This is a genomic window from Pseudomonas sp. RW407, from assembly GCF_003176655.1.
GTDB classification, from domain to species: Bacteria; Pseudomonadota; Gammaproteobacteria; order Pseudomonadales; family Pseudomonadaceae; genus Pseudomonas; species Pseudomonas delhiensis.
Genome location: NZ_QGSL01000064.1, coordinates 1 through 48387 on the forward strand (window position 1 = coordinate 1; position 48387 = coordinate 48387).

General features: G+C 69.2%; 42 protein-coding genes. 15 read left to right on the forward strand and 27 right to left on the reverse strand.

The window, feature by feature from the left end; translation table 11 throughout:
- Positions 1 to 185 precede the first annotated feature (185 nt).
- Positions 186 to 764, reverse strand: a complete 579-nt coding sequence (locus tag DK254_RS05810) for a TetR/AcrR family transcriptional regulator (protein ID WP_109933020.1) — start codon at positions 762 to 764, stop codon at positions 186 to 188.
- 110 nt (positions 765 to 874) lie between these two features.
- Here DK254_RS05810 and DK254_RS05815 point away from each other — a divergent pair, with 110 nt between their 5' ends.
- Positions 875 to 1312 (forward strand): hotdog fold domain-containing protein, encoded by a 438-nt coding sequence (locus DK254_RS05815; protein WP_109933021.1) that lies wholly within the window; start codon positions 875 to 877, stop codon positions 1310 to 1312.
- Positions 1313 to 1344: 32 nt separating this feature from the next.
- A complete protein-coding gene (locus DK254_RS05820; RefSeq protein ID WP_109933022.1) occupies positions 1345 to 2196 on the forward strand; it encodes an alpha/beta fold hydrolase in 852 nt (283 codons plus the stop codon).
- 23 nt (positions 2197 to 2219) lie between these two features.
- Here the strand turns inward: DK254_RS05820 and DK254_RS05825 are convergent, their stop codons facing one another.
- Both DK254_RS05825 and sohB read right to left on the reverse strand, forming a co-directional pair.
- Positions 2220 to 3212 (reverse strand): YhdH/YhfP family quinone oxidoreductase, encoded by a 993-nt coding sequence (locus tag DK254_RS05825; protein WP_109933023.1) that lies wholly within the window; start codon positions 3210 to 3212, stop codon positions 2220 to 2222.
- A 55-nt stretch (positions 3213 to 3267) separates the two neighbouring features.
- The gene (gene sohB / locus DK254_RS05830) at positions 3268 to 4290 is read right to left on the reverse strand and encodes a protease SohB (RefSeq protein WP_109933024.1); all 1023 of its coding nucleotides are present in this window, start codon (positions 4288 to 4290) and stop codon (positions 3268 to 3270) included.
- Positions 4291 to 4495: 205 nt separating this feature from the next.
- Here sohB and DK254_RS05835 point away from each other — a divergent pair, with 205 nt between their 5' ends.
- From DK254_RS05835 to DK254_RS05850, 4 genes are all read left to right on the forward strand, one after another.
- Positions 4496 to 5206 (forward strand): histidine phosphatase family protein, encoded by a 711-nt coding sequence (locus tag DK254_RS05835; RefSeq protein ID WP_109933025.1) that lies wholly within the window; start codon positions 4496 to 4498, stop codon positions 5204 to 5206.
- A gap of 56 nt (positions 5207 to 5262) precedes the next feature.
- Positions 5263 to 5574 carry an SCP2 sterol-binding domain-containing protein gene (locus DK254_RS05840; RefSeq protein WP_009619228.1) on the forward strand — a complete coding sequence of 104 codons (312 nt, stop codon included), beginning with the start codon at positions 5263 to 5265 and terminating at the stop codon, positions 5572 to 5574.
- Between the two features lie 258 nt (positions 5575 to 5832).
- A complete protein-coding gene (locus tag DK254_RS05845; RefSeq protein WP_109933026.1) occupies positions 5833 to 6903 on the forward strand; it encodes a phosphotransferase family protein in 1071 nt (356 codons plus the stop codon).
- 25 nt (positions 6904 to 6928) lie between these two features.
- Positions 6929 to 7696, forward strand: coding sequence for an SDR family oxidoreductase (locus DK254_RS05850; protein WP_109933027.1), 768 nt, complete (start codon positions 6929 to 6931; stop codon positions 7694 to 7696).
- Between the two features lie 597 nt (positions 7697 to 8293).
- On the opposite strand, the gene DK254_RS05855 is transcribed toward DK254_RS05850, so the two are convergent.
- Positions 8294 to 8938, reverse strand: a complete 645-nt coding sequence (locus DK254_RS05855) for a hypothetical protein (RefSeq protein WP_109933028.1) — start codon at positions 8936 to 8938, stop codon at positions 8294 to 8296.
- A 112-nt stretch (positions 8939 to 9050) separates the two neighbouring features.
- Between DK254_RS05855 and DK254_RS05860 the strand changes: the two genes are divergently transcribed.
- Positions 9051 to 9830 carry a TSUP family transporter gene (locus tag DK254_RS05860; RefSeq protein ID WP_109933131.1) on the forward strand — a complete coding sequence of 260 codons (780 nt, stop codon included), beginning with the start codon at positions 9051 to 9053 and terminating at the stop codon, positions 9828 to 9830.
- A gap of 22 nt (positions 9831 to 9852) precedes the next feature.
- On the opposite strand, the gene nudC is transcribed toward DK254_RS05860, so the two are convergent.
- From nudC to DK254_RS05885, 5 genes are all read right to left on the reverse strand, one after another.
- A complete protein-coding gene (gene nudC, locus DK254_RS05865; protein WP_109933029.1) occupies positions 9853 to 10695 on the reverse strand; it encodes an NAD(+) diphosphatase in 843 nt (280 codons plus the stop codon).
- Positions 10695 to 12374, reverse strand: coding sequence for a ferrous iron transporter B (locus DK254_RS05870; RefSeq protein ID WP_109933030.1), 1680 nt, complete (start codon positions 12372 to 12374; stop codon positions 10695 to 10697). Before DK254_RS05870 ends, nudC begins: the two co-directional genes overlap by 1 nt.
- Positions 12375 to 12413: 39 nt before the next feature.
- Positions 12414 to 13226, reverse strand: coding sequence for a crotonase/enoyl-CoA hydratase family protein (locus DK254_RS05875; RefSeq protein WP_109933031.1), 813 nt, complete (start codon positions 13224 to 13226; stop codon positions 12414 to 12416).
- 137 nt (positions 13227 to 13363) lie between these two features.
- Positions 13364 to 14716, reverse strand: a complete 1353-nt coding sequence (locus tag DK254_RS05880; protein ID WP_109933032.1) for an amino acid permease — start codon at positions 14714 to 14716, stop codon at positions 13364 to 13366.
- Between the two features lie 37 nt (positions 14717 to 14753).
- Positions 14754 to 17021 carry an Orn/Lys/Arg decarboxylase N-terminal domain-containing protein gene (locus tag DK254_RS05885; protein ID WP_109933033.1) on the reverse strand — a complete coding sequence of 756 codons (2268 nt, stop codon included), beginning with the start codon at positions 17019 to 17021 and terminating at the stop codon, positions 14754 to 14756.
- A gap of 481 nt (positions 17022 to 17502) precedes the next feature.
- Between DK254_RS05885 and DK254_RS05890 the strand changes: the two genes are divergently transcribed.
- Both DK254_RS05890 and glpD read left to right on the forward strand, forming a co-directional pair.
- Positions 17503 to 18258 carry a DeoR/GlpR family transcriptional regulator gene (locus tag DK254_RS05890; protein ID WP_109933034.1) on the forward strand — a complete coding sequence of 252 codons (756 nt, stop codon included), beginning with the start codon at positions 17503 to 17505 and terminating at the stop codon, positions 18256 to 18258.
- Between the two features lie 140 nt (positions 18259 to 18398).
- The gene (gene glpD / locus DK254_RS05895; RefSeq protein ID WP_109933035.1) at positions 18399 to 19937 is read left to right on the forward strand and encodes a glycerol-3-phosphate dehydrogenase; all 1539 of its coding nucleotides are present in this window, start codon (positions 18399 to 18401) and stop codon (positions 19935 to 19937) included.
- A 7-nt stretch (positions 19938 to 19944) separates the two neighbouring features.
- Here glpD and DK254_RS05900 read toward each other — a convergent pair whose 3' ends face one another.
- The 5 genes from DK254_RS05900 to glnH are packed head-to-tail and all read right to left on the reverse strand — an operon-like array spanning position 19945 to position 24049.
- Positions 19945 to 20847, reverse strand: coding sequence for a MurR/RpiR family transcriptional regulator (locus DK254_RS05900; RefSeq protein WP_109933036.1), 903 nt, complete (start codon positions 20845 to 20847; stop codon positions 19945 to 19947).
- Entirely contained in the window at positions 20844 to 21902 is a 1059-nt protein-coding gene (locus DK254_RS05905; RefSeq protein ID WP_256595816.1) for a C45 family peptidase, read from the reverse strand. The genes DK254_RS05900 and DK254_RS05905 overlap by 4 nt, the downstream gene beginning before the upstream one ends.
- Positions 21903 to 21912: 10 nt before the next feature.
- Positions 21913 to 22635 carry a glutamine ABC transporter ATP-binding protein GlnQ gene (glnQ, locus tag DK254_RS05910; protein ID WP_109933038.1) on the reverse strand — a complete coding sequence of 241 codons (723 nt, stop codon included), beginning with the start codon at positions 22633 to 22635 and terminating at the stop codon, positions 21913 to 21915.
- Positions 22632 to 23288, reverse strand: a complete 657-nt coding sequence (glnP, locus tag DK254_RS05915; RefSeq protein ID WP_109933039.1) for a glutamine ABC transporter permease GlnP — start codon at positions 23286 to 23288, stop codon at positions 22632 to 22634. Before glnP ends, glnQ begins: the two co-directional genes overlap by 4 nt.
- Before the next feature lie 17 nt (positions 23289 to 23305).
- A complete protein-coding gene (gene glnH, locus DK254_RS05920) occupies positions 23306 to 24049 on the reverse strand; it encodes a glutamine ABC transporter substrate-binding protein GlnH (RefSeq protein ID WP_089390301.1) in 744 nt (247 codons plus the stop codon).
- 367 nt (positions 24050 to 24416) lie between these two features.
- Between glnH and DK254_RS05925 the strand changes: the two genes are divergently transcribed.
- Positions 24417 to 25745 (forward strand): aspartate aminotransferase family protein, encoded by a 1329-nt coding sequence (locus DK254_RS05925; protein WP_109933040.1) that lies wholly within the window; start codon positions 24417 to 24419, stop codon positions 25743 to 25745.
- 10 nt (positions 25746 to 25755) lie between these two features.
- Positions 25756 to 26319, forward strand: coding sequence for a carboxymuconolactone decarboxylase family protein (locus tag DK254_RS05930; RefSeq protein WP_109933041.1), 564 nt, complete (start codon positions 25756 to 25758; stop codon positions 26317 to 26319).
- 367 nt (positions 26320 to 26686) lie between these two features.
- Here DK254_RS05930 and DK254_RS05935 read toward each other — a convergent pair whose 3' ends face one another.
- The 7 genes from DK254_RS05935 to DK254_RS05965 all read right to left on the reverse strand — a co-directional run bounded on the left by DK254_RS05935 (position 26687) and on the right by DK254_RS05965 (position 33488).
- Positions 26687 to 27772 (reverse strand): PAS domain-containing protein, encoded by a 1086-nt coding sequence (locus DK254_RS05935; RefSeq protein ID WP_109933042.1) that lies wholly within the window; start codon positions 27770 to 27772, stop codon positions 26687 to 26689.
- Positions 27773 to 27873: 101 nt separating this feature from the next.
- Positions 27874 to 28578, reverse strand: coding sequence for a type 1 glutamine amidotransferase (locus DK254_RS05940; RefSeq protein WP_109933043.1), 705 nt, complete (start codon positions 28576 to 28578; stop codon positions 27874 to 27876).
- A 163-nt stretch (positions 28579 to 28741) separates the two neighbouring features.
- A complete protein-coding gene (locus DK254_RS05945; RefSeq protein WP_009619201.1) occupies positions 28742 to 29083 on the reverse strand; it encodes a ribonuclease E inhibitor RraB in 342 nt (113 codons plus the stop codon).
- Positions 29084 to 29319: 236 nt separating this feature from the next.
- Positions 29320 to 30219: a DMT family transporter gene (locus tag DK254_RS05950; protein ID WP_109933044.1), complete on the reverse strand. Its 900-nt coding sequence runs from the start codon at positions 30217 to 30219 to the stop codon at positions 29320 to 29322.
- Between the two features lie 107 nt (positions 30220 to 30326).
- Positions 30327 to 31088, reverse strand: coding sequence for an SDR family oxidoreductase (locus DK254_RS05955; RefSeq protein WP_109933045.1), 762 nt, complete (start codon positions 31086 to 31088; stop codon positions 30327 to 30329).
- On the reverse strand, positions 31088 to 32029 hold the full coding sequence (locus DK254_RS05960) for an alpha/beta hydrolase (protein WP_109933046.1): 942 nt from the start codon (positions 32027 to 32029) through the stop codon (positions 31088 to 31090). Before DK254_RS05960 ends, DK254_RS05955 begins: the two co-directional genes overlap by 1 nt.
- Complete coding sequence (locus DK254_RS05965) at positions 32013 to 33488, reverse strand: NAD(P)/FAD-dependent oxidoreductase (protein ID WP_109933047.1); 1476 nt, start codon at positions 33486 to 33488, stop codon at positions 32013 to 32015. Before DK254_RS05965 ends, DK254_RS05960 begins: the two co-directional genes overlap by 17 nt.
- Before the next feature lie 149 nt (positions 33489 to 33637).
- Here DK254_RS05965 and DK254_RS05970 point away from each other — a divergent pair, with 149 nt between their 5' ends.
- A complete protein-coding gene (locus DK254_RS05970) occupies positions 33638 to 34645 on the forward strand; it encodes an AraC family transcriptional regulator (RefSeq protein WP_109933048.1) in 1008 nt (335 codons plus the stop codon).
- Here the strand turns inward: DK254_RS05970 and DK254_RS05975 are convergent, their stop codons facing one another.
- Positions 34646 to 35557, reverse strand: coding sequence for a LysR substrate-binding domain-containing protein (locus DK254_RS05975; RefSeq protein ID WP_109933049.1), 912 nt, complete (start codon positions 35555 to 35557; stop codon positions 34646 to 34648). It abuts the gene before it with no gap.
- 115 nt (positions 35558 to 35672) lie between these two features.
- Between DK254_RS05975 and DK254_RS05980 the strand changes: the two genes are divergently transcribed.
- Both DK254_RS05980 and DK254_RS05985 read left to right on the forward strand, forming a co-directional pair.
- Complete coding sequence (locus DK254_RS05980) at positions 35673 to 37430, forward strand: amidohydrolase (protein ID WP_109933050.1); 1758 nt, start codon at positions 35673 to 35675, stop codon at positions 37428 to 37430.
- Between the two features lie 138 nt (positions 37431 to 37568).
- Entirely contained in the window at positions 37569 to 38312 is a 744-nt protein-coding gene (locus DK254_RS05985; RefSeq protein ID WP_109933051.1) for a TorF family putative porin, read from the forward strand.
- A 715-nt stretch (positions 38313 to 39027) separates the two neighbouring features.
- Here the strand turns inward: DK254_RS05985 and DK254_RS05990 are convergent.
- The 5 genes from DK254_RS05990 to DK254_RS06010 form a co-directional block, all read right to left on the reverse strand.
- Positions 39028 to 41463, reverse strand: coding sequence for an RND family transporter (locus DK254_RS05990; protein ID WP_109933052.1), 2436 nt, complete (start codon positions 41461 to 41463; stop codon positions 39028 to 39030).
- A gap of 27 nt (positions 41464 to 41490) precedes the next feature.
- Positions 41491 to 42555 (reverse strand): YCF48-related protein, encoded by a 1065-nt coding sequence (locus DK254_RS05995; RefSeq protein ID WP_109933053.1) that lies wholly within the window; start codon positions 42553 to 42555, stop codon positions 41491 to 41493.
- A 63-nt stretch (positions 42556 to 42618) separates the two neighbouring features.
- Positions 42619 to 43977: a DUF1329 domain-containing protein gene (locus DK254_RS06000; protein WP_109933054.1), complete on the reverse strand. Its 1359-nt coding sequence runs from the start codon at positions 43975 to 43977 to the stop codon at positions 42619 to 42621.
- A 41-nt stretch (positions 43978 to 44018) separates the two neighbouring features.
- A complete protein-coding gene (locus tag DK254_RS06005; RefSeq protein ID WP_109933055.1) occupies positions 44019 to 45866 on the reverse strand; it encodes a DUF1302 domain-containing protein in 1848 nt (615 codons plus the stop codon).
- A 133-nt stretch (positions 45867 to 45999) separates the two neighbouring features.
- Complete coding sequence (locus DK254_RS06010) at positions 46000 to 46563, reverse strand: alpha/beta hydrolase (protein WP_256595817.1); 564 nt, start codon at positions 46561 to 46563, stop codon at positions 46000 to 46002.
- 332 nt (positions 46564 to 46895) lie between these two features.
- Here DK254_RS06010 and DK254_RS06015 point away from each other — a divergent pair, with 332 nt between their 5' ends.
- Complete coding sequence (locus DK254_RS06015) at positions 46896 to 47897, forward strand: AraC family transcriptional regulator (RefSeq protein ID WP_109933057.1); 1002 nt, start codon at positions 46896 to 46898, stop codon at positions 47895 to 47897.
- Positions 47898 to 48387 lie beyond the last annotated feature (490 nt).

Consider the following 48387-nt stretch of genomic DNA (forward strand, 5'->3'; position numbering starts at 1 on the left):
CGCTCCTACAGTTCCAGGAAGCACCGTCGTAGGAGCGGACTCCGTCCGCGATTGGATTCACCAGCCACGCCGGACACCCCGGTGGCACGGATGGCGGCAGATAACCGCGAACGGTTATTCGCCCTACGGTCGGCAGGATCGTAGGAGCGGCCTCGCCAACCGCACCGGACTCCTAGCCCCCTCCCCTACGCCCTCACACTCTCCCACGCGATCTGCGCCAACAGGTCGCGGCAATCCGCCAGCTCCACCCGGGTGCGGCCGGCCAGCCAGTTGCGCACGTAGTCGTGGGTGGGGCCTATTACTACCGAGTTGAACAGCTCGAAGGGCATTTCGCGGAAGGCGCCGGCCTGGCGGTGCACGGCCAGCAGCTCGGCGATGCGCCGGCCCTGCTGGCGGTTGGCCTCGCGCAGTTGCTCGCCCATCTCCCCCGCCTCCACCCGGCCGCGGTTGTGCAGGATGAAGCGGGCCCAGTCCGGGTGCGCCACCACCCAGTCGATGTAGCAGGTAACGAACAGCTTGACCGTGGCCTCGGCGCCCATGCCCTCCCGCAGCCCGGCGTCGAGCAGGTCCGCGTATTGGCCGATGCCTTCCAGGTAGAGCGCGCCGATGATCCGCTCGCGGTTGCCGAAATGGTGGTACAGGCTGCCGATGCTGGCGCCGGAGCGGTCGCGGATCATCTCGATGGTGGTGGCGTCCACGCCGGATTCGCTGAAGCAGGCCAGCGCGGCCTGGAGGATGTCGTCTTTGCGGGAAGCTCGGCCCATGGGTTTCCTTGTGCGGATCGTTTCTAGAATATTTTTCTAGAATTAATTTCTAGTCTTCGTATACTGCCCTGGCGCGCATCCATCTTTCAATCCGTACCCCTGGAGCCACCATGAGTCAGATGATGCAGATGTACCGCCAGGCCGGCCCCGCGCAGTTCAGCGCCATGATCGGCCAGGTCGCCCCCTACTTTGCCAGCATCGCGCCGACCTTCGTCGAGCTGCGCCCCGGCTATGCCGAAGTGACCTTCGCCAAGCGCCGCGAGGTGCTCAATCATATAGGCAGCGTGCACGCCATTGCGCTGTGCAACGCCGCCGAGCTGGCCGCGGGCACCATGACCGACGTGTCCATTCCCGCCGGGCGCCGCTGGATTCCCCGCGGCATGAGCGTGGAATACCTGGCCAAGGCCGACGGCGACGTGCGCGCGGTGGCCGACGGCAGCGGCGTGGACTGGAACGCCGAGGGCGACCTCAAGGTACCGGTGCTGGCCTACGTCGGCGACAAGCCGGTGTTCCGCGCCGAAATCACCATGTACGTCAGCCAGGCCTGACCTTCCCCGAACGGACTCCGGAGCCAGCAGCCATGATTACCCCGCAACCCCGCGAACTCGACAACGGCCAGGGCCAGCGCCTGGCCAGCCACTGGTACCGGCCGCCGGGCGAGATGCTCGGCGCCGCGCTGATCGTCCCGGCCATGGGCGTCGAGCAGCGCTTCTACGGCGCCTTCGCCAACTGGCTGGCCGAACGCGGCTACCTGGTCGTCACCTTCGACTACCAGGGCATGGGCCAGTCGCGCAACGGCCCGCTGCGGCAGGTGAAGGCGAACGTCGTCGACTGGGGCCGCCACGATTGCAGCGCCGTGCTCGCGGCGGTGGCCGAGGCCGCGGGGGACAAGCCGCTGTACTGGATCGGCCACAGCCTGGGCGGGCAGATCCTGCCCTTCGTCGATGGCCGCGCGCGCATCACCCGGGCCTTCAGCATCGCCAGCGGCAGCGGCTACTGGCGCGACAACACGGCCGGCCTGCGCGGCCGCGCCTGGCTGCTCTGGCACTTCATCGCGCCCACCGTCACGCCGCTGCTGGGCTACTTCCCCGGGCGCCGCCTGGGCATCGTCGGCGACCTGCCGCGCGGGGTGATCGAGCAGTGGCGGCGCTGGTGCCTGCACCCGCAGTACGCCCTGGGCGAAGGCGAGCAGATGCGCATCCGCTATTCGGCGGTGCACACGCCCATCGTTTCGCTGTCCTTCACCGACGACGAGATGATGTCCCAGCGCAGCACCGAGGCGCTGCTGGGCTTCTACCGCAGCGCGCCCAAGGTGAGCCGGCGCATCGCCCCGGAACAACTGGGGGTGAAGCGCATCGGCCACTTCGGCTTCTTCCGCGAGCAGTTCGCCGACACGCTGTGGGAGGGCTACCTGCTGCCGGAGCTGGGCTGAGCGCCCGGCCCCGGCACGGCGCCTCAGTCGAGGTTGACCAGCAGGCGGCCGACCAGCTTGCCGGCGAGGATCTGGTGGATGGCGGTGGGCAGGTCGTCGAGGCGAATCTCGCGGACCAGCTCCTCCAGGCGCGGCAGCTTCCACTGCAGCGAGAGCTTGTCCCACATCGAGGCCTTGACCACCAGCGGCAGCTCCACCGAGTCCACGCCCAGCAGGTTCACCCCGCGCAGGATGAACGGCAGCACCGTGGCCTTGAACCCGGCGCCGGCGGTCAGCCCGCAGCAGGCCACGCTGCCGCCGTACTGCAGCGACTTGACCACGTTGAACAGGATGTCGCCGCCGACTGTGTCTACGGCGCCGGCCCACTGCTCCTTGAGCAGCGGCTTGTCGACGCCATCGGCGACGGTGGCGCGGTCGATGATCTGCCGCGCGCCCAGGCCGTTGAGGAACTCGGCCTGCTCCAGCTTGCCGGTGGAGGCCGCCACGCTGTAGCCCAGCTGGGCCAGCAGCATCACCGCGATGCTGCCGACGCCGCCGCTGGCGCCGGTGACCAGCACCGGGCCGGCCGCCGGGGTCACCCCGGCCTGCTCCAGCTTGTCGACGCACAGCGCCGCGGTGAGGCCGGCGGTGCCGAGGATCATCGCCTCGCGCAGGCTCAGGCCCTGCGGGCGCTTGATCACCCAGGCGGCCGGCACGCGGATGTACTGGCCGAAGCCGCCCGGGGTGTTCATCCCCAGGTCGTAGCCGGTGACTATCACCTCGTCGCCGGCGACGAACTCGCCCACCGAGGACTCCTCCACCACCCCGGCGGCATCGATGCCGGGGGTGTGCGGGTACTTGCGGGTCACGCCACGGTTGCCGCTGGCCGACAACGCATCCTTGTAGTTCAGCGACGAATACCGCACCCGGATCAGCACCTCGCCGGCCGGCAGCTGGCTGGTGTCGCGCTCGACCACCTGCTGCTCGTAGATGCCATGCGGGGACTCGGTGACCCAGAGGGCCTTGAATGCACTCATCACGCTCTCCTTCTGCAAAGCCTGCCGCGCGGGCGCCCCTGCGCCCGCGCCGGAATCATTGCCAGTAACGGCTGCGCCCCAGGCGCTCCCACCAGCTCAGCAGCACGCGGTCGATCACCGTGCTGGCGCCCACGCCCAGGCGCTCCTGGACGCTCTTCTTCTGCACGTACTGCAAGTGGTAGACGTCCGCCTCGCGGGCGCGTTCGGCCAGGTACTCGTCGCTGGTCTTCAGCTCGTCCACCAGCTTGCGCCCCAGCGCCGCCTGGCCCAGCCAGACCTCGCCGGTGGCGATCTCCTCGATGGCCAGCTTGGGCCGGTAGTGGGCGACGAAGCCCTTGAACAGCTCGTGGGTGGACTCCAGGTCCTCCTGGAATTTCTCGCGGCCCTTCTCGGTGTTCTCGCCGAACACCGTCAGGGTGCGCTTGTACTCGCCGGCGGTGAGCACCTCGAAGTCGATGTCGTGCCGCTTCAGCAGGCGGTGCACGTTGGGCAGCTGCGCCACCACGCCGATGGAACCGAGGATGGCGAAGGGCGCGGAGAGGATGCGCTCGCCGATGCAGGCCATCATGTAGCCGCCGCTGGCGGCGATCTTGTCGACGCACACGGTCAGCGGCACGCCGGCCTGGCGGATGCGCGCCAGCTGCGAGGCGGCCAGGCCGTAGCTGTGGACCATGCCGCCGCCGCTCTCCAGGCGCAGCACCACCTCGTCCTTGGGCGTGGCCAGGCTGAGCAGCGCGGTGACCTCGTTGCGCAGGTGCTCGGTGGCCGAGGCCTTGATGTCGCCGTCGAAGTCCAGCACGTAGACGCGGCTCTTCTGGCCGCCGGCCTTCTTCGCCTGCTTGGCGGCCTTGTGCTCGGACTTGCGCAGGGCCTTGAGCTTGTCCTTGTCGAGCACGCTGCCCTGCAGGCGCTCGCGCAGGTCCTTGTAGAAGTCGTTGAGTTTGCGCACTTCCAGATGGCCCGAGCTGCGCCGCCCGCGGCCGCGCAGGGCGGCGACCACCACCAGCACGACCAGCACCGCCACCAGCACGGTCAAGGTCCTGGCCAGGAAACCCGCGTAATCCAGAAGAAACTCCACACTTCCCCCTATTCACCTGTGCCCCGCCCGCCGACCGGGCCGGGGAATCCCGCAAGCATACCCAGCCCGCCGGGCCGCAGCCAGCGCTGGCGAACGCCTTCATCAGCGCCGGGAATGCCATTCAAACAAGCGTATGTTTTTTCGTTGACAGCCCAGGGCCTTCCCCATAACCTCGCCGGAACTTTCCCCCTGCCGAGGTCCGTGCGTGGGCAGCATCTATCTGATTCGACATGGCCAGGCTTCGTTCGGTGCCGACGACTACGACGTGCTCTCGGCGACCGGCGTGCGCCAGGCCCAGGTCCTGGGCGAGCACCTGGCGGGCCTGGGCCTGCGCCTGGACCGCTGCCTGGCCGGCGACCTGCAGCGCCAGCGCCACACCGCCGACGAGGCCCTGGGGCGCATGCGCGAAGCCGGGCTGGACGTGCCGGCGCTGGAGATCGACGCCGCCTTCAACGAGTTCGAGGCCGACGCGGTGATCCGCGCCCACCTCGACGACCTGCTCCAGCACGAGCCCCAGGCCCTGCACATCATGCGCAACGCGGCGCAGCACCGCGCCGAGTTCCAGCGCCTGTTCTCCTACGTGATCGCCCGCTGGGTCGGCGGCGAGCACCCCAAGGAAGGCCTGGTCAGCTGGCAGGAATTCCTCGACACCGTGCACGACGGCCTGCAGCGCCTGCTGCGCCAGGCCAGCGGCAAGGACAACGTCGCCGTGTTCACCTCCGGCGGGACCATCACCGCCGTGCTCCAGCAGATCGTCGGCATACCGCCGATCAAGGCCTTCGAGCTGAACTGGCAGATCGTCAACACTTCCCTCAGCCGCCTGAAGTTCCGCGGCGACGAAGTGTCCCTGGCTTCCTTCAACAGTCACGTGCACCTGGAACTGTTGAGGGCGCCGGAACTCATCACCTATCGATGAGCCCGGCCCATTGCGCCCGACGGGCGCGCGAGAAAACCTAGAAAAGGGATAGAACCATGAGCGTTGCTGACATCGTCTCCACCATGAAGAGCAAATTCAACGCTGGCGCCGCCGCCGGCCTGGACCTGGTCTTCCAGTTCAACATCGAGGACGGCGACAACCACTACCTGGTGGTCAAGGACGGTACCTGCGAAGTCGTGCAGGGCGATGCGCCGAACCCCAACGTCACCCTGATCATGGACAGCGAGACCCTCAAGGGCATCACCAGCGGCGAAACCGACGGCATGCAGGCCTTCATGGCCGGCAAGCTGCGCGCCGAAGGCGACATGATGCTGGCCATGAAGCTGGGCGAGCTGTTCCCGGTCTGATCCCGGAGCACTACCCGCCAGCACGAGAAAACCGGAGTCCCGCGGCTCCGGTTTTTTTTCGTCCGCGCCGCTCTAACCAGGCGGATCAGGCAGCCTGATCGGGCTCCAACACGCTCGCCAATAACGCCCCGCGGCGCTTGTGGGGGTAGGAAGCGAGCATTAGATTAGCCAATTATCTCGGGACACCATTATTGCCCTGCATGATGGGCCCCGGGCGCCGCTGCCCCGGCAGCTACCGACTACAAGAAAGGGATAAGCATGTCGCTGACTGACCAGTCCACCCGCATCCGCCAAGGCGAAGAGCTCGACGCCGCGGCCATCGATCCCTACCTGAAGGCCCACATCCCCGGCCTGCAGGGCGAGCCGAAGATCAGCCAGTTCCCTGGCGGCGCCTCCAACCTGACCTACCTGCTGGAGTACCCCAGCCACGAGCTGGTGCTGCGCCGCCCGCCGTTCGGCCGCAAGGCCAAGTCGGCCCACGACATGGGCCGCGAGTACCGCATCCTCAACCAGCTCAACGCCGGCTTCCCGTACTGCCCGAAGGCCTACGTGCACTGCACCGACGAATCGGTGATCGGCGCCGAGTTCTACGTGATGGAGCGCGTCAACGGCATCATCCTGCGCGCCGACCTGCCGCCGGAGCTGACCCTCGACGAGCAGCAGGCCAACACCCTGTGCAAGAACTTCATCGACCGCTTCGTGGAACTGCACAATGTCGACTACCAGGCCTGCGGCCTGGGCGACCTGGGCAAGCCCGAGGGCTACGTGCAGCGCCAGATCGAAGGCTGGAGCGACCGCTACGAGAAGGCCCTGACCCCCGACGCGCCGAGCTGGGAACCGGTCAAGGCCTGGCTGCGCGAGAAGATGCCGGCCGACCACCCCAAGCCGGGCATCGTGCACAACGACTACCGCTTCGACAACGTCATCCTCGACCCGAAAGACCCGATGCGCATCATCGGCGTGCTGGACTGGGAGCTGACCACCATCGGCGACCCGCTGATGGACCTGGGCAACACCCTCGCCTACTGGATCGAAGCCGACGACCCGGCCCCGGTGCAACTCATGCGCCGCCAGCCGAGCCACCTGCCCGGCATGCTCACCCGCCAGCAGTTCGCCGACTACTACGCCGAGCGCGCAGGCCTGCCGCCCATCGACAACCTCGACTTCTACTACACCTACGGCCTGTTCCGCCTGGCCGGCATCGTGCAGCAGATCTACTACCGCTACTTCCACGGCCAGACCCAGGACAAACGCTTCGCCCAGTTCATCCACATGAACAAGCTGCTGGAGCAGATGAGCCTGCAGGTCATCGACAAGTCCCGGCTGTAACGCCGATCACAACAAGGGGAACCCCATGTCCAAGACCCACCTGTTCGACCTCGACGGCAAGATCGCCTTCGTCTCCGGCGCCAGCCGCGGCATCGGCGAGGCCATCGCCAGGCTGCTGGCCCAGCAGGGCGCCCACGTGATCGTCTCCAGCCGCAAGATCGAGGGCTGCCAGGCAGTGGCCGACGCCATCATCGCCGAAGGCGGCAAGGCCACCGCCATCGCCTGCCACATCGGCGAGATGGAGCAGATCCAGAGCGTCTTCGCGCAGATCCGCGAGCAGTTCGGCCGCCTGGACATCCTGGTCAACAACGCCGCCACCAACCCGCAGTTCTGCAACGTGCTGGACACCGACCTCTCCGCCTTCCAGAAGACCGTGGACGTGAACATCCGCGGCTACTACTTCATGTCCATCGAAGGCGGCAAGCTGATGAAGGAAAACGGCGGCGGCAGCATCATCAACGTCGCCTCGATCAACGGCGTGTCCCCCGGCGAGTTCCAGGGCATCTACTCGGTGACCAAGGCCGCGGTGATCAGCATGACCAAGGTCTTCGCCAAGGAATGCGCGCAGTTCGGCATCCGCTGCAACGCCCTGCTGCCGGGCCTGACCGACACCAAGTTCGCCTCGGCCCTGGTGAAGAACGACGCCATCCGCAACGTCGCCCTGCAGCGCATCCCGCTCAAGCGCGTGGCCGAGCCCAGCGAAATGGCCGGCGCGGTGCTGTACCTGGCCAGCAACGCCTCCAGCTACACCACCGGCGTGGCGCTGAACGTGGACGGCGGGTTCCTCGCCTGATCGCGAAAGCGCAATGAACAAGGGAGCCTTCGGGCTCCCTTTTTCGTTGGGTGATCCATCGATGCACGCCTCCCCGCAACCTGTAGGAGCGCGCCCTGCCCGCGATTCGCGCGCAGGGCGCGCTCCTACATGGAACGGCGCGGGTGGGGCAGCGTAGGAGCGGATCTCATCCGCGAATCGCGCCGGAACCTCCGGCCATCGCGGACAGAGTCCTACGAGGGAATGCCGTGCCATCCGACGACCTGTAGGAGCGGGCCCTGCCCGCGATTTCACGCGCAGGGCGCGCTCCTACATGGAACGGCGCGGGTGGTGCAGCGTAGGAGCGGATCTCATCCGCGAATCGCGCCGGAACCTCCGGCCATCGCGGACAAAGTCCGCTCCTACAATCATGCATCCCTGGAACCGTAGGGCGGATAACCGTTCGCGGTTATCCGCCGTTGGCCGGGGCACCGGTGCACGGTAATGATGGCGGATAACGCCGTAGGCGTTATGCGCCCTACGGGTGTTCGTGCCAAGGAAGAGTCCAGTGCGGCCGGTGGGTTCAATCGCGCGCAGGGCGCGCTCCTACAGGGGGAATGGCGTAGGTGGACGGCGTGCCTACCGCCACTCCCGCAGCGCCTGCTGCGCCGCTGCGTTGACCGGCTCCGCCGCCAGGCCCGCGGGGCCGAAGCTGATGCTGTAGACCGCCTGGTCCGCCATGGGCAGGAAGTTCACCCGCGCCGCCAGCGGGCGGAAGGTCAGCAGGTCGTGCTGGCCGTCGCGCAGCCAGCGCCACAGGTCGAAGCCGTAGGGGCTCTCGGCCAGGGATTGCTGGCGCGCCTGGCCCTGCTGCTCGATGGCCAGATAGCGGCCACCCAGGCCCTGCAGGCGGTAGCCGGGGTCGAGCCCGATCAGCGCGGCCAGGCCGCGCCACTGCATGATGCGCACGTCCAGCTGCCAGAGGTCGCCGCCCAGCTCGACGCGGCGTTCGCGGTCGCCTTCGAGGATCTTCACCTCGTAGCGCTGCGGCGCCAGGCGCTGGAAACTCAGGGTCGCCAACGGCCGCTCGGCGGGCAGCGCGTCGTAGCTGCGCAGGTCCCAGGCCGCCAGGCCCAGCGCCAGCGCCGCGGCGACGAAGGCCAGGCCGGCGCAGCCGCGCAACCAGCCGAGGAACCAGTGGCGGTCGAAGAGGATGCGTGCGGCGACCAGCAGCGCCAGCAGGGCGATCAGCGCGAACGTCCAGGCCAGGCCGTCGTACTGCATTGAATCAGTTCCTTGCGCGTAGAATTGCCGGCATTATGCGCACCCCTCGACGCGACGGCCAGCCGTGGCGTCGCAGCCTTGAACCCAGGTCGTACTTTTCATGCCCTTCGCCATCCCCTTCGAGCTCACCGTAGACCCGCTCACCCTGCTGATCCTCGCCGTCGTGGCCTTCCTCGCCGGCTTCATCGACGCCATCGCCGGCGGCGGCGGCCTGCTGACCATCCCCGCCCTGCTCACCGCGGGCGTGCCGCCGCACCTGGCCCTGGGCACCAACAAGCTGAGCTCCACCTTCGGCTCCGCCACCGCCAGCTACACCTTCTACAAGCGCAAGCTGTTCCACCCCGAGCGCTGGCGCAACGGTCTGCTGGCCACCGCCATAGGCGCGGCCATCGGCGCCTGGGCCGCGCACCTGCTGCCGGCGGAATGGCTGAACCGCATGCTGCCGGTGGTGGTGTTCTCCTGCGGGTTGTACATGCTCTTCGGCGGCACGCCCAAGGCGCCGCTGGACGCCGACGCCCCGGTGGGCCGCAAGCGCCAGTGGCCGCAAGGCCTGGGCCTGGGCTTCTACGACGGCGTGGCCGGCCCCGGCACCGGCGCCTTCTGGACCGTCAGCAGCCTGCTGATGTACCCCCTGGACCTGGTGCGCGCCAGCGGCGTGGCGCGCACCATGAACTTCGTCAGCAACATAGTGGCGCTGGCGGTGTTCGTCGCTTCCGGCCAGGTGATCTGGGTGCTGGGGCTGTGCATGGGCAGTGCGCTGATGGTCGGCGCCTACCTGGGTGCGCGCACCGCCATCGGCGGCGGCGCGAAATTCATCCGCCCGGTGTTCATCCTGGTGGTGCTGGCGCTGACCGCGCGCCTGGTCTGGCAGCACTGGTTCAGCGTGGCTTGAAGCGCGGGGAAGGCGCCGGGCGTCAGTAGCCGCCGCCCGGCAGGATGGGATCGGGCCGCCCGGCGCGGCGCGCCAGCCAGCTCTCGATCAGGTAGCGGGCGATGGAACGCCCGGCCGGCAGGCGCGGCAGCGAGTCGTAGGGGAACCACTGGGCATCTTCGATCTCGTCCGGCTGGCAGACGATCTCGCCGCTGACGTATTCGGCGTGGAAACCGAGCATCAGCGAATGCGGGAAGGGCCAGTTCTGGCTGCCCAGGTAGCGGATGTCGCCGACCTGCAGCCCCACTTCTTCCTTCACCTCGCGAGCCACGCAGTGCTCCACCGACTCGCCCGGCTCGACGAAGCCGGCCAGGGTGCTGTACATGCCCGGCACGAAGCGCGGCGAGCGCGCCAGCAGCAATTCGTCGCCGCGGGTAACCAGCACGATCATGCTCGGCGACAGCAGCGGGTAGCGCTGGATGTCGCAGGCGTCGCAGCGCATGGCGCGTTCGCGCGGCACGGCACGCATGGGCTGGCCGCAGCCGCCGCAGAAACGGTTCTCGCGGGCCCAGGTGCCGACCTGGCTGGCGAAGCCGAGCATGGCGAACTGGTCTTCCTCGGCCTCGAGCATGACGTGGCGCAGGCCGATCCAGCTGCAGCCCTCGACGCTGGCCGGCGCGTCCAGCTCCAGCAGGTACACGGCGTCGCCGTCGAAGTGGCCGACGCCCTGCTCGGAGAGCACCGGCAGGTCCTGGCGCTTGAGCCAGTCACGGGGGAAGAGCACGCCATTGGCATCGCCGAGGAACTGCTGGCGACAGTGGGCCAGGGCCCAGCCCCCCTTCTCCGCCGGGTCGAGCCAGGCGGACTCCCAACGTCCGGTACGCATCAGGCAGCCACCTCCAGGCCGAGGGCGCGCACGCTCTCGCTGGCCACGTCCAGCACGTCGGGCTGGCCTTCGGGACGCAGCACGGCGCCTCCCTCCAGGTAGTATTCGAGGCCGGTCAGGGCATCGGCCAGGGTTTCCAGCATCTGCTCGGACGGCATCTGCGTGGTTTCGATCATCTGCCGCTGGATGTAGTCGGCGCAAGCCCCGACCAGCCGGGCGGCGCGTTCCTGGCCGAGGAACCAGAGCCCGCCGCGCACCGCCTGCAGGCTGCCGGGGACGTTGGCCAGGTGCAGCTTGTCGCCGTTGGATTCCAGGTAGGCGGTGATCGCCCGCTTGGCCAGGGCCAGGCCGCCCTGGGCTTCGTCGATGACCACGATGCGCGCCTCGGCCAGCTGGTGCACGGCGAAGGATTCGGCGGTCGGCTCCAGGTCGGTGATGGCGGGAGCGGCCATGCGCTCGCCACGCTCCAGGCTGCCGACCAGGCTTTCCACGTAGAGCAGCGCGTCGGCCAGGGCATTCAGCGCCGCCGGCGACTCCACCGCCCCCTTGGCCACCCAGGCGGAGACCACCGAGACCTGCCCCTGCAGCACGTTGGCAGCGGAGTTCAGGCCGACCATGCCGAGGGTCTTGGCCAGCTTGCCCAACTGGGTGTGCAGGGTGCCCAGGGCGTCGGCCGGGGACACGCCGCGCTCGATCAGGTCGAGCTGGTCCTTGACCGTGGTGAGTTCCTCGCGGATGGCCGCCGACAGCGAGCGCATCACTGCCTGGCCGGGGCCGGACAGGCGTTGCGACTCGTCTTCCAGCAGGTGGTCGGTGAACGGCAGAGGCGCCAGGCCGAACACCTCGCGCAGCTCGCTGGCGCGCGGGCCGCGGGTATCGGCCAGGGCGGTGAGGTAGAGCAGCTCCTTGAGCAGCTGGCGCGGCGCCTCGTAGTTGGGGTTGGCCAGCAGTTGCTTGAGCTCGCGGTCCAGGCGCGAGAACAGCTGCTTGCGCGCCTTGCGCGGCAGCATCTGCGCATCCGCCAGGGCTTCCAGGGCGCCGGCGCCAATCCAGCACAGGCGGCTGCGCGGGCCGTAGCCGAGCAGCGCGTCCAGGCGCGCCAGGGCGCGGCCCATCAGCTTGAGGCCGGCGTAGTGGTCCTGTTCGCGCACCAGCGCGAGCAGGCCCACCTGGTACATGTGCCGCAGGCGTCGGACCTCCTGGGCGCGATCGGCCACCGCCGGCACCGCGCGGGGCGCCGCCGGGCGCGGCAGGTCCAGGCGCGCGCTGAAGAAGAAGCTCTCCGGCAGCACCGGCTGGCCGGCGGCCAGGCGCACGTCGTTGATCGCCGGCAGCAGCAGCTCGGGAATCTCCTGGCGGTTGGCCTCCAGGTTCTCCAGGTAGCGGCGCAGCACGTACAGGGCATTGCCCAGCGCGGCCAGCTGGCCGTCGCGCTCCTCGCCGACGCCGGTGGGGATGTCGGTGGCCAGCTGCAGGGCTTCCTGGGCCAGCAGCTCGGCGCCGGCCAGTTCGATCAGGTTGAGGGTGCCGCGGATCTGCGCCAGGCATTCGACCGCATGTTGCAGCAGGCTGCCGTTCTGGCGCTCGGCGATGAACTGCTCGAGGTTCTGCTCGGCCTGCTCCATGGTGGCGAAGAGCTCGTCGCGCACCAGACTGAGGGAGGTGGCTCCAGTGACCATCGGGCTAGCGCGCCTCCTGCGCGAGGTGGGTACGGGGCATCAGTCGGCGAACTCCGGCTGCTGCTTGCTCATGTGCGCGGCCATGGCCTTCTGCAGGTCGGCCGATTGCAGCATGGCGGCGTTCCAGGTGGCGATGTACTCCAGGCCGTCCTCGACGCGGTGGTCGCGGGCGTAGCGGATCATCTCCTTGGTGCCGCGGATGGCGATCGGCGACTTGCCGGCGATCTGCCGCGCCAGTTCGAACACGCCGTCCAGCAGCGCCGCGCTGTCGGCGTAGCTGCGGTTGACCAGGCCGATGCGCTCGGCCTCGGCGGCGTCGACCATGCGCCCGGTGTAGGCCAGCTCGCGCATGATGCCGTCGCCGATCAGCCGCGGCAGGCGCTGCAGGGTGCCGACATCGGCGGCCATGCCCATGTCGATTTCCTTGATGGAGAACTGGGCGTCCGCGCTGCAGTAGCGCATGTCGCAGGCCGAGATCAGGTCGATGGCGCCGCCCAGGCAGTAGCCCTGCACGGCGGCGATCACCGGCTTGCTGCAGGCGTCGATGGCGTTGAACGAGGCCTGCAGCTCGAGGATCTTGCGGCGCAGGGCGCGGGCGTTGCGGCCGACGTCCTTGCCCAGCTGGCTGCCGGCCTGGGCCAGCAGCATCAGGTCGATGCCGGCGGAGAAGTGCTTGCCGGCGCCGGACACGACCACTACGCGGACTTCATCCGTTTCGTCGGCCCAGCGGAAGATTTCGACGATCTCGCGCCAGAAATCGGCGTTCATCGCGTTGACCTTTTCCGGGCGATTGATGATCACATGGGCGATCCTGTCGGCCAGTTCGACGCGGAATGCTTTGTACTCGGTCACGGGGGAAACCCTCGGGAATGCCCTGCTCTGCTGTACGCGGCAGGTCTTGTAGTGATGACGTGCCACTATAACAAGGCAAGGGCAAAAGTCGATGCCGGCCTATGTGATGCAGGGCACGCTCCCGCTGCCCGCGGGCGCTAGTCGATTTCCGCCACCGGCAGGCCCTGCTGGCGGTTGCGCCACTGCCGCCAGGTGTACATCGGGATGCCCGCCATGAACACCAGGAAGCCCCAGAAGATGGCCTGCTCGCCGGTGCCGTAGAGCGCCCACAGCGAATAGAGGAAGCCCAGCGAGCCGACGGCGATCAGTTGCGGCCGCGAGCGCGGCGAGAATTCCTCGGTGCGCACCGCCAGCAGCTGCAGCAGCGCCGCGGTGCAGAAGGCGTAGGGCACCACGCCGGTCATGGTGCCGAGCAGTATGATGACGTTGAACACGTCCACCAGGTTGCCCTGGCCGTCGATCAGCACCAGCACCGTCACCAGCAGCCCCGAGGCCCACAGGCCGTTGGCCGGGGCGCCGTGCTTGTTGAGTTTGCCGAGGGACTCGGGGAACAGCCCGTCGCGCGCCGGCGCCACCGGGATCTGCCCCTGCAGCAGCACCCAGCCGTTGAGCGCGCCGAGGCAGGCGATCACCGCGCCGCCGGCCACCAGGTAGTAGCCCCAGTCGCCCATCAGCACGCGCGCGGCGTCGGCGAAGGGCGAGGTCGACTTGGCCAGCACCTCCGGCGGCATCAGGCCCTGCACCGAAGTGATCGACAACACGTACACGCCGGCCGCGGCCAGGGTGCCGAACAGGGTGGCGCGCGGGATGGTGCGCTTGGGGTCGCGCACGTCGTCGGCCGGCACCGTCGCCGACTCCAGGCCGATGAACGACCAGAGGGTCAGCGCCGCGGTGGTGGCGATGGCCTGGGCGTAGCCCATGTTCGGCAGCTGCTCGCGGGGCGGGATGGCCAGGTAGTCGGGGTTGAAGTGCAGCCAGCCGAGCACCCCGACCAGCAGCAGCGGGATCAGCTTGAGCGCGGTGAGCAGGTTCTGCACCACGGCGAAGGTGGCGATGCCGCGCAGGTTGATGAAGGTGCACAGCCAGATGGCGCCGATGGCGGTGGCCACCATCAGCAGCGGGTCGGCCAGCGCCGGGATGAACACCCGCAGGTAGCCCACCAGGGTCACGGCGATGGCGGCGTTGCCGATCCACGCGGCCTTCCAGTAGGTCCAGGCGCACAGGTAGCCGGCGAAGCTGCCGAAGCCCTCGCGGGTGTAGGCGTAGGGCCCGCCGGCACCGGGGTTGAGGCGCGCCAGGCGGGCGAAGGTGAAGGCCAGCAGCACCGCGCCGGTGCTGGAGACCAGCCAGCCGAACAGGCTCAGGCCGCCGTAGGCGGCGAGGCTGGAGGGCAGCAGGAAGACGCCCGAGCCGACCATGTTGCCGATCACCAGCGCGGTACAGCTCCAGAACCCCATGCTGCCCTTCTTGGCAGCCTCTCCCCCACTCATCCTCGCTCCTTAAGTCCCGCCGCCTTGGACGGCGGAATCAGCTGTCGGCATTTTCCACGATGCACTCAACGGTATAGCAGCGCCGGCCGTCCACGTCCTGCACCTGCAGGCCGTGCACATCGGAATCGAAGCCGGGGAAGTCGTGCTCGAAGGTGCGGGCGAAGGCCAGGTAGTCGAGGATCGAGCGGGTCGCCTCGGTGAAGCGCTCGCCCGGCATGATCAGCGGGATGCCCGGCGGGTACGGCACCAGCATGACCGCGGCGATGCGCCCTTCGAGCCGCTCGATGGGCACCGCCTCGACCTCGCCACGCACCAGTTGGGTGTAGGCGTCGGCCGGGCGCAGCGCCAGCTCCGGCAGGGTGGTGTACATGCGGCGCATGGCCTTGGCCGTGGCGTGCTCGCGGTAGCAGGCGTGCAACTGCTCGCAGAGGTCGCGCAGGCCCATGCCGGCGTAGCGCGCCGGGGCGGCCTGGAGCACGCTGGGCAGGGCCTCGGCCAGGGGCGCGTTGCCGTCGTAGCTGCGCTTGAACTCCAGCAGCTCGGTGACCAGGGTGCTCCACTTGCCCTTGGTCACGCCCATGGAGAACAGCACCAGGAAGGAGTACAGGCCGGTCTTCTCCACCACCAGGCCGCGTTCCCAGAGGAAACGGCCGACCACCGCCGCGGGGATGCCGTGCTCCTCCAGGCGCCCGGCGGCGTTCAGGCCCGGGGTGGCCAGGGTGACCTTGATCGGGTCGAGCAGCACGTAGTCGTCTTCCACTTCGCCGAAGCCGTGCCACTCGGCGTCGGGCTCCAGCAGCCAGTCGCGGGTGCGCACCTCGTCGGTGCCCTCCACCCCCGGCGGCTGCCAGACGCAGAACCACCAGTCGCCGGCCGCCAGGTTCTGCCGCACGTTGGCCAGGGCGCGGCGGAAGCTCAGCGCCTCGTCGAAGGTTTCCTGCACCAGCGAGTGCCCGGCCGGACCTTCCATCATCGCCGAGGCCACGTCCAGCGAGGCGATGATGCCGTACTGCGGCGAGGTGGAGATGTGCATCATGAAGGCTTCGTTGAAGCGCGCGCGGTCCAGGCGCCGCCTGCCGCCGTCCTGCACGTGGATCATCGAGGCCTGGCTGAAGGCCGCCAGCATCTTGTGGGTGGAATGGGTGGTGAACACCAGCGGGCCGTCCTCGCCGCGGCTGGTGGCCATGCCGTAGCGGCGGTCGTAGAACTCGTGGAAGGCGGCGTAGGCGTACCAGGCCTCGTCGAAGTGCAGCACCTCGACGCTGCCGTCCAGGGCCTGCTTGATCAGCTCGGCGTTGTAGCACAGGCCGTCGTAGGTGGAGTTGGTCACCACCGCCAGCCGCACCTTCGGCTCGCGGCCGCGGGCCAGGGGGTTGGCGGCGATCTTCGCGGCGATCGACTCGCGGCTGAACTCGGACAGCGGGATGGGCCCGATGATGCCCAGCTCGTTGCGCGCCGGGCACAGGTACAGCGGGATGGCGCCGGTCATGATGATCGAGTGCAGCACCGACTTGTGGCAGTTGCGGTCCACCAGCACTAGGTCGTCGCGGCTGACCATGGAGTGCCAGACGATCTTGTTCGCCGTGGAGGTGCCGTTGATCACGAAGAAGGTGTGGTCGGCGCCGAAGTTGCGCGCCGCGCGGGCCTCGGCCTCGGCCAGCGGGCCGGTGTGGTCGAGCAGCGAGCCCAGCTCGGGCACCGAGACGGACAGGTCCGAACGCAGGGTGTTCTCCCCGAAGAACTGGTGGAAGGCCTGCCCCACCGGGCTCTTGCGGTAGGCCACGCCGCCGCCGTGGCCGGGCGTGTGCCAGGAATAGTTGGATTGCGCGGTGTGCTCCACCAGCGCGCGGAAGAACGGCGGCAGCAGGCCCTCCAGGTACTTGCGCGCGGCCCGCGAGACCTGGCGGGCGAGGAAGGGCACGGTGTCCTCGAACAGGTAGAGGATGCCGCGCAGCTGGTGCAGGTCGGCCATGGACTCGGCCGGGGCGTTCTCGATGGTCATCTGCTCGCCGAGGGCGAAGATCGGCAGCTGCGGCGCGCGCACCCGCGCCACGCGGATCAGCTCGACCACGTCCTGGAGCAGGCGCTGGTTCTCCCCCGCCCCCTCGGCGGCGACCAGGATGCAGGCTAGGCCATGGTGGGTGGAGGCGACGATGCGCCCCTCGGTGGAACTGGCGGTGGAAAGGATGCTGAAGCCGTCCAGCTCCAGCTCGCGGGCGATACCGCGGACGCGGTCGCCGGCGACGGTGTCGGCCTTGATGTCGCGGTGGACGATGAGGATGGGGAATTTCAGGTCTTTGTACATTGTGAGCCCCGAATGCTGACGGAGGCTTCCGTCGTTCCCCTGCAGCGTATGGGCTTACATTCCGCAGGGGAATATGGCCGGCTTCAGGCTGTAAGAAAAGGTCGCACGGGAGAAAGGCGGAAAGCCTGGGGGTCGTTGGTGCGTGGGCGCTGTCCTGAGCGGCCGGTGGGTCCAATCGCGGACGGAGTCCGCTCCTACACCCGTGCTCGACCGTAGGGCGAATAACCGTTCGCGGTTATCCGCCGCCGGCCGGAACGCCGGTGCCCGACGGCTGCCTCACCTGTAGGAGCGCGCCCTGCGCGCGATTCGCGGGCAGGGCCCGCTCCTACGGTTCCAGGGAAGCACGGGTGTAGGAGCGGACTCTGTCCGCGATTCCGCGCTCAGCGCCGCTGTCCAGCCTTTCCTGAGCGGACGCCCCGGTGGCACGAAGCGCCCCGCTGCGGCATGCTTGTACCTTCGCCCCGCCCCCACGAGAGCGCAGATGAACCTGCCCCCCCGCCAGCAAAGCATCCTCGACCTGGTCCGCGAGCGCGGCTACCTGAGCATCGAGGAACTGGCCCAGCAGTTCGCCGTCACCCCGCAGACCATCCGCCGCGACATCAACCAGCTCGCCGAGCGCAGCCTGCTGCGCCGCTACCACGGCGGCGCGGCCTGGGACTCGAGCATCGAGAACACCGCCTACAACACCCGCGCCGACCAGATGCGCGACGAGAAGCAGCGCATCGCCGAGGCGGTGGCGGCGCAGATACCCGACAACGCCTCGCTGTTCATCAACATCGGCACCACCACCGAGGCCATCGCCCGCGCCCTGCTCGGCCACCGCAACCTGAAGATCATCACCAACAACCTGCACGTCGCCGCCACCCTCAGCGCCAAGGCCGACTTCGAGGTGCTGGTGGCCGGCGGCACGGTGCGCAGCGACGGCGGCGTGGTCGGCCAGGCCGCGGTGGACTTCATCGAGCAGTTCCGCGTCGACTTCGCGCTGGTGGGCATCAGCGGCATCGACGAAGACGGCAGCCTGCTGGACTTCGACTACCAGGAAGTGCGCGTTTCCCGCGCCATCATCGAGAACGCCCGGCAGGTGTTCCTTGCCGCCGACTCCAGCAAGTTCGGGCGCAACGCCCTGGTGCGCCTGGGGCCGATCGGCCTGGTCGACAGCCTGTTCACCGACGCCGCGCCGCCGCCCGCCGTGGCGCGCCTGCTGGCCCAGCACAAGGTTCAGCTGGAACTGGCCTGACGGCCGTCCCGTTCGAATTCGAAAAATGCCTATGAATCAGCCGAATGGCAGCCTTCAGGCTGGTCATTTTTCGTTCGCCCGCCTATCATATTTTCGAATTCGAACATATTGATGTTCATTTCCAGTCAAGAGGACGCCCCATGAGCCATTCCCACAAGCGCTCCGCTCCCCTGGCTGAGGTCTACGACCTGGCGGTCGTCGGCGGTGGCATCAATGGCGTGGGGATCGCCGCGGATGCCGCCGGGCGCGGCCTGCTCACCTTCCTTTGCGAACAGCACGACCTGGCCAGCCACACCTCCTCGGCCAGCAGCAAGCTGGTCCACGGCGGCCTGCGCTACCTGGAACACAACGAATTCCGCCTGGTGCGCGAGGCCCTGGCCGAGCGCGAAGTGCTGCTGGCCAAGGCTCCGCACATCGTCCACCCGCTGCGCTTCGTGCTGCCGCACCGGCCGCACCTGCGCCCGGCCTGGATGATCCGCGCCGGGCTGTTCCTCTACGACCACCTGGGCCGGCGCGAGAAGCTGCCAGCCTCGCGCAGCCTGTCGTTCGGCACCGACAGCCCGTTGCAACCCGGCATCCGCCATGGCTTCGAGTACTCCGACTGCTCCGTCGACGACGCCCGCCTGGTGGTGCTCAACGCCATGGCCGCCCGCGAGCGCGGCGCCCACGTGCACCCGCGCACCCGCTGCGTCAGCGCGCGGCGCAGCAAGGGCCTGTGGCACCTGCACCTGGAACGCGACGACGGCAGCCTCTACTCCATCCGCGCCCGCGCCCTGGTCAACGCCGCCGGGCCCTGGGTGGCGCAGTTCATCCGCGACGACCTGCGCCAGCAACCGCCCTACGGCATCCGCCTGATCCAGGGCAGCCACCTGGTAGTACCGCGGCTGTACGAAGGCGAGCAGGCCTACATCCTGCAGAACGAGGACCGCCGCATCGTCTTCGTCATCCCCTACCTGGGGCGCTTCACCCTGATCGGCACCACCGACCGCGAATGGCTGGGCGACCCGGCGAAGGTACGGATCAGCGACGAGGAAACCGGCTACCTGCTGGCGGTGGTCAACGCCCACTTCAGGCAGCAGGTGCGCCGCGAAGACATCCTCTGGAGCTTCTCCGGGGTGCGCCCGCTGTGCGACGACGAGTCCGACGAGCCGTCCGCCGTCACCCGCGACTACACCCTGGCGCTGCAGGGCGCCCCGGGCGAAGCGCCGCTGCTGTCGGTGTTCGGCGGCAAGCTGACCACCTACCGCAAGCTCGCCGAGGCGGCCCTGGCCCAGCTGGCGCCGACCTTCCCGCGCATGGGCCCGGCCTGGACCGCCGGCGCCCCGCTGCCGGGCGGCGAGCACATGACCAGCCCCGAGGACCTGGCCGTCGAGTTGCTGGCCAGGCACCCCTGGCTGCCGGCCGAGCTGGCGCGGCGCTGGGCCACCAGCTACGGCACGCGCGCCTGGCGCCTGCTGGACGGGGCGAAGGGCGAAACCGACCTGGGCGAACACCTGGGCGCCGGGCTCCATGCCCGCGAAGTGGACTACCTGTGCCGCGAGGAATGGGCCGAGAACGCCGACGACATCCTCTGGCGCCGCAGCAAGCTGGGGCTGTTCCTCAATGCCGCGGAAAAGCTGCGCCTGGCCGACTACCTGGCGCGCGAGCACCCGCGCAAGGCGAACACGCAGGTGGCCTGAAGCGGGCTCAGAGCGACGAATTCAACTCGCTGATCAGCGCTTCGCGATGCTTGAGCGAGGCCAGCGCGCTCTCGCCCAGGCGCCCGGCCACTTCGCTGAGCAGCCCCTGGGCCAGCAGCATGAAGGCGCACATGCTGTTGCTGTAGAACAGGCTGTGGTTGGGCACGTAGAAGCTGTGCCGCGCCACCCGCGCCAGCGGCGAACTCGACGAGTCGGTCAGGGCCACCACCTCGATGCCATGGCGCGCCGCCACTTCGGCGGTGGCCAGCACGCTCGGCGTGTAGGGGAAGCAGCTGGCCACCACCAGCACGTCGCCGGCATCCAGCTGCGCCAGGGCATCGGCCACGCCCTGGCGGTTGGAATCCAGCGCCGCCACGTCGGGGCGCAGCATGCCCAGGCCGTAGGACATGAACAGCGCCAGCGAGGTGAACTGGCGCATGCCGTGGATGCGCACGCGGCGCGCGCCGGCCAGCAGCTCCACCACGCGGGCGAACACGTCCGGCTCGACCTGCTCGATCAGGCTGGCGATGTTGGCGCTCTCCTGCCGGCCCAGGCGCGTCAGGCGCGACAGGGTGCTATCGGCGGGGGTCAGCAGCAGGCGCGAGGCCTGGTCGCTGTAGAAGCTCTTGCCCTCGGTCAGCTCGCGGCGGAACACGTCCTGGAACTTGCTGAAGCCGCCGTAGCCCAGGCGCTGGGCCAGGCGCGAGAGGGTCGAGGCGTTGACCCCCAGTTGCTCGGCCAGCTCGCTGATGGACGACACCGCGGTGCGCTGCGGCGCCTCGATCAGCGCTGCCAGCACCCGGCGCGAGCTGCCGCCCAGGGAAATGCCCGCCCCGCCGCGCTCGATGTCCTCCAGCAGTTGCTTGAGGGCTCCCAGGTTGTCGGGCAGTGCGGCGGGCGCTTGGCTCATCGTGCGGGTCCAGGTGCGGGATCGGGGCGGACACTGCCCCGGGCCTCGACCTCTCGGGTGTCGGGCTGGCAGTGGACGCGCCATTCTACCGAGTTCGCAGCGATGCGGAACACGGCCGTGGCCAGGGTGTTCTCATCGTCCGGGTCGTCCGCGGCGCGGCGGTAGACCGGCAGCTCGGCATCCGCCGTGTCGCGCAGGATGGCCAGGGCGCGGGCCTCGTCCAGTTGCGCGGGCGAGCCGGCCAGCAAGGCATCGACGCGCCGCTGGCGGCTGCCGGAACTACCGGTGATGCGCTGGCCCCGGGCGTCCAGCGCGGCATCCAGCAGGTGGTTGGAATGCCCCGCCGGGCGCAGGACCTCGCGCACCGCCACGCCGCCGGAACAGGCCTCGACGCTGAACAGCTGGCTAGCCCCCACCTGCCCCAGCGCATGGTGGAAGGCCCCGGCGCGCCCCGCCGTGGACAGCACGGCCACGGCCTGGGCCAGGCTCTCGGCGTCCAGCACCGCGCGGGCCAGCACCTGGCGCGGCAGCCCCGCCGGGATGGCACTGGGGCGGATGTTGTTGACCGTGCTGACCAGCCCGCGCGCGTTCACCGCGAAGGTGTGGCCGGGGATGGAGCCGGGGTAGACGAAGCTGGTGAAGCCCAGGCCCTGCTCGGGCTGCGCGTGGAGCAGGCCGCAGCAGCCGTCGAGCGCAGGCAGGCCGTCCTCGTTGTGGGCGATCAGCCAGCCGCCCTCGGCGGGGCCGAACACCGTGGTGCAGCCGTCGACGCTGGCGTCCTGGACGAAATCGCCGCGGCAGTTCCACAGGAAGACTTCCTCCAGCGGCAACTCCAGGCCGTCGGCCAGGCCGCGCAGCTCGTCCCAGATGCGCGGGAACTGCGCCTGGACCTGCGCCTGCATGCGCTGCGCCGCGGCCGAACCGGCCCGCGCCGCCAGGCTACGCCACAGCGGCAGCGTGCGCAGGCGCTGGTGCACCGCGTCGCGGCCGAAACGGCCGAGGCCCAGGCCGATTTCGTAGGCGCTGCCGGAAAGGTTCAGGGGGCTCAGGCTCATGGGGCGACCTTCAGGCGACATGTTGCAGGAACTCCCGCAGGCGCGGGCTGGCGGGGTTGCCGATCAGGCTGGCGGGTTCGCCGTCCTCGGCGATGCGGCCCTTGTCGATGAAGATCAGCCGCGAGGCGACCTTGCGCGCGAAGTCGATCTCGTGGGTGACGATGACCATGGTCATGCCCTCCTCCGCCAGGTCCTTCATCACCTGCAACACCTCGTGGCGCAGCTCCGGGTCCAGCGCCGAGGTCGGCTCGTCGAACAGCATCAGCTTGGGCTTCACCGCCAGGGCGCGGGCGATGGCCACGCGCTGCTGCTGGCCCCCGGACAGCTCCGACGGGTAATGCCCGGCGCGGTCAGACAGGCCGACCTTGGCCAGCAGCTCGCGGGCCAGGGCCTGCGCCTCGGCCTTCTTCGCCCCGCGCACGCGGATCGGGCCGAAGGCCACGTTCTCCAGCGCGGTCATCTGCGGGAACAGGTGGAACTGCTGGAACACCATGCCCGCCTCCTGACGGATCAGGCGCTCGTCGACCTTCGGGTCGTTGACCTCCATGCCGTCGACGAACAGCTCGCCGCCGGTGATCACCTCCAGCTTGTTGATGCAGCGCAGCAGCGTCGACTTGCCGGAGCCGGAGGGGCCGATGATCACCACCACCTCGCCGTTGCCGATCTTCAGGTTGATGTCGTGGAGCACCTCGGTCTGGCCAAAGTGCTTGGATACCCGCTTGAACTCGATCATAGGATCTTCAGCCTCGACTCCATGCGCCGCAGCACGTAACTCAATACCAGGGTGATGACCAGGTAGATCACCGCCACCGCCGACCAGATCTCCATCGCCCGGAAGTTGCCGGCGATCACCTCCTGGCCCTGGCGGGTCAGCTCGGCGACGCCGATGACGATGAACAGCGAGGTGTCCTTGATGCTGACGATCCACTGGTTGCCCAGCGCCGGGATCATCCGCCGGAACGCCAGCGGGGCGATCACGTAGCGCAGGGTGTCGCGCCCGGACAGCCCCAGGGCCAGCCCGGCCTCGCGGAACCCGCGGTTCACCGAGAGCAGCGCGCCGCGGGTGATCTCGGCGATGTAGGCGCCGGAGTTGATCATGATGGTGACCACCGCCGCGCCGAACGGGTCGATGCGCACCGGGATCATCAGCGGCAGGGCGAAGTAGATGAACATCACCTGGACCATGATCGGCGTGCCGCGGATCAGCTCGACGAACACCAGTGCCAGGCGGCTGGAGAAGAAGCCGCCGTAGGCGCGGGCGACGCCGGCCAGCAGGCCGATGACGGCGCCGCCGGCAAGGCCCAGGATGGAAATCCACAGGGTCAGCCGGGCGCCTTCGAGCAGCACCGGCAACGCGTCCCAGATGGCGGACCATTGGAAATGCATGGGGTTCTACCTCCGGCTCACTTGGGCTCGGTGCCGAACCACTTGCGGTAGATCTGCGCGTAGGTGCCGTCCGCGCGCAGCTTCTTCAGCGCGGCATTGACCGGCTCGCGCAGCTCGCTGCCCTTGGGGAAGCCGATGCCGTACTGCTGCGCCATCATCTGCTCGCCCACCGCCTTCACCTGGCCGTCGCCGGCGGTCTTGATGTAGTAGAGGACGTTGGGGGTGTCGTGCATGGCGGCGTCGACGCGGCCGGTGCGCAGCTCCAGGTAGGCGTTGTCGATGTTGGGGAACTGGCGCAGGTCGGCAGCCTTGAGGTTGGCCTTGGCGTAGTCCGCGGCCGAGGTGCCGCTCTTCACCGCCAGGCTCTTGCCGGCGATGTCGGCCTCGCCCTTGATGCTGTCGTTGTCGGCCTTGACCATCAGCAGGAAGCCGCTGTCGTAGTAGCCGTCGGAGAAGTCGATGACCTGCTTGCGGTCTTCCTTGATGGTGATGCCGGCCAGGGCGGCGTCGACGTTGCGCGTCTGCAGCGCGGGGATGATGCCGTTGAAGTCCATCGGCTTGAGCTGGTAGCTCACGCCCATCTCCTTGGCGATGGCCGCCCACAGGTCGATGTCGAAGCCCACGTACTTGTCGCCCTGCTTGAACTCGAAGGGCACGAAGGCGGTGTCGGTGGCGATCAGCAGTTCCTTGCCGGCGGCCATGGAGCTGGCGGCGGCGAACAGGGACAGCGCGGCGAACGAGGCTTGAAGCAGCTTTTTCATGCAGGACTTCCTCTTGCGGGTCGGTGGTTGCGCCCCGCCGGCCGGCGGGGCGCGCATTAGCGGCAGTTCGATCGCAACGGGCCGGGGCCCGGACTTTATTGTTTTGAGCGGCTAACCCACGGAAGGGGCTGCATGCACAGGGTGCTTTTTCGCAAAATAAACATGCAATAAATACGATTGCAAGTATTTTTATCAAACCTTGCCGGATGCTTGCGGCCTTCATCCAGTGGGAAATTGACCAAGAGCTTCTCTACTTCGCCGCTTCCAGTCGTTCGCCAGCCTCCTCAATCACGCAACCGCTGCGCAACAAAAGATTGCCAACACAAAAAATGCAATTAATATTTGCGCAACCAACCCGGAGGTCACCATGAGCCACGTCCTGCACCGCAGCCTCACCCAGTCCTACCCCACGGCCGTCCGCGGCGACGGCGCCTACCTGGTCGACAGCGAAGGCCGCCGCTACCTGGATGCCAGCGGTGGCGCGGCGGTGTCCTGCCTGGGCCACAGCGACCCGGCGGTGATCGAGGCGGTGCGCCGGCAGGTGGGCACCCTGGCCTACGCCCACAGCTCCTTCTTCACCACCGAGCCCATGGAGGAACTGGCCGACTTCCTGGTCGCCCGCGCGCCCGCCGGCATGCGCTCGGTGTACTTCGTCAGCGGTGGTTCCGAGGCGGTGGAAGCGGCGCTCAAGCTGGCCCGCCAGTACTTCGTGGAGATCGGCCAGCCGCAGCGCACGCACCTGATCGCTCGCCGCCAGAGCTACCACGGCAACACCCTCGGCGCCCTGGCCACCGGCGGCAACGCCTGGCGGCGCCAGCAGTTCCAGCCGCTGCTGATCGACGTCAGCCACGTCAGTCCCTGCTATGCCTACCGCGACCAGGCCGCCGGGGAGACGCCCGAGGCCTACGGCGAACGCCTGGCGCAGGAACTGGAAGCGGAAATCCTCCGCCTGGGGGCGGACAAGGTCATGGCCTTCGTCGCCGAGCCGGTGGTGGGCGCCACCCTCGGCGCGGTGACCGCGGTGCCGGGCTACTTCAAGCGCGTGCGGGAAATCTGCGACCGCCACGGGGTGCTGCTGATCCTCGACGAGGTGATGTGCGGCATGGGCCGCACCGGCAGCCTGTTCGCCGCCGAACAGGAAGGCATAAGCGCCGACCTGGTCACCATCGCCAAGGGCCTGGGCGCCGGCTACCAGCCCATCGGCGCCACCCTGGTGAGCCAGCGCATCCACGACGCCATCGCCCAGGGCTCGGGCTTCTTCCAGCACGGGCACACCTACATCGGCCACGCCACCGCCTGCGCCGCGGCCCTGGCGGTGCAGAAGACCATCGAGGCGCGCGACCTGCTGCCGCGCGTGCGCAGCCTGGGCCACGGCCTGCAGCAACGGCTGCAGCAGGCCTTCGGCGCCCATCCGCATATCGGCGACATCCGCGGGCGCGGGCTGTTCCAGGGCCTGGAACTGGTGGCCGGGCGCGACGCCAAGGCGCCCTTCCCCGCCGAGGCGAAGCTGCACGCGCGGATCAAGAAAGCCGCCATGCAGGAGGGCCTGCTGTGCTATCCCATGGGCGGCACCCTGGACGGCCGCAGCGGCGACCACATCCTCCTGGCGCCGCCCTTCATCCTCGAGGAGGCGCAGCTGGACGAGCTGGTGGACAAGCTGCAGCGCGCCATCGACCAGGCCATCGGCAGCCTCTGAGGACAGCCCCATGAAGATCGAATCGCGCCTCACCCCGCTCACCGACGAGCGCATGGACGACGAACAGCGCCGCGTGCTGAACGACATCCTCAGCGGCCCCCGCGGCAACCTCGACGGCCCCTTCCTGGCCTGGGTGCACAGCCCGCAGCTGGCCGACAGCGCGCAGAAGCTGGGGGCCTTCTGCCGCTACGGCACGCGCCTGGAACTGCGCCTGAGCGAGCTGGCGATCCTGCTCACCGCGGCCTGGTGGCGATCCCAGGCGGAATGGCAGATCCACGAACCCATCGCACGCCGGGCCGGCCTGGCCGATGACGTGATCGAAGCCCTGCGGCGCGGCGAGGAACCGCCGTTCACCCGCGACGACGAGCGCCTGGTCTACCGCCTGGGCAGCAGCCTCTACGCCCGCAAGCGCATCGGGCAGGAGCTCTACGACGAGGGTGTGGGTGCCTTCGGCGAGGCCGGGATGGTGGAATTGGTGGGCATCTTCGGCTACTACGCGCTGGTGGCCATGACCCTCAACGCCTTCGCCGTACGCCGCGAAACGGACACGCCCCAGCCCTTCGCCGAGCCCTGAGCGGGCATGGGCACGGGCCTTTCGCAGGAGCGGAACTTTTCCGCGATAGCCGGACGTTCCGGCGCGGATCGCGGATGAGATCCGCTCCTACGCCGCCCCACCCGAGCCATTCCCTGTAGGAGCGCGCCCTGCGCGCGAAATCGCGGGCAGGGCCCGCTCCTACGACCGTGCTTTCCTGGAACCGTAGGAGCGGAACTTTTCCGCGATTACCGGACGCCCCGGCGGCACGGCCAACGGCGGATAACCGCGAACGGTCATTCGCCCTACGGTCGATTGCCCCCGCCACGCGGAACCATCCGGTGGCACGCTCGTAGGGCGCATAACGCCTACGGCGTTATCCGCCATTGCCCCGCGCCTGCGCCCCGCCTCAGGCACGCTCCGCCAGCTGCGCCTCCAGCTCGGCGATGCGCGCCTGCAGGCGCTCGCGTTCGGCGCGGGCCGGGCCCATGTCCTCGAACACGCTGATCAGGTGCTCCGGCAGGCCGTCCTGGCGGCGACGCTGCAGCGAGGTGCGGGCGCGCACCCAGACGTAGCGGCCGTCCTTGCGCCGGCAGCGCTTCTCCACCACGTAGCGGTCGATTTCCCCGGCCAGCATGCTGCGCAGCAGTTGCAGGTTGCGCTCCAGGTCGTCGGGGTGGGTGAGCTGCTGGAAGGTCATGCCGTAGAGTTCCTCGGCGCTGTAGCCGAGCAGTTCGCAGAGGCTGCCGTTGACGCGCTGCCAGGTGCCGTCCAGGCCGATGTAGGCCAGCGCGCCCCAGGTCAGCTCGAAGATGGCGCGGAAGCGCTCCTCGCTGTTGCGCAGTTTTTCCTCGGCGGCCATGCGCGCGGTGTTGTCCATGCTGATGCCGACCATCTTCACCGAGCGCCCGGCGCTGTCCTTGACCACCCGGGCGCGGGAGGCGATCCAGCGCAGCTCGCCGTCCGGGCGGTAGATGCGGAAGTCGCACTCGCAGCCGCTGCCCTCGGCGATGGCCTGGTCGTACATGGCGCGCATGGCGGCCACGTCCTCGGCCGGCAGGTGCGGCCAGAAGTCCTGGTTGTGGCTCACCGGCCAGCCGTAGACCTCCTCGACGTTGGGCGAGTAGGTGACCTCGTCGCTGATCAGGTTCCATTCCCAGGTGACGATGCGCGCGCTCTCCTGGGCCAGCTTCATGCGCGCCTCGCTCTCCATGATCTCGGCGGTGTAGCGGCGGCGCACGTCGGTCATCGGCAGCTCGATGGGCTCCAGCGCCTGCAGGTCGCGCACGGCCTCCTCGCCGTAGCGCAGCCAGATCCAGTTGACCTTGAGGAAGGCGGCCAGCTTGCGCAGGTTGTCGTAGTCGATCTCGCCGCCGCGCGTCCACTTGTGCACCGCGGTGCGCGAAATGCCCAGCGCGCTGGCCACCGCCTGCAGGGTCAGCTTGTTGAGTTCGAGCAATTCCTTGAGGCGGAAGGCGAAGCTGTTTTCCGTCATGCGCGGTCCTGTCCTGGGGAAGCCTGGAGCCGCAGTATACACAGTTGTAAACCGCTGGATTACAGCAAACCCCGGGGCGCACGGCCGTGCGCCCCGCCCGCTCACGCCAGGCCGGCCAGCCTCAGCCAGTGGGCGTAGAAGCCCTCGGCCACGCGGTTCAGGTCAGCCACCTTGCGCGGCAGGTCGTCGAGCATCACCTCGGCGCTTTCCTGGCTGGGCTGGCTGGGGTCCAGGTACTGCGGCCAGCCGTTGATCCAGCCGCTGACCAGTTCCTCGGTCATCTCCGGGTGGCCCTGCAGGCCGAGGACGAAGCCGCCCCAGGAGAAGCCCTGGTTGGCGCACCAGGGGCTGGACAGCAGGCGCTCGGCGCCCTCGGGCAGGTCGAAGGTGTCGCCGTGCCACTGGTAGATCGGGAATTCCCCGGGCAGGTGCGCAAGCCAGGGGCTCGCGGACTCCAGGCGGCGCATCGGCTGCCAGCCCATCTCGGTGTAGCCCTGGTGGCGGATGGATGCGCCCAGGGCCTTGGCCAGCAGCTGGCCGCCCAGGCAGTGGCCGATCATCGGCACCTGGCGCTCGATGAAACGGCGCAGCGCCGCCACCTCGGTGCGCAGCCAGGGCAGGTCGTCGTTCACGCTCATGGGGCCGCCCATGATGGCCACCGCCCTGGGGCGCTCCAGGTCGTAGCCGTCCAGCTCGCCTTGGTCGGCGCGGCGCACCTCGAAGGCCAGGCCGGCGCGGTCGAGCACGCAGGCCAGGTGGCCCGGCGGGCAGAAGTCGGCGTGGGTCAGGATCAGGATATCGGTCATGCTTACCTCCGCGCGGCAGTCTGCCGCAAAAGGCGCCCGACCATAACCCCCAGCGCGCCCGCGGGCAGGCCCGCACCGCCTTCCGGCGGCGCGGGCGCATCGGGTTCATGGGAGTGGGAAGCCACCGGCCGGCGCGGCCTGGCGGCGAGACGAACGGGTTGGATCAGGGACGCAGGCTGCTCACTTCCTGGGTCACGCCCCAGCCGTCGAGCACACCTCCGAGCGGCGCCACGACTTCCTCCAGGTCGTGTTCGAATGCACCGATCGCCGCGTGGGTGGCGAACATCACCTTGCTGATCTGCAGGTTCCAGCCACCATCGGAGCGGGCTTCGACCTGGGCCCTCAGGGATTCGCCGCGAAATTGCCGGGCGGCCTGGCGGGCGTTCTGTTCATCGGGAAAGATGGCGAAGAAGTCGATGGGATGAATGCGGGCGAAATCGAAGCCCCCTTCCTTCATCCGGCGCAGCACATTGACACTGATATCCTCCGAGAGGGGCTTTTCCATGGTACGCACCTCCTTTCGAGACGTTCAGGGTTTCACCTAGTTTCCCAGCCAATGCCGGCCCGGCTTGCGGCCGGGCCTGCGGCGGGCACTTCGCTGTGCCACAGGAAACGCCAAAAATGCTTCAACGTCCCCCAATTGGTCGCCAAAGGTCTTGAACTGGCAGGCAGGAGGGTCCGTCTGCCGGCGACCAACAGTTTCAGCGTAGCGCCTATGCCGGCCGAATGCCGCCCTGGCGGTCAATCGGCGCGTTCGGCGGCGACGGGCGGCAGCGCCGCGGGGCGCGTCGCCAGCAGCAGGGCCGCCAGCACCAGGGCCATGCCCAGGGCGTGGCCAGCGCCGAAACGCTCGCCCAGGAGGCTCACGCCCACCAGCGCCGAGCCCACCGGCATCAGCCCGGTGAACAGCCCGGCGACGTTGGCCTGCACCCGGGAAATGCCGCGGTACCACAGCAGGAACGACAGTACGCTGGCGCTCAGGGCGTAGAACAGCGTCCAGCCCCAGGTCGCCGTGGACACGCCGCGCCAGTCCAGCGCCCGCGCCTCGGGCAGCGCCAGGGGCAGGAACAGCAGCAGCCCGGCGAGGTTGACGCCCAGGGCCATCGCCCAGGGGTGCAGGTGCAGCGACAGGCGCCGCGAATAGATGGCGAACAGCGCCTCGGCGACCACCGCGCCCAGCACCAGGGCGTTGCCCGCCACGCCGCTGCGGCCACCCGCCGGGCGCTCCAGCAGGTTCAGCGCGGCGATGCCCAGCACCGCCAGGGCGATGGCCAGCAGGCTGCGCGGCTCCAGGCGCTCGCGCAGCCACAGCCAGGCCAGCAGGGCGATGACGCTGGGCGTGGCGCTGGTGATGATGCCGGCGCTGGTCGCCGAGGTCAGTTGCACACCGTGCAGCATGCACAGGCTGAACAGGAAGCAGCCGAAGAAGGCCTGCAGGAACAGCCCGCGGCAGGCGCCGCCATCCAGCCCCGCGCGCACCCGCGACAGGGCCAGGCCGGGCAGCAGCACCAGGCTGGCGATGAGGAAGCGCAGCAGGGCGAACAGGTAGACGGGCAGTTCTTCCAGCACCAGCTTGCCGATGGCGATGTTGCCGCCGACCAGCAGCATCGACAGGGCCAGGCAGAAATAGGCGAAGGGCATGGCGGCTTCCTTGCGGTGGGCGGAAGGGCCCGGCAGCCAACCTCCTGCGGCTGCGGACGGGCCCTACAGCATCCGGGCTGCACCACGGCAGTGCAAGCCCCCTGCGCTCACTCGCGGCTGAGCCAGCCCATCACCCAGCGGTTGAGCGCCGGCGGCGACAGCTGGCCGGACCAGTACATGGCCCGGAACAGCGCGCCGATCGGCCGGTGCACCCGGGTGCTGTGGGCCTGGCGCCAGGCCGCCGCGGCGATGTCCTCGGCCCGCAGGCGCACGCCCAGGCGGCGCAGCACCGGCGGCTCGTAGCCCTGGCTGGTGACCATGGGCGTGCGCACGAAGGGCGGCATCAGGTCGGCGACGCGGATGCCGTGGCGCCGCCATTCCAGCTCCAGCGCCTCGGTGAAGCCGCGCACGGCGAACTTCGAGGCCGAATAGGTGGCCATCTCCGGCACGCCGTACAGGCCGGAGGCCGAGCCCATGTTCAGCACCTGGGCGCCGGGGGTGGCCTTGAGGTGGGCGAAGGCGGCGTGGCAGCAGTTGAGCAGGCCCTGGACGTTGATCGCCAGCAGGCGGCCATGCTCCTGCGCCGGGATCTCCTCGAAGCGGCCGAAGCGCAGGATGCCGGCGCAGTTGAACAGCAGGCGCAGGCGGCCGTCGCCGGCGCCGACGAAATCCGCCAGCGCCTCGCGCACCGCCGCCGCGTCGGTGACGTCCAGCGCCCGCTGCCAGGCGCCGCCCAGTTCGGCGGCGAGCCCGTCCAGGGCCTGGGCGTTCAGGTCCAGCAGGCCGACGCGCCAGCCGCGGGCATGGAACAGCCGCGCGCTGGCCGCACCTATGCCCGAGGCCGCGCCGGTGATCAGGATGCTGTCCATCAGCGCCCTCCCCCGAGGTGCCGGCCGAGGAAGCCCGCCACCTCGCCCAGGGCCTGGTCGGCGATGCGCAGCACCCCGGCGTGGGCCTGGAACACGTGCCAGCAGTCGCGGTAGCGCTGCAGGGTGACGTCCACGCCCCGCTTACGCGCCGCGCCGGCCAGGCGCAGGCTGTCGTTGCGCAGCACTTCGTCCTCGCCGACCTGGATCAGCAGCGGCGGCAGCCCGGAAAGGTCGGCGAACAGCGGCGACAACTGCGCTGAGTCGCGCGCCACGCCGGGCGGGCAGAACATCGCGATGGCGCTTTCCACCCAGGCGCGGCTGATCAGCGGGTCGCCGGCCTTCGGCTGGTGCCACTGGCTGCAGCTGACGTCGGTGACCGGCGAGAACACCACCAGCGCGCCGGGCAGCGGCAGGCCCCGCGCCTTCAGCGCCACGGCCAGTTGCAGGGTCAGGTGGCCGCCGGCCGAATCTCCGGCCACGGCCAGCCGCGCCGGGTCCTGGCCGCGCGCCAGCAGCGCCTGGTAGACCGCCAGGGCATCCTCCAGCGGCGCCGGGAAGCGGTGTTCCGGGGCCAGGCGGTAGTCCGCCGCGCAGACGTCGAGCCGGCCCAGGCGCGCCAGGTTGGCGGTGATCGCCCGGTGCGTGGCCGGCGAGCCCACCAGGTAGGCGCCGCCGTGCAGGTAGAGCAGCGTGCGGCCTTCGCCCTGGCCCGCGCGCTGCCATTCGCAGGGCACTCCGGCGATGACTTCCGTACTGCGCTGCACGCCACGCGGGGTCAGGGTCGCGGCGGTGAGCGCGCCCAGCACCCGGCGCTGCACGGAGACCGGCACCGGCGGGCGCATCAGCCCGCGAAACAGCAGGCGCAGGGTGCCGCGCAGCAGGCCGGCGAGCAGGCGCTGCGAGAGGGAGACCGGCGGGGCGAACTCAACGGGCGCATTCATAGTCGGCGAACTCCGGCTGACGGGTCTGCTGGCGGTAGCGGAAGGTGAAGCCCGGCCAGTTGTTGGTGTTGCGGCCGGCGGCGGTCTTGTACCAGCTGTCGCAGCCGCTCTCCCACACGGTGTGCTGCAGGCCGCGCTGCAGGGCCTGGTTGTAGGCGCTCTGCACGGCGGGCCGCACGTCCAGGTAGCGCAGGCCCTGCTCGTCGAGGTGGCGCAGGCAGGCCAGCACGTAGGGGAACTGGCTCTCCAGCATGTAGACGATGGAGTTGTGCCCCAGGTTGGTGTTCGGCCCGTAGAGGATGAACAGGTTGGGGAAGCCGCTGACGCTGATGCCCTTGTAGGCCTCGGCGCCCTCGGCCCAGGCCTGTTCCAGCCAGCGCCCGCCCAGGCCCTGGATGCGCATGGGGGCGAGGAACTCGGTGGCGGCGAAGCCGGTGCCGAAGACGATGGCGTCCACCGGGTGGCGCTGGCCGTCGCGGGTGACGACGGCGTCCTCGGTCACCCGCTCGATGCCGGTGTCGATCACCCGTACGTTGTCCCGCGCCAGCGCCGGGTAGTAGTCGTTGCTGATGAGGATGCGTTTGCAGCCCAGCGGGTAGTCCGGGATCAACCGCCGGCGCAGTTGCGCATCGGCGATGCCGCGGCGCAGGTTCAGGCGGAAGCTCAGCTGCATGAACTTCATCAGCGGCGGGAAGGTGGAAAAGGCCAGCACCCGTGACTCGTGCTGCAGGTACTTGAGGCCGCGGTCCAGGCGCTGCAGCCAGGGCAGGCGCGCCTTGAGCCGGCGCTCCCAGGCGGCGTAGGGACGGTCCGGCTTGGCGATCACGTAGGGCGCGCTGCGCTGGAACAGCAGCAGCTCGGCCACCTGCGGGGCGATGCGCGGGACGAACTGGATGGCGCTGGCGCCGGTGCCGATCACCGCCACCCGCTTGCCGCGCAGGTCGGCGCGGTGGTCCCAGTGCGCCGAGTGGAAGGCCGCGCCGCGGAAGCCCTCCAGGCCGGGGATGCGCGGGTACAGCGGCCGGCTCAGCTGGCCGGTGGCGCAGACCAGGGCACGGGCGCGCAGCGTCTGCCCGTCGGCGCAGCGCACCACCCACTGCCCGGCGGCCTCGTCGAAGCAGGCGTCCACCGCCTCGCAGCCGAAGCGGATGCGCGGGCGCAGGCCGTACTTGTCGGCGCAGTGGCGCAGGTAGTCGAGGATCTCCGCCTGGGGCGCGAACTTGCGCGTCCAGTCGGCCTTGGGTTCGAAGGAGAAGGAGTACAGGTGCGAAGGCACGTCGCAGGCGGCGCCGGGGTAGCTGTTCTCGCGCCACACCCCGCCGACGTCGGCGGCTTTCTCGAGGATCAGGTAGTCGTGGATGCCGGCCCGCTGCAGGCGGATGGCCAGGCCCAGGCCGCCGAAGCCGGCGCCGATGATCAGCACGCGCAAGGGTGCCGGATCACGGGAAGTATTGTGCATTGTTGTGCTCCCGATTTTGGCTGGACGGCGGCCCCGCAAGGCCTGCCGTCGTCCGCCGCGCTGGCGGATGAGCATAGGCTAGAGCCACCCTCCGCGCCGGGTTATGGCATAGTCGGACATTAAATTGTGATTTCCGGACAAAGCCGCCGATGCCCGACCAGCCCTGGCCCACCCGCCGCAGCGCCCTGAGCGTGCAGTTGCTCACCCAGTTCGGCCTCGACCACGGCCTGGCCCTGGAGGACTGCCTGCACGGCAGCGGCCTGGACCTGGCGGTGCTGGCCGACCCGGCCCGCGAGATCGACGCCCGCTGCGAGCTGCAGGTGCTGCGCAACCTGGCGCAGCGCCTGCCCGCCGGCAGCGGCCTGCAGGCCGGCCTGCGCTACCACCTGAACGCCTACGGCATCTGGGGTTTCGCCCTGCTCAGCAGCCCGAACTTCCGCGGCGCCGCGCGCCTGGGCCTGCGCTACCTGGGGCTGACCTATGTGTTCACCCGCCTGGACTTGCAAGAGGATGGCGCCGAGGCCTGCCTGCTGCTGGACGATGCCGCCGTGCCGGAGGACGTCCGCGCCTTCGCCTGCGAACGCGACCTGGGCGGCGTGCTGCGCATCCAGCGCGACCTGACCGGGCGCCCGCTGCCGGTCCTGCGCGCCGAATTCCGTCGCCCGCGCCCCGCCGACACCCGCCTGTACCTGGCCGAACTGGGCGTGGAGCCGGCGTTCGGCCAGGCCGCCAACCGCGTCGTCTTCGCCAGCGCCGCCCTCGACCTGCCGCTGCCCGGCGCCAACCCGCAGGTGGCCCGGCACTGCGAGGAGCAATGCCGCGCCCTGCTGGCCCGGCGCCAGGAGCTGGGCGGCCTGGCCGGACGCATCCGCGACCGCCTGCTGCGCACCCCGGGGCGCCTGCCGGACATGGAGCAGGTGGCGCAGGAGCTGCACATGACCTCGCGCACCCTGCGCCGCCGCCTGCAGGACGAGGGCAGCAGCTACCGCGCCCTGCTCGACGAGGTGCGCCAGGCCCTGGCCGAGGAACTGCTGGGCACCGGCGCCATCCGCCTGGAGGAGATCGCCGAGCGCCTGGGCTATGGCGAGGTGTCCAACTTCATCCACGCCTTCAAGCGCTGGAAGGGCGTGCCGCCGGGGCGTTTCCGCGGCCGCTAGTCAGGCCTCGATGCCGAGCTGGCGCAGGGCGCCTTCCAGGTGCTCGATGAAGGCGAGGATCTTGCGCGTGGCGCGCCTGTGGCTGGGGTAGACGGCGAGGATGCGCTGGCCGAAGGCGTCGGGGTCGAAGTAGTAGTCGTCCAGCACGCTGCACAGGCGCCCGTCGCGCAGGTACGGCAAGGCGCTCCACAGCGGGCAGGGCATCAGCCCCCTGCCCTTCAGGCAGGCGGCCAGCAGCAGCTCGTGGTTGTCGCTGCTCAGGCGCCCCTCGCGCAGGATGGAGAAGCGCTCGCCATCGCGCTCCAGCCACCAGCGGGTGTCCAGCGCCGGGTGCCAGTAGGTCAGGCGGTCGTGCTCGGCCAGCTCCAGCGGGTGCCGGGGCTCGCCGCGGCGCGCCAGGTATTCGGGGCTGGCGCAGAGCGCCACGCGGTTCTCCACCAGCGGCCGCACGATCAGCCCCGGCAGGTTGCTGTGGCCCAGGCGCAGGGCCAGGTCGTAGCGGCCGTCGAGCAGGTCGACGTAGCTGTCGCTGAGGTCCACCTGCAGGCGCAGGTCCGGGTGCTGGATGAGGAAGTCGGCGCAGACGTCGTTGAGGAAGGCCGCGCCGAAGGCCAGCGGCGCGGTGATCCGCAGGCTGCCGCGCAGGCTGTGCTGCAGCTGGCCGATTTCCTCGGCGGTCTCGTGCATGCGCGCCAGCACTTCGCGGGCGCTGTCCAGGTACAGCTGCCCGGCCTCGGTCAGCGCCATGCTGCGCGTGGTGCGCTCGAACAGGCGTGCGCCGAGGCTGGCCTCCAGCTGGCCGATGGCCTTGGTCACCGCCGAGGGGGTCTTGCCCTGCTGCTCGGCGGCGCGGCTGAAACTGCCGGTCTCGGCGCAGGCGACGAAGAGGGCTAGGCTGCTGAACCTGTCCATATTCTTTCCAATTTTTCACAAGTCTTGTGCCAGCGACTGGCTTTCGGGGAATAGCCCCCGGCCATTAGCCTCTTGTGCAGACCAATAAAAATCAACCACCAAGCAAGGGGAAGTCATGCGAAGGCTCATCAAGGGCGCACTCGCTGTCGCAATCGCACTGGGTACTTTGGAAGCCCACGCACAAACCGCGGACCTGATCCTGTACAACGCCAAGGTCTTCACCGCCGAGCCCGGGCAGCCGCTGCAGCAGGCGGTGGCCATCGCCGGCGACAAGGTGCTGAAGGTCGGCAGCGACCAGGAAGTGCGCGCCCTCGGCGACGCCCACAGCCGCCAGGTCGACCTCGGCGGCAAGCTGCTGATGCCCGGCTTCATCGACAGCCACTCGCATTCCATCTTCGGCGGCCTGGAACTGATCGCCGCGAGCATGCAGGACGAACAGGTCGGCCTCGACGAGCTGGCGCAGCGCCTGCGCGAGGCCCGCGACAGCGGCAAGGCCAGGGTCGGCGACATCCTGGTGCTCAACGGCATGCACTCCAGCTACTGGTCCCAGGCCGAGGGGCTGGCGAAAATCTTCAACACCGGCGAATGGGCGAAGGTGCCCATCGTGTTCATCGGCAGCGACCACCACACCGCCTGGGCCAACACCGCCATGCTCCAGCGCGCCGGGCTCGACGCCAGGCGGGTGCGCTCGCTGCCGGCCAGCGAGCAGCAGAACATCGCCCACGCCAAGGACTTCACCCCCACCGGCTTCGTCGTCGACTCCGGCTTCGACCGCGTGGCCGAAGCCATGCCCGCCGCCGACCAGCAGACCCTCGACCGCGCCGGCCTGGCCGCCGTGCAGTACAACAACAGCCTGGGCATCACCGCCTGGATGGACCCAGCGGCCAACGGCAGCCCGGGCCAGGCGCTGTTCGACATCAAGCCCACCGAGCACACCCTCGGCGTGCTGCCGGTGTACCGCGACCTGGCACGCAACGGCCAGCTCAGCGCCCACGTCGCCGCGCTGCTGGTGGTCAACCCGAAGAGCCGCCCGGCGGACCTGGCGGTGATCGACAAGGTGCGCCGGCAGTTCCAGGGCATCCCCAACCTGAGCCTGCCGGGCATCAAGGTGTTCGCCGACGGCGTGCTGGAATACCCGGCGCAGTCCGCCTCGCTGCTGGAGGACTACAAGAACCTGCACAAGCCCGGCGAACTGCTGCTGGACCCGCAGCACTTCGGCGAGTTGGTCAGCGCCGCTGACGCCCGCGGCTGGCTGGTGCACATCCACGCCATCGGCGACCGCGCGGTGCGCGAGTCGCTCAACGGCATCGCCCAGGCGCGCAAGGACCGGCAAAGCGGCGTGACCCACTCCATCACCCACCTGCAACTGGTCAACCCGGCGGACTTCCCGCGCTTCAGGCAACTCGGGGTGATCGCCTCGATGCAGCTGGACTGGGCCACCGCCGAGGACTACACCCTCGACCTGGTCAAGCCCTACATCGCCGACGACGCCTTCCGCTACATGTACCCGGCGAAATCGCTGCTGGACGCCGGCGCCACCATCGCCGGGGCCAGCGACTGGCCGGTGTCCACCCCCGACCCGCTGAAGGCCATGTACCAGGCGGTGACGCGCCAGGGCCCGAAGGGCGTGCTCAACCCCGAGCAGCGCATCGACCGCCAGACGATGTTCTACGCGTACACCCTCAACGCCGCCAAGGCCATTGGCCTGGACGGGAAGATCGGCAGCCTGGCCCCCGGCAAGCAGGCCGATCTGGTGGTACTCGACCGCGACCTGTTCAACGTCCCCGACGCCGAACTGGGCGAGGCCAGGGTGCTGCACACCCTGTTCGGCGGCCGCGAGGTCTACCGCGCCGACGGCCAGCAGGGCCTCTGAAACCGTTCGCTCCAATGCCGGGCCACTTGAAGCCCGGCCCTTCCCGCCGCCCCTTCCCTTTGCGCTTCCCGGCTCGCCGGCGGGAGGGGGCTGCGCGGGCTTTTTCCTGCCCACACAATCACAACAAAGGGTAAGTCCATGAAGTACAACGCTCTCGTCCTCGGCGCGGCGCTCGCCTGCGCGCCTTTCACCAGCAGCCATGCGCTGGAGCTGACCGACGACCTCTCGGTCCAGCTGGAGGCCACCCTGGCCAGCGACTACCGCACCCGCGGCATCTCGCAGACGCAGAACGACCCTGCCATCCAGGCCGGCGCCACCCTGCAGCACAGCAGCGGCCTGTACCTCGGCGTGTGGAGCTCCAACGTCGACTTCGGCTACGGCCTCAAGACCCGCCAGGAACTGGACTACTACGCCGGCTGGTACTGGCAGGCCACCGACGCGGTGAGCCTGGACCTGGGCTACATCCAGTACCGCTACCCGAAGGAAGGCCAGTTCAACCAGAGCGAGGCCTACGCCATCCTCAACGCCTACGGCTTCGAGCTGGCCAGCTACTACTCGAAGGACATCACCACCTACTTCGGCAAGGACCAGAGCCAGCTCTACAGCTACGTCGGCTACGGCTTCGAGCTGCCGGCCGGGTTCCAGGCCAAGCTGCGCTACGGCCGCAACGACGCCAAGGACCCGCTCTACCTCGCCGGCGACGGCGGCACCCGCAGCACCTACCACGAATGGGAGGCGCGCCTGGACAGGGAGTTCGTCGGCATCGACTGGTCGCTGAGCTACATCGACACCGACCTGTCGCAGAGCGAGTGCTACAACTGGCAGGGCTTCAAGGACATCTGCACGGCGACCGTGGTGGCGCGGGCGACGAAGCGGTTCTAGCGGGCGCGGGCCGAATGGGGTTTCTGGTGCCCCGTCGGGAAAACCGTTGGCCCGGGCAGCGATGCCTGACGATTGGCGCGGCCGGGGGCCAATCGCGGACGGAGTCCGCTCCTACGCCCGTGCTTCCTGGAACCGTAGGAGCGGACCTTGTCCGCGATTCGGCGGATAACGCCGTAGGCGTTATGCGCCCTACGAACTATCGCGAACGTGGGGAGCCAGGGTTCGCGAGCAAGCTCGCTCCTACGAAGAGCCGTGCCGCTCTTGATTTTGGATTTCCAGAGAAACATCCAAGCGCACCGGAACGCCCCTTCAGAAGGCCGAGCGAAACCGGCGCTCAGGAGGTCATGCGACATGGATGTCGCGAGAGCCCCGATGGGCTACAGGGACGTACCCTCGGGGCGGGCCTCCGTGGCGGGGGAATTCGTGAGGGTAGCCCGGCTCCATCGGGCCCGTATGTCGGGGCAAGCCTTTTTGGTTACTTTTGTGGCGATTGACAAAAGTGACTCGCCCGAGAGGGCGAAACAAGAAACATCAACGCACTCGGAGCGGCGCGCTACACCAACCCCCCAAGCCAATTGGGTTATTCCCCTTCGGGCCAGCGCAAGCGCTGTTCGCGATGGAGCCGCGTCCCGCGTTCGCGAGAATGACGAGGTCGGGTTGGGAGCGCGGGACAAGGCTCCGCAAGTGAAGCCATCCCCCCACACCCCCAGCCACCTCACAACCGCCGGCCATTCAGCAGGAAGTGCGACAGCGCCGGGATCAGCAGCAGCGCGCCGAGCATGTTCCAGAGGAACATGAAGGTCAGCAGGATGCCCATGTCGGCCTGGAACTTGATCGGCGACCAGGCCCAGGTCACCACGCCGGCGGCCAGGGTCACGCCGACCAGCGCCACCACCTTGCCGGTGAAGATCACCGCCTGGCGGTAGGCCAGCGCCAGGGAGAAGCCGGCGCGCTGCAGTTGCAACTGCACGCTGAGCAGGTAGAGCGCGTAGTCCACGCCGATGCCGACGCCCAGGGCGATCACCGGCAGCGTCGCCACCTTCACGCCGATGCCGAGGAACACCATCAGCGCCTCGCAGAGCATGGAGGTCAGCACCAGCGGCAGCATGGCCACGAGGGTCGCGCGCCAGCTGCGGAAGGTGATCAGGCAGAACAGGCTGACCGCCGCGTAGATGTACAGCAGCATGGTGTGGTTGGCCTGGCGCACCACGCTGTTGGTCGCCGCCTCGATGCCGGCGCTGCCGGCGGCGAGGAGGAACTGGCGGTCCGGCGTGCCATTGGCCTTGGCGAAGTCTTCGGCGATCGCCGTCACCTCTTCCAGGGTCTTCGCCTTGTGGTCCCTGAGGAAGGCGATCACCGGCATCACAGAGCACTCGGTGTTGAACAGCTCCGGGGTGTTCACCGAGGCCTGCTGGGCCGAGTAGTTGAGCACGTCCTGGTTGCGCTGCAGGCTGGCGAACTTGGGATTGCCCTCGTAGGTGCCGGCGGTGATCTGCCGCACCGCGTCGGCCAGCGACACCGTCGCCTGCACCCCGGGGTGCTGCTGCAACGCCCAGCCCAGGCGGTCGGCGAGCACCAGCGTGCGGTAGTTCAGGCAACCTTCGGCCGGGGTTTTCACCATGACCGCGAACAGGTCGCTGGACAGCGCGTAGTGGCTGGTGATGTAGGCGTTGTCGCGGTTGTAGCGCGAGTCGGCGCGCAACTCGGGCGCCCCGGCGTCGAGGTCGCCGATCTGCAGGTGCTGGCTGACCGCGAAGCTGCCGGCGCCGATCAGCGCGGCGCAGGCCAGGGCGATGCTGGCCCAGCGCCGTTCGGTGAAGTGGTCGAGCAGGCTCCACAGCCGGCCCAGGCCCTGCTCGCGGGCCTCCTGCTGCTCCTCGCGCAGGGCACGGGCGGCGGCGCGCGGGCTGACGCCGATGAAGGACAGCGCCACCGGCATCAGCAGCAGCGAGGTGAAGACCAGTACCGCCACGCCGATGCTCGCGGTGATCGCCAGCGCCTTGATCACCGGGATGTCGATCAGCATGAGCACGCCGAAGCCCACGGCGTCGCACAGCAGCGCGCTGACGCCGGCGAGGAACAGGCGGCGGAAGGTGTTGCGCGCCGCCACCAGGCGGTGGGTGCCGCGGCCGATGTCCTGCATGATGCCGTTCATCTTCTGCGTCGCATGGGACACGCCGATGGCGAAGATCAGGAACGGCACCAGGATCGAGTACGGGTCCAGGGCGTAGCCCAGCCAGGCGATCAGCCCCAGCTGCCAGACCACCGCCAGCAGCGAGCAGAAGATCACCAGCAGGCTGCTGCGCAGGCAGCGGGTGTAGAGCAGGATGATGACGAAGGCCGAGACCACCGCCAGGCCGAAGAACATCATCACCCGCAGCAGCCCGTCGATCAGGTCGCCCACCAGCTTGGCGAAGCCGATCACGTGGATGCGCACGGCGCCCTTGCCCGGCCCGCCGGCGTCGAACGCACGCCGGTCGCCCTGGTACTCGTACTTCAGGCGCAGCGCATCCAGCTCGTGGGAGAACTGCCGGTAGTCGATGCCCTTGCCGGTGGCCGAGTCATGGTCCAGCAGCGGCACCACCAGCATGCTCGAGCGGAAGTCGTTGGCCACCAGGCTGCCGACGATGCCGGCGCGGGCGATGTTCTGCCGCAGCCCGGCGATGCCCGCCGCGTCGCCGGCATAGCCGTCGGGCATGACCGGGCCACCCTGGAAGCCCTCCTCGGTCACTTCGGTCCAGCGTACCGCCGGCGACCACAGCGACTTCATCCAGGCACGGTCGACACCGGGGCTGAGGAACAGCTGGTCGTTGATCTGCTTGAGCGTTTCCAGGTAGGCGGGGTCGAAGATGTCGCCGTGGCTGCTCTCCACCACCACCCGCACGGCGTTGCCCAGCCCGCGCAGCGCGGCGCGGTTGTCCAGGTAGTTGCGGATGTACGGATGGCTGTGGGGGATCATCTTCTCGAAGCTGGGCTTGATCTCCAGGCGGGTCAGGGCCGTCCAGCCGAGCAGCAGCGTGACCAGGGCGATCAGGCTGACGAACAGGATCCGGTGGTTGAACACCAGGCGCTCCAGCAGGCTGCCGCTGTGCGCGTCGAAATCCCGCAGGTCGTGGATGACGGGCATCTGCCCTTGCTTGAGGTCGACCATGATGAGGCTATCTCTTTTATCTTGTTCTTATCGGGCGGCCGGCAGCGCGCTGCGCTGCAGGCCGCGGCTGCCCACCAGCAGCAGGCTGTCGCCGCTGGCCAGGGCGGCGCTGACCGGCGTGCGCTGGGCCAGCGCCAGGGGCGTGAAGCTGGCGCCGTCGTCGCTGCTCACCAGGCCCTGCCCGGACTGGCTGAACAGGTAGAGGCGGCCGTCGTCGGCGAAGCCGGCCGCGGTCAGGCTCACCGGCAGGCCGGTGCTCACCAGGGCCCAGTGCGCGCCGCCATCGACGCTGCGTGCCGCATGGCCGCGCAAGCCGTAGGCGAACAGCAGGCCGGGCTTGCCGACGATGCCGAAGAAGGTGCCCTGGTACGGCGAATCCAGCGCGACGAAGCGCTGGCGCTGGCGGTCCAGCTTCAGCAGCAGGCCCTGCTCGCCGACGATGAACAGGTCATCGCCCACCGCCGCGATGGCGGTCAGGTGCAGCGATTGCGGGTTGTCGATGCGGTGGTTCCAGGGCGTCCAGCTGAGGCCGCCGTCGGCGGTGTGCAGGATCAGGTCGAAGGCGCCGACGACGAAGCCCTCGCGCGCGTCCTTGAACCAGACGTCGAGGAACGGCTTGTCGGCGCCCTCCTCCTTCATGCGCTGTGCCTGCTCCAGCAGCGGGGCGTTGTCCGGTTGCGGATTGGCCGCGTAGAAGTCCAGCATCAGCTGGCCGATGCGCCGGCCGTCGAGCTGGCGCGTCCAGTGCAGGCCACCGTCGGCGCTGTGCAGTACCACGCCGTCGTGGCCGACCGCCCAGCCGTCCTGCGCCGTCGGGAAGCGGACGGCGGTGAGGTCCGAACTGACCGGCACCTCGGCCTGCTGCCAGCGCTTGCCGTTGTCGTCCGAATACAGGATGTGCCCGCGCTGGCCGACCACCACCAGGCGCTGGCCGGCCCGGGCGATGGACGCCAGCGGGCTGCTCTGGGCCAGCGTGGAACGCTGCGCCGGCAGGTCCAGCACGTCGACGTACTCGTCGGCCCGGGCCACGCCGGCCAGCAGCGCCAGCCCCAGGCCGGCGCAGGCCAGGCTGGGCATGAAGGGAAATCGCATACCGCTACCTCATCAGATGGAAGGCGGCGGCCCGTGCGGGCCGCCGCTGCCGGGCCCGGCGCGTCAGCGAATGCCGCTGCCGGCCAGGGCCTCGGGGGACCACTGGGTCTTGGCCAGCGGTTCGATGTAGTTGATGCCGCCGTAGGGCCCGACGATGCCGTTGATGTTGTAGCTGCCGGCACTGAGGTCGTAGATCATGAACGGCGTGGCGTCCGGGATCTGCTTGTCGTAGCTCTGGCTGAGGAAGGCGAAGGAGCCGCGGTACAGCTGGCCGCGCGCGTCGTACTCGTCGGACGCCAGGGCCACCCAGCTGTCCTCGTCGAGGTAGAAGCGGCGCTTGGCGTAGATGTGCCGCGCATCCGACTTCAGCGTGCCTTCCACCACCCACACGCGGTGCTTCTCCCAGCGCACGTAGTCCGGCGCCAGGTGGTTCGGCGTGACCACCGGCTTGATGTCGCTGGCGTAGGTCAGGCGGTAGGTGTTGTAGGGCACGATCATTTCCTGCTTGCCCAGCAGCTTCCAGTCGTAGCGGTCCAGCGCGCCGTTGAAGACGAACACGTCGTCGTAGGTGCCGGCGCCGGCCATGCCCGGGTTGGGGGTGTCGTAGGCCAGGTTCGGCGCCAGCTTCACCCGGCGCTGGCCGGGCAGGTACTGCCAGGCGCGGCGCGGCTGCTGCAGCGGGTTGGCGGCGTCCTTGAGCATCATCGCCTCGCCGGCGCGGCGCGCGGGGCCGGTGTAGTAGAGCTTCATCTGGTAGTAGACCTCGGTGCCCTTCACCGGCTGCGCCAGGTCCTCGTAGATCGGGTAGTTGATGAAGGCCTGGCCGGTGGTGGCGAGGTTGGCGCTGCCGGCGGCGTCGACGTTCCAGGAGTCGTACTTGGCCTTGATGTTCACCCCCTGGTAACGCAGCAGGAAGTTCCACATGGCCTCGGCGCCGCTCTTGGGAATCGGGAAGGGTACGCCCGGCAAGGCATTGTCGATGGCCATGCCGCCTTCCAGGGCCTGGGTGGCCACGGCGTTCTTCTTGCTGTTTTCCAGCACGGCCTGGGGCAAGGCGGCGCTGCGGTGGGTCGGGTAGACGTCGACGCGGAAGCTCGGGTAGCGCTTGGCCAGTTCCAGGGTGGTGGCGCTGAGCTGGGCCTTGTACTGCTCGGCGTTCTTGCCGTCGATCACCAGCAGCGGCTTGTCGCCGGCGAAGGGGTCCGGGCGCATGCTGTCGCCGGGCTTGAAGCCGGCCGGGGCCTGGGTCAGGCCGCCGCTGTAGGCGGGAATGGCGCCGTCGGCGCTGGCGCCCTTCTCGGCACCGACCGGGGTCAGGCTGGCGCCCAGCTGCGCGGCCTCCTGGGGGGAAACCGCGGCCAGCGCCGCGCCGCTCAGGGCCAGGCCGAGCGCCGTGGCCAACAGGGAAGGCTTGAGGTTCATGGGGTGTATCTCCTGCTCCGCTCACGGAGCCGTGCGTGAATTCAGAAGGTTGCCTTGAACGAGGCGGTGACCATGCCGCGGTCCTTCAGCAGGGGCGCGAGGCCGGCCTGCGAGGTGATCTGCCCGGGGATGCACTGGTACAGGCCGTTGGCACCGGGAGTGTTGTTGTCGCGGCCGGTCTCGCAGGTGTCGAAGGGGCCGAAGGCGTCGACGTACTTCAGGTCGAAGCGGTACTTCTGGTGGAAGTCCGCGGCCACGCCGACCGAGTAGCTGCCGGCATCCTCGTTGCCGCCCAGCTGCACCGCCGAGTTGCCGTGCAGGCCGACGTTGTAGGCCATCGGCATGGACAGGTCGACGCCGGGGAAGGCCTGGTACCAGGTGGGGGTGAAGCTGGCGGACATGGCGTAGGCGTTGGGGGTGACCTTGTCGACGCCGCGGTAGCTGGAGTCGCCCTTGAAGGTCTGTTCGCCCTCGGTGACCTTCACCAGGTGCGTCAGGGTGCCTTCCAGCGCCAGGCTGGAAGCGTCCCACAGCGGGGTGGCGCCGAAGGTCACCAGGCCGTTGAGCACCACGTGGAAGGTCTTGCCGCGGGCCAGGCCGGTATCGCCGTCCGAAGGCCGCTTGCCGATCAGGTTGGCGCCGTTGATCAGGCCGCGCTGGGCCGCGGCGTAGAGCGTCGGGTTGATGGTGGTGAAGTTGCTCGCCAGCGGCATGTTCTCGCGGTAGTTCAGGTCCAGGCCGACGCTGACCGGGCCGATGTTCTTCGACAGGCTGATGCCGTAGATGTCGATGTCGTCGGCGTAGGCGGTGAAGTAGTTCATTCCCGGCAGGCCGGCCAGGCCGGGCCGCTGCAGGTTGGGCGCGTCCACCAGCACCGCCGGCAGGGTGTCGGAGGTCTTGCGGTAGTAGAAGCCCAGGGTGCCGTCGAGCCACTCCGGGCTCCACTTGGCCATCAGGCCGAAGTCGCCGGTGTTGCTCGGCGTGGCGTCGTGGCCGCGCGGCGCGCCGTAGTAGGCCGCCGAGGCCGGGATCGGCAGCCAGAAGACCTTGCCGCCGTCGTTGAGCATGTCGTACGGCCCCATGTAGGTGCCGCCTTCGGGGAAGCGCGAGTTCTCGAACTCGAGGAAGTACTGCGCCGCCAGGGTCAGCTCCGGGTTCACCGTGAGCGACATGGACAGTTGGTTGCGCGGCATGAACAGCTCCTTGGCCTCGGTGCCGGGCACGTTGTACAGCTTGCCCAGGTCCAGGGCCGACTGGCCGTAGTTGATGCCGTTGGCGGCGCTGAACAGCGTCTCGCCCCAGTACACGGTGTGGCGGCCGAGCTTGCCGCTGAGCAGCATGCCGTCGCCGACCTCGTGGCTGGCGAAGACGAAGGCGTCCAGCAGCTCGCCCGAGGGCCCGTTGTAGTAGCGGTCGGCGAAGCCGTTCAGGCCGCTGGTGGCCGGCTGCGCGCCGGCCGGTGCGAGCACCCTGCCGCTGCCGTTCACCAGGTGGCCGGCGTTGGCGCGCTGCCCGGGGAAGGCGTTGCTGCCGCCGACGTGGTCATAGGCATGGTCGTACCAGCCGGCGCCGCTGAGGCGGAAGCCCATGCTGTCGCGGTAGACGAAGTCCAGCTCGCTGAGCAGGTCGAAGCGCTGCGTCACCGCACTGCCGACGCCGAAGTTGCGGTCGCCGTCGTTGACGTTGGCGGTGTTGGCGATCTTGCTGTTCTGCCCTTCCACGCGCTGCCCGTAGCTGAGCTTCACGGTGTTGTCGAAGCGCAGGCTGATGTCGGGGTTGCCGGTATCGATCTCCACCGCCTGCACCAGCGGGCTGCCGATGCTGGCGAGGATGGCCGAGGCCAGCAGGCAGCGGCGCAGGGGCCGTGCCGGGTACTTCTGATTGTGCATTGGATTGCTCCGTTTCTTGTTGTTGTCGGCACGCACTTCAGGCTCGTCTTGCGGCCCTTTCTTGTTCACGCCCCGGAACCTGCGGGCGAGGCACGGCTCCGGCGACGGGCGCCGGCGCCATGAGTCGGGAAACTCAGTGGTCCAGCTGGCGGATCAGGGCGTCGGCCCGTGGCCAGTCGCCGAACCCGGAGGCCGGGTTGAGGTGGCCGACGCAGCCCAGCTCGACCAGGCTGCCGCCCCAGTCGCGGGCCATGCGCTGCACCGCGGCAAGGCTGGCCAGGTGGTCGTTCTCGCTGGCCGCCACCAGGCTGGGGAACGGCAGGCGCCGGCGTGGCAGCGGGGTCCAGCCGTTCTCGGCCAGGCTCTGCGGCGTCGGGTAGCCTTCCGGCCAACGGGCGTCCAGGTCCGGCGGGGTGGCCAGCAGCGCGCCCTTGACCGGCCGGCTGTAGCGCGCCGCCCAGTGCACCACCATCAGCACCCCGGCGCTGTGCGCGACCAGGATCAGCGGCCCGTCGATCTGCTCGACCTCGCGCTGGATGGCCTCGACACGGGCGTCGAGGTTGAGCTTGTCCTCGGTCAGCGGCGGTACCGAGCGGACCTTCGGCAGGCGCGCCTGGAGCAGCGTCTGCCAGTGCCCGGGCACGTGCTCGCGCAGGCCGGGGACGATGAGGACGGTGGTGTCGTTGGCGTGGCTCACCGGATTACCTCGCGGCGGTTTCGAAGATGTTGGAGCAGACAGTAGAGGCGCACCGCCGGGGCTGCTTTGCATAGGGCGTCAGGTACTTCGCATTTGATGACAACCCGGTACCCGGCCGTCCTGCGCCGGCCGCATCATCCGAGGCCTGCGCCCTCTGCGACGGGCCCAAGGCGCGTCGCTGGGCTAATCTTTCCCGCGCGGGCGGCCGACACGGCCGATAGAATCCGTCGTCATGGGACAAGCCGGATGCGCGGTTACCGCTTCGTCCACTTGACCTTGCGTGACACTCTCGACGACAGAAGAAGAAAAAGAAGGCGACCGATATGACCCCAATGGTGCGTGTGGCGGCCCTGACCAACTACCTGGAGGTGGCCCGTCACCTCGGCCTGAACCCGCAGCAGCAGCTCAGCCAGGTGGGCCTGAGCCAGTCCATGCTCGACAACGCCGAGCAGCGCATTCCCACCGCGGCGGCGGTGCGCCTGCTGGAGGAATCGGCGCGCGCCAGCGGCTGCGAGACCTTCGGCTTGCGCATGGCCGAGTCGCGGCAACTCTCCGACTTCGGCGTGATCAGCCTGCTGCTCACCCACCAGGCGACCCTGCGCGAGGCCATCGACACCATCGTCCAGTACCGCCACCTGATCAACGAGTCCCTGGCTCTGTACGTCGACCAGGAAGGCCGTACGGTAATCCTCCGCGAGGAGCTGGTGACCGTGCCACCGATGCCGGCGCGCCAGGGCATAGAGCTGGCGGTGGGGGTGCTCTACCGGCTCTGCGGCGCCCTCCTCGGCCCGCACTGGAAGCCGCTGAGCGTGAACTTCACCCACGACGCCCCGGCCGACCTGCAGGTGCACCGCCGGCTGTTCGCCTGCAAGATCGAGTTCGGCAGCGAGTTCAACGGCATCGTATGCCCGGCCACCGCCCTGGACGCGCCCAACCCCCTGGCCGACCCGGCCATGGTGCGCCACGCCCGCAGCTTCGTGGACTCGCTGCCTGGCGCCGCCGAGGCCAGCACCCTGAACGAGGTGCGCAAGGCCATCTACCTGCTGCTGCCCATGGGTCGCGCCACCATCGAGCAGATCGCCCTGTCCCTGGGGCTGAACGTGCGCACGCTGCAGCGCCGCCTGGAAGACAACCGGGTGACCTTCTCCGACCTCATCAACGAAGTGCGCCGCGAACTGGTGCTGCGCTACCTGGAGAACCCGCGCTACAGCCTGGGGCGCATCGCCGACCTGCTCGGCTACTCCATGCCCAGCTCCTTCACCCGCTGGTTCACCCAGCAGTTCGGCATGGCCCCGGCGGCCTGGCGGCGCCAGCACGGGCGCAAGGAGGAGTGAGGGGCGGTGGTGCCGGTAGTTGGCTCGGCGTGGCCGGGCTCAAGAGCACCCTCACCCCAACCCTCTCCCGCAAGCGGGAGAGGGGGCTGTCCTGAGCTGCCGGAGCGTCCGGAGTCATCCTGATAGCCCTCACCGCCGTCGGCCGTGCCACAGGGATGTCCAGCGCGGCTGGTGAGTCCAATCGCGGACGGAGTCCGCTCCTGCGCCCGTGCGTCCTGGAACCGTAGGAGCGGACTCTGTCCGCGATTCGGCGGATAACGCCGTAGGCGTTATGCGCCCTACGGGGAGCCCGGGAGCTTCGTGATTCCGCTTCATGCCGAACGGTCCCCTCTCCCGCTTGCGGGGGAGGGTTAGGGAGGGGGGACGGAGTCAGGGTTCGCGAGCAAGCTCGCTCCTACGAAGAGCAGTGCCGCTCTTGATTTTGGGTTTCCAGAGAAACAACCGAGCGCACCGGAACGCCCCTTCAGAAGGCCGAGCGAAACCGGCGCTC

Excerpts from the sequence above, each read along its gene's own strand:
- DK254_RS05810 (WP_109933020.1), bottom strand. The coding sequence starts at position 764 with ATGGGCCGAGCTTCCCGCAAAGACGACATCCTCCAGGCCGCGCTGGCC.
- DK254_RS05815 (WP_109933021.1), top strand. The coding sequence starts at position 875 with ATGAGTCAGATGATGCAGATGTACCGCCAGGCCGGCCCCGCGCAGTTC.
- DK254_RS05820 (WP_109933022.1), top strand. The coding sequence starts at position 1,345 with ATGATTACCCCGCAACCCCGCGAACTCGACAACGGCCAGGGCCAGCGC.
- DK254_RS05825 (WP_109933023.1), bottom strand. The coding sequence starts at position 3,212 with ATGAGTGCATTCAAGGCCCTCTGGGTCACCGAGTCCCCGCATGGCATC.
- DK254_RS05840 (WP_009619228.1), top strand. The coding sequence starts at position 5,263 with ATGAGCGTTGCTGACATCGTCTCCACCATGAAGAGCAAATTCAACGCT.
- DK254_RS05845 (WP_109933026.1), top strand. The coding sequence starts at position 5,833 with ATGTCGCTGACTGACCAGTCCACCCGCATCCGCCAAGGCGAAGAGCTC.
- DK254_RS05850 (WP_109933027.1), top strand. The coding sequence starts at position 6,929 with ATGTCCAAGACCCACCTGTTCGACCTCGACGGCAAGATCGCCTTCGTC.
- DK254_RS05855 (WP_109933028.1), bottom strand. The coding sequence starts at position 8,938 with ATGCAGTACGACGGCCTGGCCTGGACGTTCGCGCTGATCGCCCTGCTG.
- nudC (WP_109933029.1), bottom strand. The coding sequence starts at position 10,695 with ATGCGTACCGGACGTTGGGAGTCCGCCTGGCTCGACCCGGCGGAGAAG.
- DK254_RS05870 (WP_109933030.1), bottom strand. The coding sequence starts at position 12,374 with ATGGTCACTGGAGCCACCTCCCTCAGTCTGGTGCGCGACGAGCTCTTC.
- DK254_RS05880 (WP_109933032.1), bottom strand. The coding sequence starts at position 14,716 with ATGAGTGGGGGAGAGGCTGCCAAGAAGGGCAGCATGGGGTTCTGGAGC.
- DK254_RS05885 (WP_109933033.1), bottom strand. The coding sequence starts at position 17,021 with ATGTACAAAGACCTGAAATTCCCCATCCTCATCGTCCACCGCGACATC.
- DK254_RS05890 (WP_109933034.1), top strand. The coding sequence starts at position 17,503 with ATGAACCTGCCCCCCCGCCAGCAAAGCATCCTCGACCTGGTCCGCGAG.
- glpD (WP_109933035.1), top strand. The coding sequence starts at position 18,399 with ATGAGCCATTCCCACAAGCGCTCCGCTCCCCTGGCTGAGGTCTACGAC.
- DK254_RS05900 (WP_109933036.1), bottom strand. The coding sequence starts at position 20,847 with ATGAGCCAAGCGCCCGCCGCACTGCCCGACAACCTGGGAGCCCTCAAG.
- DK254_RS05905 (WP_256595816.1), bottom strand. The coding sequence starts at position 21,902 with ATGAGCCTGAGCCCCCTGAACCTTTCCGGCAGCGCCTACGAAATCGGC.
- glnQ (WP_109933038.1), bottom strand. The coding sequence starts at position 22,635 with ATGATCGAGTTCAAGCGGGTATCCAAGCACTTTGGCCAGACCGAGGTG.
- glnP (WP_109933039.1), bottom strand. The coding sequence starts at position 23,288 with ATGCATTTCCAATGGTCCGCCATCTGGGACGCGTTGCCGGTGCTGCTC.
- glnH (WP_089390301.1), bottom strand. The coding sequence starts at position 24,049 with ATGAAAAAGCTGCTTCAAGCCTCGTTCGCCGCGCTGTCCCTGTTCGCC.
- DK254_RS05925 (WP_109933040.1), top strand. The coding sequence starts at position 24,417 with ATGAGCCACGTCCTGCACCGCAGCCTCACCCAGTCCTACCCCACGGCC.
- DK254_RS05930 (WP_109933041.1), top strand. The coding sequence starts at position 25,756 with ATGAAGATCGAATCGCGCCTCACCCCGCTCACCGACGAGCGCATGGAC.
- DK254_RS05935 (WP_109933042.1), bottom strand. The coding sequence starts at position 27,772 with ATGACGGAAAACAGCTTCGCCTTCCGCCTCAAGGAATTGCTCGAACTC.
- DK254_RS05940 (WP_109933043.1), bottom strand. The coding sequence starts at position 28,578 with ATGACCGATATCCTGATCCTGACCCACGCCGACTTCTGCCCGCCGGGC.
- DK254_RS05945 (WP_009619201.1), bottom strand. The coding sequence starts at position 29,083 with ATGGAAAAGCCCCTCTCGGAGGATATCAGTGTCAATGTGCTGCGCCGG.
- DK254_RS05950 (WP_109933044.1), bottom strand. The coding sequence starts at position 30,219 with ATGCCCTTCGCCTATTTCTGCCTGGCCCTGTCGATGCTGCTGGTCGGC.
- DK254_RS05955 (WP_109933045.1), bottom strand. The coding sequence starts at position 31,088 with ATGGACAGCATCCTGATCACCGGCGCGGCCTCGGGCATAGGTGCGGCC.
- DK254_RS05960 (WP_109933046.1), bottom strand. The coding sequence starts at position 32,029 with ATGAATGCGCCCGTTGAGTTCGCCCCGCCGGTCTCCCTCTCGCAGCGC.
- DK254_RS05965 (WP_109933047.1), bottom strand. The coding sequence starts at position 33,488 with ATGCACAATACTTCCCGTGATCCGGCACCCTTGCGCGTGCTGATCATC.
- DK254_RS05970 (WP_109933048.1), top strand. The coding sequence starts at position 33,638 with ATGCCCGACCAGCCCTGGCCCACCCGCCGCAGCGCCCTGAGCGTGCAG.
- DK254_RS05975 (WP_109933049.1), bottom strand. The coding sequence starts at position 35,557 with ATGGACAGGTTCAGCAGCCTAGCCCTCTTCGTCGCCTGCGCCGAGACC.
- DK254_RS05980 (WP_109933050.1), top strand. The coding sequence starts at position 35,673 with ATGCGAAGGCTCATCAAGGGCGCACTCGCTGTCGCAATCGCACTGGGT.
- DK254_RS05985 (WP_109933051.1), top strand. The coding sequence starts at position 37,569 with ATGAAGTACAACGCTCTCGTCCTCGGCGCGGCGCTCGCCTGCGCGCCT.
- DK254_RS05990 (WP_109933052.1), bottom strand. The coding sequence starts at position 41,463 with ATGGTCGACCTCAAGCAAGGGCAGATGCCCGTCATCCACGACCTGCGG.
- DK254_RS05995 (WP_109933053.1), bottom strand. The coding sequence starts at position 42,555 with ATGCGATTTCCCTTCATGCCCAGCCTGGCCTGCGCCGGCCTGGGGCTG.
- DK254_RS06000 (WP_109933054.1), bottom strand. The coding sequence starts at position 43,977 with ATGAACCTCAAGCCTTCCCTGTTGGCCACGGCGCTCGGCCTGGCCCTG.
- DK254_RS06005 (WP_109933055.1), bottom strand. The coding sequence starts at position 45,866 with ATGCACAATCAGAAGTACCCGGCACGGCCCCTGCGCCGCTGCCTGCTG.
- DK254_RS06015 (WP_109933057.1), top strand. The coding sequence starts at position 46,896 with ATGGTGCGTGTGGCGGCCCTGACCAACTACCTGGAGGTGGCCCGTCAC.